The sequence below is a fragment of the Citrobacter sp. MNAZ 1397 genome (assembly GCF_023613995.1).
Lineage (GTDB): Bacteria > Pseudomonadota > Gammaproteobacteria > Enterobacterales > Enterobacteriaceae > Phytobacter > Phytobacter ursingii.
Map to the genome: position 1 here is coordinate 288358 of NZ_JAKIVH010000003.1, position 56198 is coordinate 344555.

The 56198-nt window shown below is 53.9% G+C and carries 58 protein-coding genes (1 of these 58 running past the window's edge); 29 read left to right on the forward strand and 29 right to left on the reverse strand.

Annotation, left to right across the window (positions count from 1 at the left end; translation table 11 throughout):
- The 4 genes from L2097_RS18550 to L2097_RS18565 form a co-directional block, all read right to left on the reverse strand.
- On the reverse strand, positions 1-381 hold the start of the coding sequence (locus L2097_RS18550) for a metallo-dependent hydrolase (protein ID WP_085006788.1). 780 nt of this gene lie to the left of the window's left edge; 381 of the gene's 1161 nt are visible here — the first part of the coding sequence; its start codon is at positions 379-381; its stop codon lies beyond the left edge, outside the window.
- 16 nt (positions 382-397) lie between these two features.
- Entirely contained in the window at positions 398-1792 is a 1395-nt protein-coding gene (locus L2097_RS18555) for a DASS family sodium-coupled anion symporter (protein WP_250353464.1), read from the reverse strand.
- 68 nt (positions 1793-1860) lie between these two features.
- Positions 1861-2559, reverse strand: coding sequence for an RraA family protein (locus tag L2097_RS18560; protein WP_250353465.1), 699 nt, complete (start codon positions 2557-2559; stop codon positions 1861-1863).
- Positions 2560-2569: 10 nt separating this feature from the next.
- Complete coding sequence (locus L2097_RS18565) at positions 2570-3523, reverse strand: hydroxyacid dehydrogenase (RefSeq protein ID WP_085006785.1); 954 nt, start codon at positions 3521-3523, stop codon at positions 2570-2572.
- Between the two features lie 347 nt (positions 3524-3870).
- Between L2097_RS18565 and L2097_RS18570 the strand changes: the two genes are divergently transcribed.
- Positions 3871-4146 carry a LysR family transcriptional regulator gene (locus L2097_RS18570; protein WP_085006784.1) on the forward strand — a complete coding sequence of 92 codons (276 nt, stop codon included), beginning with the start codon at positions 3871-3873 and terminating at the stop codon, positions 4144-4146.
- 176 nt (positions 4147-4322) lie between these two features.
- Positions 4323-5297, forward strand: a complete 975-nt coding sequence (locus tag L2097_RS18575) for an AEC family transporter (protein WP_085006783.1) — start codon at positions 4323-4325, stop codon at positions 5295-5297.
- Between the two features lie 46 nt (positions 5298-5343).
- Here the strand turns inward: L2097_RS18575 and L2097_RS18580 are convergent, their stop codons facing one another.
- Positions 5344-6138: an SDR family NAD(P)-dependent oxidoreductase gene (locus tag L2097_RS18580; protein ID WP_250353466.1), complete on the reverse strand. Its 795-nt coding sequence runs from the start codon at positions 6136-6138 to the stop codon at positions 5344-5346.
- 243 nt (positions 6139-6381) lie between these two features.
- Between L2097_RS18580 and L2097_RS18585 the strand changes: the two genes are divergently transcribed.
- On the forward strand, positions 6382-7488 hold the full coding sequence (locus L2097_RS18585; protein ID WP_250353467.1) for an iron-containing alcohol dehydrogenase family protein: 1107 nt from the start codon (positions 6382-6384) through the stop codon (positions 7486-7488).
- Here the strand turns inward: L2097_RS18585 and nikR are convergent.
- From nikR to nikA, 6 genes are read right to left on the reverse strand one after another with little or no spacing between them, the layout of a single operon-like run.
- Positions 7436-7885 (reverse strand): nickel-responsive transcriptional regulator NikR, encoded by a 450-nt coding sequence (gene nikR, locus L2097_RS18590; protein WP_085006772.1) that lies wholly within the window; start codon positions 7883-7885, stop codon positions 7436-7438. The genes L2097_RS18585 and nikR overlap by 53 nt on opposite strands.
- Complete coding sequence (gene nikE, locus L2097_RS18595; protein ID WP_250353468.1) at positions 7873-8661, reverse strand: nickel import ATP-binding protein NikE; 789 nt, start codon at positions 8659-8661, stop codon at positions 7873-7875. Before nikE ends, nikR begins: the two co-directional genes overlap by 13 nt.
- The gene (nikD, locus tag L2097_RS18600) at positions 8658-9422 is read right to left on the reverse strand and encodes a nickel import ATP-binding protein NikD (protein ID WP_047372758.1); all 765 of its coding nucleotides are present in this window, start codon (positions 9420-9422) and stop codon (positions 8658-8660) included. The genes nikE and nikD overlap by 4 nt, the downstream gene beginning before the upstream one ends.
- Positions 9422-10255: a nickel ABC transporter permease subunit NikC gene (gene nikC, locus L2097_RS18605; RefSeq protein WP_085006769.1), complete on the reverse strand. Its 834-nt coding sequence runs from the start codon at positions 10253-10255 to the stop codon at positions 9422-9424. Before nikC ends, nikD begins: the two co-directional genes overlap by 1 nt.
- Positions 10252-11196 carry a nickel ABC transporter permease subunit NikB gene (nikB, locus tag L2097_RS18610; RefSeq protein WP_142517283.1) on the reverse strand — a complete coding sequence of 315 codons (945 nt, stop codon included), beginning with the start codon at positions 11194-11196 and terminating at the stop codon, positions 10252-10254. The genes nikC and nikB overlap by 4 nt, the downstream gene beginning before the upstream one ends.
- A complete protein-coding gene (gene nikA / locus L2097_RS18615) occupies positions 11196-12767 on the reverse strand; it encodes a nickel ABC transporter substrate-binding protein (RefSeq protein ID WP_250353469.1) in 1572 nt (523 codons plus the stop codon). The genes nikB and nikA overlap by 1 nt, the downstream gene beginning before the upstream one ends.
- Before the next feature lie 185 nt (positions 12768-12952).
- On the opposite strand from nikA, the gene L2097_RS18620 reads away from it, so the two are divergent.
- Positions 12953-13687 (forward strand): substrate-binding domain-containing protein, encoded by a 735-nt coding sequence (locus L2097_RS18620; RefSeq protein WP_250353470.1) that lies wholly within the window; start codon positions 12953-12955, stop codon positions 13685-13687.
- On the opposite strand, the gene L2097_RS18625 is transcribed toward L2097_RS18620, so the two are convergent.
- The 4 genes from L2097_RS18625 to L2097_RS18640 form a co-directional block, all read right to left on the reverse strand.
- Positions 13667-14416, reverse strand: a complete 750-nt coding sequence (locus L2097_RS18625) for an ABC transporter ATP-binding protein (RefSeq protein ID WP_250353471.1) — start codon at positions 14414-14416, stop codon at positions 13667-13669. The two genes, L2097_RS18620 and L2097_RS18625, sit on opposite strands and share 21 nt — an antisense overlap.
- Complete coding sequence (locus L2097_RS18630; RefSeq protein ID WP_250353472.1) at positions 14416-15420, reverse strand: FecCD family ABC transporter permease; 1005 nt, start codon at positions 15418-15420, stop codon at positions 14416-14418. Before L2097_RS18630 ends, L2097_RS18625 begins: the two co-directional genes overlap by 1 nt.
- On the reverse strand, positions 15407-16453 hold the full coding sequence (locus L2097_RS18635) for an ABC transporter substrate-binding protein (RefSeq protein ID WP_250353523.1): 1047 nt from the start codon (positions 16451-16453) through the stop codon (positions 15407-15409). Before L2097_RS18635 ends, L2097_RS18630 begins: the two co-directional genes overlap by 14 nt.
- Positions 16454-17177: 724 nt before the next feature.
- Positions 17178-18038 carry a LysR family transcriptional regulator gene (locus L2097_RS18640; RefSeq protein ID WP_250353473.1) on the reverse strand — a complete coding sequence of 287 codons (861 nt, stop codon included), beginning with the start codon at positions 18036-18038 and terminating at the stop codon, positions 17178-17180.
- Positions 18039-18137: 99 nt separating this feature from the next.
- Between L2097_RS18640 and L2097_RS18645 the strand changes: the two genes are divergently transcribed.
- Positions 18138-18644: a phenolic acid decarboxylase gene (locus tag L2097_RS18645; RefSeq protein WP_041851319.1), complete on the forward strand. Its 507-nt coding sequence runs from the start codon at positions 18138-18140 to the stop codon at positions 18642-18644.
- Between the two features lie 6 nt (positions 18645-18650).
- On the opposite strand, the gene L2097_RS18650 is transcribed toward L2097_RS18645, so the two are convergent.
- Positions 18651-19700 (reverse strand): AI-2E family transporter, encoded by a 1050-nt coding sequence (locus tag L2097_RS18650; protein ID WP_047372766.1) that lies wholly within the window; start codon positions 19698-19700, stop codon positions 18651-18653.
- A gap of 145 nt (positions 19701-19845) precedes the next feature.
- On the opposite strand from L2097_RS18650, the gene L2097_RS18655 reads away from it, so the two are divergent.
- Entirely contained in the window at positions 19846-21048 is a 1203-nt protein-coding gene (locus L2097_RS18655; protein ID WP_047372767.1) for an MFS transporter, read from the forward strand.
- Here L2097_RS18655 and L2097_RS18660 read toward each other — a convergent pair whose 3' ends face one another.
- Positions 21049-21609, reverse strand: a complete 561-nt coding sequence (locus L2097_RS18660) for a DcrB family lipoprotein (protein WP_041851322.1) — start codon at positions 21607-21609, stop codon at positions 21049-21051.
- Positions 21610-21682: 73 nt separating this feature from the next.
- Complete coding sequence (locus L2097_RS18665) at positions 21683-22348, reverse strand: 7-cyano-7-deazaguanine/7-aminomethyl-7-deazaguanine transporter (protein ID WP_047372768.1); 666 nt, start codon at positions 22346-22348, stop codon at positions 21683-21685.
- Between the two features lie 305 nt (positions 22349-22653).
- Here L2097_RS18665 and tusA point away from each other — a divergent pair, with 305 nt between their 5' ends.
- The 4 genes from tusA (at position 22654) to L2097_RS18685 (ending at position 25901) form a co-directional block, all read left to right on the forward strand.
- Positions 22654-22899 carry a sulfurtransferase TusA gene (gene tusA / locus L2097_RS18670; RefSeq protein ID WP_047372769.1) on the forward strand — a complete coding sequence of 82 codons (246 nt, stop codon included), beginning with the start codon at positions 22654-22656 and terminating at the stop codon, positions 22897-22899.
- Positions 22900-23085: 186 nt separating this feature from the next.
- Positions 23086-24069 (forward strand): TRAP transporter substrate-binding protein, encoded by a 984-nt coding sequence (locus tag L2097_RS18675; RefSeq protein WP_047372770.1) that lies wholly within the window; start codon positions 23086-23088, stop codon positions 24067-24069.
- A gap of 25 nt (positions 24070-24094) precedes the next feature.
- The gene (locus L2097_RS18680; protein ID WP_250353474.1) at positions 24095-24604 is read left to right on the forward strand and encodes a TRAP transporter small permease; all 510 of its coding nucleotides are present in this window, start codon (positions 24095-24097) and stop codon (positions 24602-24604) included.
- Positions 24605-24614: 10 nt separating this feature from the next.
- Positions 24615-25901 (forward strand): TRAP transporter large permease, encoded by a 1287-nt coding sequence (locus tag L2097_RS18685; protein ID WP_047372772.1) that lies wholly within the window; start codon positions 24615-24617, stop codon positions 25899-25901.
- An 83-nt stretch (positions 25902-25984) separates the two neighbouring features.
- Here the strand turns inward: L2097_RS18685 and zntA are convergent, their stop codons facing one another.
- From zntA to rsmD, 4 genes are all read right to left on the reverse strand, one after another.
- Positions 25985-28186, reverse strand: a complete 2202-nt coding sequence (gene zntA, locus L2097_RS18690) for a Zn(II)/Cd(II)/Pb(II) translocating P-type ATPase ZntA (protein ID WP_250353475.1) — start codon at positions 28184-28186, stop codon at positions 25985-25987.
- A 75-nt stretch (positions 28187-28261) separates the two neighbouring features.
- On the reverse strand, positions 28262-28888 hold the full coding sequence (locus tag L2097_RS18695; protein WP_047372774.1) for a lysoplasmalogenase: 627 nt from the start codon (positions 28886-28888) through the stop codon (positions 28262-28264).
- A gap of 125 nt (positions 28889-29013) precedes the next feature.
- On the reverse strand, positions 29014-29283 hold the full coding sequence (locus tag L2097_RS18700; RefSeq protein WP_223883642.1) for a DUF1145 family protein: 270 nt from the start codon (positions 29281-29283) through the stop codon (positions 29014-29016).
- Entirely contained in the window at positions 29273-29875 is a 603-nt protein-coding gene (rsmD, locus tag L2097_RS18705; RefSeq protein ID WP_047373459.1) for a 16S rRNA (guanine(966)-N(2))-methyltransferase, read from the reverse strand. Before rsmD ends, L2097_RS18700 begins: the two co-directional genes overlap by 11 nt.
- Before the next feature lie 190 nt (positions 29876-30065).
- On the opposite strand from rsmD, the gene ftsY reads away from it, so the two are divergent.
- From ftsY to rpoH, 4 genes are all read left to right on the forward strand, one after another.
- Positions 30066-31445 carry a signal recognition particle-docking protein FtsY gene (ftsY, locus tag L2097_RS18710; RefSeq protein WP_047372776.1) on the forward strand — a complete coding sequence of 460 codons (1380 nt, stop codon included), beginning with the start codon at positions 30066-30068 and terminating at the stop codon, positions 31443-31445.
- A 2-nt stretch (positions 31446-31447) separates the two neighbouring features.
- Entirely contained in the window at positions 31448-32116 is a 669-nt protein-coding gene (gene ftsE, locus L2097_RS18715) for a cell division ATP-binding protein FtsE (protein WP_041851332.1), read from the forward strand.
- Positions 32109-33167 (forward strand): permease-like cell division protein FtsX, encoded by a 1059-nt coding sequence (gene ftsX, locus L2097_RS18720; RefSeq protein WP_047372777.1) that lies wholly within the window; start codon positions 32109-32111, stop codon positions 33165-33167. Before ftsE ends, ftsX begins: the two co-directional genes overlap by 8 nt.
- A 267-nt stretch (positions 33168-33434) precedes the next feature.
- Positions 33435-34292 carry an RNA polymerase sigma factor RpoH gene (gene rpoH, locus L2097_RS18725; RefSeq protein ID WP_041851334.1) on the forward strand — a complete coding sequence of 286 codons (858 nt, stop codon included), beginning with the start codon at positions 33435-33437 and terminating at the stop codon, positions 34290-34292.
- Between the two features lie 62 nt (positions 34293-34354).
- Here the strand turns inward: rpoH and pdxR are convergent, their stop codons facing one another.
- Positions 34355-35875, reverse strand: a complete 1521-nt coding sequence (pdxR, locus tag L2097_RS18730) for a MocR-like pyridoxine biosynthesis transcription factor PdxR (protein ID WP_250353476.1) — start codon at positions 35873-35875, stop codon at positions 34355-34357.
- A gap of 108 nt (positions 35876-35983) precedes the next feature.
- On the opposite strand from pdxR, the gene L2097_RS18735 reads away from it, so the two are divergent.
- Positions 35984-37249 carry a 4-aminobutyrate--2-oxoglutarate transaminase gene (locus L2097_RS18735; protein WP_250353477.1) on the forward strand — a complete coding sequence of 422 codons (1266 nt, stop codon included), beginning with the start codon at positions 35984-35986 and terminating at the stop codon, positions 37247-37249.
- A 252-nt stretch (positions 37250-37501) separates the two neighbouring features.
- Positions 37502-38605 carry a branched-chain amino acid ABC transporter substrate-binding protein gene (locus L2097_RS18740; protein ID WP_167337910.1) on the forward strand — a complete coding sequence of 368 codons (1104 nt, stop codon included), beginning with the start codon at positions 37502-37504 and terminating at the stop codon, positions 38603-38605.
- 132 nt (positions 38606-38737) lie between these two features.
- Here L2097_RS18740 and panM read toward each other — a convergent pair whose 3' ends face one another.
- Complete coding sequence (gene panM / locus L2097_RS18745; protein ID WP_250353478.1) at positions 38738-39130, reverse strand: aspartate 1-decarboxylase autocleavage activator PanM; 393 nt, start codon at positions 39128-39130, stop codon at positions 38738-38740.
- Between the two features lie 427 nt (positions 39131-39557).
- Between panM and livK the strand changes: the two genes are divergently transcribed.
- The 10 genes from livK (at position 39558) to ugpQ (ending at position 49799) form a co-directional block, all read left to right on the forward strand.
- On the forward strand, positions 39558-40667 hold the full coding sequence (gene livK / locus L2097_RS18750; RefSeq protein ID WP_250353479.1) for a high-affinity branched-chain amino acid ABC transporter substrate-binding protein LivK: 1110 nt from the start codon (positions 39558-39560) through the stop codon (positions 40665-40667).
- A gap of 172 nt (positions 40668-40839) precedes the next feature.
- Positions 40840-41766: a high-affinity branched-chain amino acid ABC transporter permease LivH gene (gene livH, locus L2097_RS18755; protein ID WP_047372782.1), complete on the forward strand. Its 927-nt coding sequence runs from the start codon at positions 40840-40842 to the stop codon at positions 41764-41766.
- On the forward strand, positions 41763-43040 hold the full coding sequence (locus L2097_RS18760; protein ID WP_250353480.1) for a high-affinity branched-chain amino acid ABC transporter permease LivM: 1278 nt from the start codon (positions 41763-41765) through the stop codon (positions 43038-43040). The genes livH and L2097_RS18760 overlap by 4 nt, the downstream gene beginning before the upstream one ends.
- The gene (livG, locus tag L2097_RS18765) at positions 43037-43804 is read left to right on the forward strand and encodes a high-affinity branched-chain amino acid ABC transporter ATP-binding protein LivG (protein WP_047372784.1); all 768 of its coding nucleotides are present in this window, start codon (positions 43037-43039) and stop codon (positions 43802-43804) included. The genes L2097_RS18760 and livG overlap by 4 nt, the downstream gene beginning before the upstream one ends.
- A 1-nt stretch (position 43805) precedes the next feature.
- A complete protein-coding gene (livF, locus tag L2097_RS18770; RefSeq protein ID WP_047372785.1) occupies positions 43806-44519 on the forward strand; it encodes a high-affinity branched-chain amino acid ABC transporter ATP-binding protein LivF in 714 nt (237 codons plus the stop codon).
- A 293-nt stretch (positions 44520-44812) separates the two neighbouring features.
- Entirely contained in the window at positions 44813-46129 is a 1317-nt protein-coding gene (gene ugpB, locus L2097_RS18775; RefSeq protein WP_041851342.1) for a sn-glycerol-3-phosphate ABC transporter substrate-binding protein UgpB, read from the forward strand.
- Between the two features lie 128 nt (positions 46130-46257).
- Positions 46258-47145, forward strand: a complete 888-nt coding sequence (gene ugpA, locus L2097_RS18780; RefSeq protein WP_047372786.1) for a sn-glycerol-3-phosphate ABC transporter permease UgpA — start codon at positions 46258-46260, stop codon at positions 47143-47145.
- Positions 47142-47987: a sn-glycerol-3-phosphate ABC transporter permease UgpE gene (gene ugpE, locus L2097_RS18785; protein ID WP_085006310.1), complete on the forward strand. Its 846-nt coding sequence runs from the start codon at positions 47142-47144 to the stop codon at positions 47985-47987. The genes ugpA and ugpE overlap by 4 nt, the downstream gene beginning before the upstream one ends.
- Position 47988: 1 nt before the next feature.
- Positions 47989-49062 carry a sn-glycerol-3-phosphate import ATP-binding protein UgpC gene (locus L2097_RS18790; RefSeq protein ID WP_047372788.1) on the forward strand — a complete coding sequence of 358 codons (1074 nt, stop codon included), beginning with the start codon at positions 47989-47991 and terminating at the stop codon, positions 49060-49062.
- Complete coding sequence (ugpQ, locus tag L2097_RS18795) at positions 49059-49799, forward strand: glycerophosphodiester phosphodiesterase (RefSeq protein WP_085006309.1); 741 nt, start codon at positions 49059-49061, stop codon at positions 49797-49799. The genes L2097_RS18790 and ugpQ overlap by 4 nt, the downstream gene beginning before the upstream one ends.
- On the opposite strand, the gene L2097_RS18800 is transcribed toward ugpQ, so the two are convergent.
- On the reverse strand, positions 49796-50248 hold the full coding sequence (locus L2097_RS18800; protein ID WP_250353524.1) for a DUF2756 family protein: 453 nt from the start codon (positions 50246-50248) through the stop codon (positions 49796-49798). The two genes, ugpQ and L2097_RS18800, sit on opposite strands and share 4 nt — an antisense overlap.
- Before the next feature lie 121 nt (positions 50249-50369).
- Between L2097_RS18800 and ggt the strand changes: the two genes are divergently transcribed.
- The 3 genes from ggt to L2097_RS18815 all read left to right on the forward strand — a co-directional run bounded on the left by ggt (position 50370) and on the right by L2097_RS18815 (position 53330).
- Positions 50370-52124, forward strand: a complete 1755-nt coding sequence (gene ggt / locus L2097_RS18805) for a gamma-glutamyltransferase (RefSeq protein WP_047372790.1) — start codon at positions 50370-50372, stop codon at positions 52122-52124.
- Between the two features lie 190 nt (positions 52125-52314).
- Positions 52315-52740, forward strand: a complete 426-nt coding sequence (locus tag L2097_RS18810) for a hypothetical protein (protein WP_250353481.1) — start codon at positions 52315-52317, stop codon at positions 52738-52740.
- Between the two features lie 161 nt (positions 52741-52901).
- Positions 52902-53330: a hypothetical protein gene (locus tag L2097_RS18815; protein WP_250353482.1), complete on the forward strand. Its 429-nt coding sequence runs from the start codon at positions 52902-52904 to the stop codon at positions 53328-53330.
- Between the two features lie 4 nt (positions 53331-53334).
- Here the strand turns inward: L2097_RS18815 and L2097_RS18820 are convergent, their stop codons facing one another.
- The 4 genes from L2097_RS18820 to L2097_RS18835 all read right to left on the reverse strand — a co-directional run bounded on the left by L2097_RS18820 (position 53335) and on the right by L2097_RS18835 (position 56146).
- Positions 53335-54171 carry a DUF4225 domain-containing protein gene (locus tag L2097_RS18820; protein WP_250353483.1) on the reverse strand — a complete coding sequence of 279 codons (837 nt, stop codon included), beginning with the start codon at positions 54169-54171 and terminating at the stop codon, positions 53335-53337.
- Positions 54172-54651 (reverse strand): Hcp family type VI secretion system effector, encoded by a 480-nt coding sequence (locus L2097_RS18825; protein WP_250353484.1) that lies wholly within the window; start codon positions 54649-54651, stop codon positions 54172-54174.
- 149 nt (positions 54652-54800) lie between these two features.
- Positions 54801-55289, reverse strand: a complete 489-nt coding sequence (gene yhhY, locus L2097_RS18830) for an N-acetyltransferase (protein ID WP_250353485.1) — start codon at positions 55287-55289, stop codon at positions 54801-54803.
- A 215-nt stretch (positions 55290-55504) separates the two neighbouring features.
- Positions 55505-56146, reverse strand: a complete 642-nt coding sequence (locus tag L2097_RS18835) for a polymer-forming cytoskeletal protein (RefSeq protein WP_250353486.1) — start codon at positions 56144-56146, stop codon at positions 55505-55507.
- Positions 56147-56198 lie beyond the last annotated feature (52 nt).

Consider the following 56198-nt stretch of genomic DNA (forward strand, 5'->3'; position numbering starts at 1 on the left):
CAGCGTGGAAAGCCCTATATTCACCACGTTCAGGTAGCTTTTTATGCGCGTCTGTGCCGAATTGATCACACTGTTGCGAAACAGTTTGTAGTTAACCCAGCCGCTGCTCCCGGCGTCCACCACGCTGGTCACGCCGTTGGGCAGGCAGAGCACATCCGGGTTAACGCTGATGGCGGTGCCGCCGTGAAAAACGTGGGCGTGGAAATCGATCAATCCCGGAAGAACAATACAGCCTGCCGCATCGATGACGGTTTCCGCCTGACTGTCGGCGGTATGCAAATCCACAATACGATTGCCGACGATACCGATGTTCTGGTTGATGTAACTGCCGCTCTCAAGATCGGCCACCAGACCATTTTTAATCAGAATATCCAGTTTCATTTTGCGTTCTCCTTAATCAGATACCGATCATTTTCCAGTAAGGAATACCAATCAGGAAGAAGACCAGGACGTTCACCAGCACCATGATGGTACCGAGCAACCAGAAGGTTTTTTGCGGAACATAGCCGCTGGAGAAGGTGAAGACGCCTGCACCGTTGCCGTAGTGGGTGAGCAGCGCTCCATAACCCGCAGAGAAGGCCAGTGACAGCGCGACATACATCGGGTGTGCTTGTGTGGTCATCCCAAGGGTAAAGAGCACCGGATAGAACGACACCACGAAGGCGCTGTTGGAGACGAAGAAGTAACGCACTGCGAGGCTGATAAATACCAGTACGCCCAGGGCGCTAATTTCACTCAGTTGCGACAGGTCGAGATAGCCTTTGATCACATCCACCAGATAGACATAGAAACCGCCTTTGGAGAGCGCGACCGCACACCCGTAAAACGCGCCGTACCAGACGAACGTCTGCCATGCCGATTTTTCGCTGACCACATCGTTCCAGCTCAATACACCGAACAATAACAGGCAGGCAAGGAAGGCGAGGCCGACCGGAATAAACTCAATACCGGTCAGGGAGCCCGTCATCCAGCCGATAATCCCCAGCAAGAAGAAGACGATCAGTAATTTCTCTTCACGCTTCACCGGGCCGAGTTCCTGCAACCCTTTGGTCGCAATTTCGTTAACGTTGGTGATGGTTTTCAGCTCAGGCGCATAGAGCTTGTAGAGGATCCACGGCGCAGCTAACAATACAATGCCTGCTGGCACAATGGCGGCTTTGAACCACACCATCCACTCGAGATTGACGTGCATTATCTCGTTGGCGAGCGAGACGGTAATGGAGTTGGTTGCCATCCCGGTGAGGAACAGGCTGGAGGTCCCCATCGATACCACGTACATCAGTATCGTCAGATAGGCGCCTATCTTGCGGCTGCCATCATCCGGCTTTGAACCCAGCGCTTCGGCGATATTACGGAAAATGGGGTAGGTGATGCCGCCGGAACGCGACATGTTTGACCCGGTTGCTGGTGCCAGAACGGTATCCGTGACCATCATCAGATAGCCCAGCGTCAGGGTATTTTTACCATAGCGTTGAAGCAGCAGATAGGCGATACGTTTGCCCAAACCGGTAATAACAAAAGCCTTGCAGATAATAAAAGCGCTGATGATAAACCATACCATCGGGCTACCGAATCCGGCGAACAGCGGACCTGGTTCAATCACCAGTGAGGCGAAACCGAGGATTATGAGCATGATGACGGCGTCGGTAAACGGGCGCAGGACCAGCCCGCACAGCATCGCCAGATAGATACCGACTATTTCCCAGGTCTGAGCGGAAACGCCTTCCGGGTGAGGGATGACCCAGAACAGAATGGGAAAAAAGATAATGGGTAAGAGTTTAAGATAAAGCATTTTACATTACCTGTATTTAATAGCCGCACGCCGACAGGCCACGTGCGGCATTTCATTATTGGCGCTAATTAGCGGTAGACGTCGTCAATAAACTCAACGCCTTTTTCGTCTAATGATTTTCTTACCCATGCGCGGTTGGCGGTGCCATTCTTCGCGGCTTCCACTTTGCCCGCATCAAATCTGGCGTAGTCTGTGGCTTTGTCGAGTAGGTCTGCTGCATCGTTCAGCGGTATGACGATCACACCGTCAGCATCACCTACAATCAGATCGCCCGGACACACCGCCACGCCGCCTACGGCGATGGGCGTGTTCACTTCGCCCGGGCCTTCTTTAAACGGGCCCGCCGGGTTCGAACCGGTGGCGAAGAGAGGGAAGTCCAGTACGGAAAGGGCATCAATATCGCGGATCGGACCATCAAGCACGATACCGGCGATTTTTTTTGTGCAGTGGGCGTAAGCCACCATGATTTCGCCCATTAGCGCGCGGGAACGATCGCCTTCGTTAGAGACCACGATGACATCATTTTCCGTTGCCATATCCAGCGCGGCGTGCAGCATCAGGTTGTCGCCAGCGCGCGCTTTTACGGTAATGGCATAGCCCGCCATGACCGGCTTCTTCGGTGATGAAATACGTTTAATACCGTTGCCGAGGACCGCAATACGGTTCATGGTGTCGGCGATATTCGCGGCGGGCAGTTTCTCGTAATGTTTTAATAACTCAACGTCGAATGCCGGACGCCGGGTGAAAATACGGTTACCAATAGACATGATTTTCTCCTTAAAAACCCGGCACCGGCCAGGACGGTTTTTTACCTGATAACACTTCGTCGATACCAATAGCGGAGTGCAAAGACGCGCGATCGGTCGCTTCTTTTGTGGCAGCGCCGATATGCGGGCCAATGACGATATTGCTGAGGGCGAAAATGGGATCTGCGGGGTCGAACGGTTCTTTTTTCAGAACATCAACACCCGCACCGGCGATGATGTGTGTTGAGAGCGCGTGGTAGAGCGCTTTTTCATCGACCAGTTTGCCGCGTGCGGTATTAATGAAATACGCGGTCGGTTTCATCAGCGAGAACTGTTTTTCGCCAATAAAGTCAGTGGTTTCCGCCGTAGTAGGGCAGTGCAGGGAGACAAAATCGCTCTCTTTGAAAATACGGTCGAAGTCGTTGGTTAATTCAACCCCTTCCGGCACCTGGTCCTGGGTTTTGTACGGATCATACGCAATGACTTTCATGTTAAAGCCGTGCAGGGCTTTGATGGCGACACGGGAACCAATGTTGCCCACGCCTACCAGGCCTACGGTTTTACCGTCCAGCTCCACTTTTGGGGTGCGCAGTTTTGCCCAGTAGTAATCTTCAAGCATTTTCTCTTCGACCAGCCTGAAGTTACGTGAACAGTGCAGCATGTAAAAAATCGCCAGCTCGGCAACAGACATGCTATTAGCAATCGGCGCGTTTAAAACGGTCACGCCGTGGCGTTTCGCGGAGTCTAAATCGACGGTGTCGTAACCGGCACCATGGCGAGCAACAACTTTCAGTTTTTTTGCGGCTTCAAATACGCGATCGGACATTTTTGAAAGGCGTACAATAATACCATCGCAGTCCGGAATATCGTGGATGATATCTTCTTCTTCCATACCGGAACCTGTAATAAGTTCATATCCCCGGCTTTCAAGATATTCTCTCCCTTCCTGCATGATTTCTTGTGGAAGTAAAATTTTATAAGTCATCTGACGCTCTCCATTGTTGTTTGGCACTGATAATTGCAGGCCGCGTGCCAGGCGCGTATTTGATGAAGATATTAAATTTTAACTTTATGATATTTATGTACTTTTTATTTAATGTTATTTTTGTGTGATATTTTTATTGGTGACGGTAATCACAAAATTAGACCCGGATTTAAACATGTCATTTCATTTTGAAATGTATGAATTTCAGTTTTAAATTATGATTTTTAACATTGTCACACTATTTTTCTGGCTGCCTGCGGGTGTTGAAATAATTGACAAGAACTACTTGTGTGATAATGATACTGCGCAGTCAGGTTCTCTGTTCGAACACGCAATATCAGGGATAAATGATGAATATTGAGTTAATGAATGCATTCCTTTCTGCGGTGCGCAGTGGAAGTATGCCAGCCGCAGCAGGTTTTTTAGGGGTAAGTCAGATCTGTTTATCTGAGCGTCTGCAAATGCTGGAAAATAATATCGGATTTACGCTTATTCAACGTGGAAGGAATATTCGGTCGGTAATATTAACCGAAAAAGGCCAACAGTTTTATACATTATCGCCGAAGATTATGGCAGTGCTGTATGAGGTGGAAAATATTAAATCACCCCTGCGGAAGGAGTGAAACCGTACTGGCGTGATTCAGCCTCAGGTATGTGCAACTGCTGAATCAGTGGTGATAAATGTTGTGATGCTCCACTAACACCGTTTCAGCCCCGCTGACTCGGCAGGGCAAAGCCCCTATACTGCCAAAAAACATAAAAATTATTCATTTTTACGATGATACAGGCAGGGTAACGGATGGAAACGGCGAGCTTTCTGGGGCAGCTTTCGCAGCAGATGCTGTTGTCTGCGCCTTTATTTTCCTTAATTGCATTAGGGTATTGCCTGGGGCGTTTTGCGGGCTGGCCTGAATCGGCAAGCGGCGTGTTTAATCGGTTTTGTTTCTCCGTTGCGCTGCCTTGCATGCTTTTTAAGGTCATGAGTAAGTTCTATCAAAGCCCGCCGGTTGATATGCGTCTGCTGATAGCCTATTTCGGCAGTTGCTTGTTGATATATATCGTTGGGCGCATTGTCGCTAACCGTATTTTTGGCCTGGATGCGATCTCCGCATCGGTATTTGGCCTGGGCGGTATCTTTTCGAATAATGTCATGTTAGGCATTCCTGTTGCGGTTATTCTGCTGGGGCAGGCAAGCCTTGCCTCGGTTGCGCTGGTGCTGGTGTTCAACAGCCTGATTTTGTGGACGCTGGTCACCGTCTCGGTGGAGTGGGCCCAGAGCGGCAGTTTTTCCTGGAAAGGTATCGGCAAAACCCTGGTCAATGTCCTGCGTAATCCGCTGATTATCGGCATCTTCTCGGGATTCGCCTGGAGTGCGACCCATCATCCCCTGCCACAATTTATTGATGGCCCGGTCTCGATGCTGGGACAGATTGCCGCGCCGCTCACGCTGGTGACGCTGGGCATGAGCCTCTCCCACTATAAAATCAGCCAGGGATGGCGGGAAAGCTCGGCCATTTGTCTGATTAAACTGCTGCTGATGCCGGGGCTGATTTGGGTGCTCGCTTACGCATTGCATCTGCCGCAGCAGGAGAGCCAGGTCGTGGTTTTACTGGGTTCAATGGCGGTGGGGATAAACGTTTATCTGATGGCGCAGAAATTCAATGTGCTGCAAGGGGCGACGGCAACCAGCATGCTGATTTCCACCCTGCTCTCGACCCTTACCACGCCACTATTAATGATCATGATGTCCCGTTTTTACCCGGCATGGCCATAGATGTTTCTCCAGCAGGGCAGCAGTATGCAGCCCTGCTGAAAACGCGTTACAGGATGTCGTCCACCACACCACCGTCAACGCGCAGCGCCGCGCCTGAGGTCGCTGACGCCTGGGTCGAACATATGTAGACCACCATGTTTGCCACTTCTTCAACCGTTGCCGCCCGCTGAATAACGGAGCTGGGACGGTTGGTCATCACGAACTCTTTCGCCAACGTTTCCAGTGATTTGCCGGTTCTTTCCACTTCATCCTGCATCATGGCGGCAAAGCCATCGGAAAGGGTCGGGCCTGGCAGCACGCTGTTGACCGTCACGCCACTTCCGGCGACAAATTTCGCCAGCCCGCGCGACAGTGAAAGTTGCGCCGTTTTGGTCACGCCATAATGAATCATATCGGCAGGAATATTGCGTGCCGACTCCGAGGAGATAAAAACCACGCGACCCCAGCCTTTTTTCACCATGGCCGGCAGCAGCGCGCGAGAAAGACGCACGCCTGACATCACGTTGGTTTGCCAGTAATTTTCCCAGGTCGCATCATCGGTAGCATAAAAATCCTGCGGCCCGTAAATCCCGGCATTATTGACCAGAATATCGGCATCCGTTGCCGCGCTTAATAAGGCTTCAACACCCTCCGCCGAACTCAGGTCGGCAATGGCGGTACGTACTTTTGCGCCCGGTACGCGCTCATTGAGCGCCTGGAGCGCTTTGTTCACCGATGACTCGCTGCGTCCGTTGAGGATCACTTCCGCGCCGCTTTCGGCAAGCCCCGTGGCAATGGCGAAACCAATGCCGCCCGTGGAAGCGGTGACCAGCGCTACTTTCCCACTCAGATCAATTTTCATTCTCTGCTCCTTCATTTTTATGTGAATGCGATGGAATAAGCGTAGCACTTAGCCTGAACAGCGACGTCGGGATGGTCATCTGGGTTACACAAAAGAATATGTTCACAATTAATGCCAATATTACTTAGCTGATATTTTGATATCGATATGAAAATAGAAGAAATAGAGATCATTGTTTTTAATTTTTATTTTTGTAGCATGGTGAGATAAAGCGAAATAATTCGCGTACACATGGAAATGCCAATGCTTGCGATAAAAACTCCGCAGACCTGGTTTCACCAGTCTGGTATTCGTCATGACGCAGGAAAATATATTGCGCCGCTTACCCGGCATATTTTGATAATTACCAGCGTAAAGGCCTGGGCGCAGGTCAACCCTGGGCTGGAAGAGAGCTTACGCGCCAGCGGTATCCGCTGGCAGACCGAGATCATGACTGGTTACTGTACCGAAGATAATGTTGCCCGTTATGTGCAGCGGGCAAAAAAGCTGGGGGTGCAGTTTATTGTCGGCGTCGGCGGCGGTCGCGTTCTGGATACGGCTAAAGCCGTGGCCGATACCCTTGAGGGCGGAGAATCCATCACTATTCCGACCCAGGCAGCCACCTGTGCGGCCTGGTCGCCTCTGGCGGTTTTCTATACGGATGAAGGCGCACAAATCAGTAGCCAGGCTTTACGCACGCTGCCGCGCCTGGTGCTGGTGGATAGCGAAGTGATTGCTCGTAGCGACGTGCGATATTTAAAAGCGGGTATCGTTGATGCGCTGGCAAAATGGTATGAATTTCGTCCCTATTTGCAGAAAAACCCCGATAACCTGGGGCTGCAATTAAAAGTGCAAAACGCGCGTCTGGCCGTCGATATTTATGAAAAATATGGGCAACAGGCCATTCACGATAATAAAGCCCAGGTGGTGTCAAATGCGCTGATCAATGTGATTGACGCCAATATTGCCGTGGCCGGTATGGCCAATAGCGTGCGCGGCGAAATTCCTACGCCTGGTGTGGCACATGCGATTCATAACCGCCTGACCCATGAACCGGCTTTGCGCCAGTGGTTGCATGGTGAACGTGTGGGATTCAGTCTGCTGGTGCAATCGATTCTGGAAAATGACAATAGCCAGCCAGACCCGGTATTACTGGCGCTGCTGCGTCAATATGACATGCCGTTAACCCTGGCGCCGCTGAAAGAGATCCGCCTGGCGGTCATCCAGGCGGTAGCGCGCAGTATTCCCTTCCCGCGTGATGCACTTGAGTATTTACCGTTCACGCTCGAACCGACGCGTATTGAACAGGCGCTGCGCCTTACAGAACAATATGTTTCAACCCGTGCGTATGCCCGTGATCTGGCGGGGTAGTCTCATCCGTGACGCACTGAAGGTGGCCGTGACGCACGCCGCGCTGGGCGATGACGCTATCAGCAAATTGCTGCACATCGCCCATTTTCCCTTTCAGGACGGCTATCTCCAGGCAGTCGTCATGGTTGATATGCACATGTAATGTGGCGACCGAGAGATCGTGATGGTGATGCTGTGTGGCGACAATGCGGCTCGCCAGATCGCGTTTTTCATGTTCATACACATATGACAGCACCGCATAGCCCTGCGTGTCCTGCTCGCATGCGGCTTGTTGGGTGAGCGCATCGCGCAAAATATCCCGCAGCGCTTCGGAGCGATTGTTATAGCCGCGGCGCTGGCTGAGATCGTCAAGGGTGGCAAGCAGGTCATCATCAAGCGTAACGGTTACACGTTGCATGGCAGCGCTCCTGAAATTCGGGGTTTGGGAAAGGCAGGCAGGACGGCCTGTTGCAGCGCTTGCCCGGCCAGAGAGGTAAAACGTAATGGGTGAGTGACGGCAATATCTTCGGTGATATGACCGTTCTCCATCACTACCACGCGCTGACAAAAGCGCTCCACCAGACGTAAATCGTGGGTGATAAACAGGCAGGCGATGCCCGAGTGCTGTTGCAGTTTTTTCAGCAGACGAATGATGCCTGCCTGCAAAACCAGATCCAGACTGGACACGGCCTCATCAAGGATAAGCAGCGTCGGACGCGTCGCCAGCGCGCGGGCCAGGCAGACGCGCTGTAACTGCCCGCCGCTCAGTTGAGGCGGGCGCTGATCCAGCAGGCGGCTTTCCAGCTCCACATCGCGCATCAACTGTTCGATACGGGCGCACTGTTCCGTTTTGCTTAAGGTAAACAGATGGCGCAACGGTTCAGCGAGGATCTCACGCACCGTTTTACGCGGGTTGGCGGCGCTGATGGCGTCCTGAAAGACCAGTTGAATATCCCGGCGGAAATCCTTTTTCATTGCCCCGGACATTCTGGCAAGTGACGTTCCCTGCCAGATGATATCGCCGCCGACTGGTCTTTCCAGCCCAACCAGCAGGCGCGCCAGCGTGCTTTTGCCGCAGCCGCTACGTCCTAATAACGCCAGGCTTTCCCCGCTGTCGATCGAAAGGGAGATGTTCTCCAGCACCGGGTGAGTATGATAGCGGTGGGAGACGTTAGAAATCGTGAGTAAATTCATTGGGTAAGCTCCATCCCGTACAGCGCAAGGTGTGCTGCCACCAGGTTGCGTGTCACAGGATGTTGCGGCGCGCTAAACAGCACATCGACACTGCCCTGCTCAACGATACGTCCTGCCTCCATCACCGCAACGTCATCAGCGAGTCGTGCCACCACGCCCATATCATGGGTGACCAGCAACATGCCGCAATGGCGGGTCTGTAAGAGACGTTCGAGCAGATCGAGAATTCTGGCCTGTGCCACGGCGTCGAGGTCGGTGGTTGGCTCATCGGCAACAATAAACGCCGCGTCGCTGAGCAGCGCCATGGCGATCATCATGCGCTGTAACATGCCGCCGCTCATCTCAAAAGGATAGAGTGTCAGTACCCGTTCCGGCGCATCCAGCCCAACGTCGGTCAGGGCGGCAATAAGCGTGGCGTCATCCGCCGGTTTGCCCAGTGCCAGGCAGGTTTCCCTGGCGTGCGCCGCCATGGTTCGCAGTGGATTAAAGGCGCTGCGCGGGTTTTGCATAATGGTCGCCACCTTTAGTCCGCGCAGCGCCTGTGGCGAGATCGGGTGACCATCCGCCAGCAGCGTACCCGCCGTTTGCCGTACACCCGCAGGCAATACGCCGAGCGCGGCAGCGCAGGTCAGCGATTTCCCGCTGCCGCTTCCGCCCACCAGCGCCAGCACGCGTCCGCGTTTAAGGGTGAGTGAGACGTCGTGGGTAAGAGGACGCTGCGCCTCAAGGGTGAAATTTCGCAGTTCAAGTTGTGCAGGCATCAGTGAGCGTGCTCCGTTTCCAGATGAGGATCGAGGCGGTCACGCAGGGCATCGCCCACCATGTTAAAGGCCATCACACTGATAAACAGTGCCAGCCCCGGCCACAACATTTGCAGCGGCTGCGTCCAGATATACTGACGGGCATCGTTAATCATCACTCCCCATTCGGCGGTGGGGGCGCTGACGCCCAGTCCCAGGAATGACATTCCCGCCACGTGCAGCATCATATGGCCGATATCCAGCGTCGCCAGCACCAGCAGCGAGGGCACCACGGCACCGGCCAGGTGGTCGATAAACACCTGCGTATAGCTCGCCCCGCTAAGACGGGCAGCCAGAATGTACTCGCGGCTACGCAGAGAAATCACCAGGCTGCGTACCATGCGCGCATACCAGGCCCAGTGGGAGAGCGCGATGGCGATGATCACGTTGGTCAGCCCGGTGCCGAGCACGCCGACCATAAAGAACGACAGGATCGAGGTGGGGAAGGTCATAAAGACATCCGCCACGCGCATAATGGCCTGATCGATGCGCCCTCCGGTCAGCCCGGCGCAGCCGCCGAGCGTCAGCCCCAGAAACAACACCAGCAGGAGGCAGGCCATGACCGAGCCTAAGGAGACGCGGGTGGCGCTCATTAGACGGGCAAAAATATCGCGCCCAAGATGATCGGTCCCCAGCCAGTGTTCACTGCCTGGCGGCAACAGGCGCGCGGGAAGATTGATTGCCTGCGGGTCATAGGGCAGCCACCACTGGCAGGTCAGGGCGATGACCAGCAGCAGCGCCAGAATCAATACGGCAACGCGTACCGACCAGCGGGCAGAGCGCAGAAAATTCATGCGTGCGCTCCTTCATGATGACGAATTCGCGGGTCCAGCGCGGCGCTGAGCACATCCACCAGCAGGTTACACAGGGCGAATACGATGACCATCACCAGCGTAAAGCACTGGATCACCGGATAGTCGCGGTTGAAGATGGCCGACACGGCATAGCGGCCTATGCCCGGCCAGGCGAAGATGCTTTCGATAATCATCGTACCGCCAATCAGTTCACCCACGTGCATGCCGAGCGCGGTGATCACTGGCAGCGAGGCGTTACGCAAAATATGCTGACGCTCGGTCTGTTTTTCACTCAGTCCACGCAGCCGCGCCCAGGTGACATGCCGCTGCCCGGCGGCTTCCAGCATACTGGCGCGTAACAGGCGAGCATTGATGGCGAGCGACATAAAGGCAATCGACACGGCGGGTAGCAGGATATGCTGCCAGCCGCCGTAGCCCATTGCCGGTAGCCATTGCAGATAAACCGAGAAGAACATCACCAGCAGAAAGGCCAGCCAGAAGTTAGGCATTGAGACGCCGAGAAAGGCAATCAGACGCACGATATAGTCCGGCAGGTTATTGCGGTGGCGCGCGGCCCAGATGCCCAGCGGTACAGAGGTCAGCAGAATCAGGATCAGTGCGACGCCCGCCAGTTGCAATGTCGCTGGCAGGAAGTGCAGGACATCATCCAGCACCGGGCGCTGGGTCGCATACGAGAGACCAAAATCGAGATGCAGCGCCTGCCATAACCAGTGCAAATACTGCTGCGGCAGTGGCTTATCCAGCCCCAGCATGATGCGCGTCGAGGCCACCATCTCCTGCGTGGGTGGCAGGTTCGACAGGCGCAGATAATCCAGCGCCGGGTCGCCCGCTCCCATGCGCAGCAGCAAGAAGATGACCACCGAGGCAGCGAAGATCATCGGGATAAGCAGCAGTAAACGGCGAATGACATAGCGCAGCATCAGGGTTTCACCGGGGTAATGTTTTCAAACGGGATATCGCTGGCGATAGGGGCGAAAGGAATCACGCCCAGCTCAGGCTTCGCCACCACCAGCGTAGAGACGTAGCTGATGGGCAGATAGACCGCCTCGTCATGCAGGCGGGTCAGAATGTCGCGATAGAGGCGCTGGCGGTCGGTTTCATCGCGTGTCGTCAGTACCTCGCCAATTTCTTTGTCAATTTGCGCTTTATCCGGCAGGCCAAGCTGCGCCTGGTAATCCGCATGAGACGGGACGCGCATGGAGCTTAAGAAAGCATGCGGGTCATAAGGCGCCCCCCAGGTACGGTTGAAAATCATGCCAAAACGACCGTCGCGCTGGCGGGCGTAAATACTGCTCTCTTCCTCGCCCACAAGTGCCGTGTCCACGCCGATGTCGCGCAAATTGGCCTGGATAATTTCGGCCATCGATTTGCTCATTGCATCGGTGCCGATAAACGCCAGTTCGACATGTAGCGGCTGGCCCGCTTTTTCACGGATGGTTTTGCCGTCCGGCAGTTTCCAGCCGTCGGCGTCCAGCAGCGCACGGGCTTTTGCCGGGGAGTATTCACGCGCTTTCAGACCGATATCGGCGTATGGCACGGTGGGGGCGAAGAGCGTGTCGGCCACCTTCTGGGTGCCGTACAGCGTGCTATCAATCAGCGTCTTTTTATCGACCGCATAGTTGAGCGCTTCACGAACGGCCTGTTCGTTGGTGGGGGCTTTGGCGGAGTTCAGCGCCAGCATCACCGTTTCGACCGGGGCGGAAAGCTGGGTGCGTAACGCCGGGTTCTGACTGAAACGGGAGAAGGTGTCGAGCGGTAGTAGCCCTTCGTTGCCGTACAGCAGGTCGATATCGCCGGTTTCAAACGCCACCGCGCGACTGGTCGGGTCCGGGATCACTTTGATGGTGATTTTGCTTAATGCCGGTTTTTCGCCCCAGTAGTGTTCGTTACGCACCATGACGTCGTATTGATTCAGCTTTGATTCCTGCAACACCCACGGCCCGGTGCCAATGGGGGCCACGATGCCGTTCATGGTTTCGTGATTTTTGAACTGCGAGGGGGCGATAAAACGGAAGGGGCGGGGCAGGGAAAGCTCTTGCAGGAACGGGTAATAGGCGCTTTTCAGGGTAATTTGCAGTTCGCTGTCGCTGAGCGCTTTCACGTCGGTTATCTGGTTGGCGAGCTCAAGCCAGGCATGTCGCTGGCGGTTATCGAGCACCGCGCGGAAGTTCTCTACCGCCGCCTGGGCGTTAAATGGCTCACCGTTGGAGAAAGTCACGTCGCCGCGCAGGGTGAAAACCCAGGTTTTGCCATCTTCGGATGAGGTCCAGCTTTTTGCCAGCCAGGGCTTCACCGTGCCGTCGGCCTGATATTTCACCAGCGGCTCGTAGACCATGCTTTGGGCGAACATCTGGTTTGGCGTATAGAGGTGCGGATTAAGCGGTCCTGCGTTGACCGGCCACGCGGTGGTCAACTCCTGAGGGGATGAAGCCTGAGCAAAAAACGCAGTACAGGCCAGCAGTAACGCACTAAGAGAGCGAAAGGACGACATGGTTTTCCCTGAAAGTCTGCCACAAAAGGAGTATGACGATTTTATTGATTCATCATACGAATGCGGTGCGCGGGATCAAAAAAGGCATAAGAAGCGTGTGGAAATAGAAAAACGATCACATCGAACTGGTCAGCGGAAGGCGGCGGTGGGTAGCATAACGTCTTTCTCATGATGCGGAAAAAGCTATGTCATCTTTAACGGTGCTGGCGGCAGGCAGCCTGAAACGGGCACTTGTGCCCTTGTTTGAGCGTTTTAGCACAGAACAGGGGTGGGTGGTTGAGGCACATTTTGGTCCGGCCGGGTTATTGCGTGAACGGATTGAAGCCGGGGAGCCCTGCTCGTTGTTCGCCTCCGCCAACACGGCGCACCCGCAGGCGCTGCTGGCCGCCGGACGCGCCCGTGAGACACATCTCTTCGCCTGTAACCAACTAAACTTGACTGCCCGCCTCACGGCGCAGACCGAGGAGGATGACTGGCTCACCTTGTTGTCTAATCCGGCGCTTAAGCTGGGTACCTCAACGCCGGGCTGCGATCCGTCCGGCGATTATACCTGGCAACTGTTTGACGCTATTGAAAGTCTGCATCCAGGACTTGGGCAGGCGTTGAAACAACGGGCGCACAAACTGGTGGGGGGGCGCGATACGCTAACTGTTCCGCCTGGAGAGATCGCCAGCGCGTGGCTGATTCGCCAGGGGCTGGCAGATCTGTTTATTGGTTATAGTCATTATGCGATGGCGCTGGCCGGAGAGGCGGATTTGCGGGTGGTGGCGATCCCAGCGGCCTGCAATATCCGCTGCGACTATCAACTGGCGCTGCTGGATGACGCCCCGGCAACCCAGGCGCTGGCGCAGTATATGCTTGCCGCAGAAGGGCAGGCGTTTTTGCGCAACGCCGGATTTTTAGCGCCGGATGTGAAATAGCGGCGCGAGAACCGGACAGCCGTAATCGCCCACATCAAGTTTGCGCACCGGCAGCCCGTAGGCGCGCTGTAAGTTTTCTTCACTGAGCAGCACGTGGGTTTCCCCTGCCAGCCACTGTTGGTTGGGCAGTAATAACAGCGTGTGGCTGGCGACCTGGAGAGCATGGGTCGGATCGTGGGTAGTGAATATCACACTGCGCGCCTGGCGATGGGCCAGATCGCTGATCAGTTGCAGCACCACCCCCTGGTTGGCTAAATCCAGCGCTGAGCAGGGCTCATCAAGCAGAATATTGTGACTGCCACTCACCAGCGCCCGGGCAATCATCACCAGCTGCTGCTGCCCGCCGGAGAGATTACGAAACGGCGTGTGCGCCAGATGGCTGATATTGAGTTGGGCCAGCGCCTGTGCGACCCGTTCTTCATCGTCTTGCGATGGCACGGAAAATAACGCCACATGCCGTGCGCGGCCCATCAGTACCACTTCATGCACATTCCAGGCGAAGGCCGGGCGGAACGATTGCGGCACGATCCCGATGCCGCCTTCAATGGAAAAAGTGCCTGCCAGCGGCGGCAATACGCCGGTGAGCGTGTCCAGCAGGGTACTCTTTCCCAGCCCGTTGGCCCCCAGCACCGCCCAGATATCGCCGGGCTGACAGCAGAAGCTGAGTGGTGAAAATAACGGCCGGTTATGGCCATAGAGCAGGTTATTGACGCTTAACGAGGCATGCATCACTGGCGGCTCCGGCGGCTGTTATGAATAAGCAATCCGGCGAAAACCGGGGCGCCAAGCAGCGCCGTGATAATGCCGATGGGGATTTCCGCCTGGGTAAGCGTGCGTGCCAGATCATCCACCACAATCATAAAACTTCCGCCAACCCAGAACGCGACGGGCAGCAGGCGACGGTGATCGGCGCCGACCAGCAGCCTTGCCAGATGCGGAATCACCAGCCCAACCCAGGCAATGCTGCCGCTGACCGCCACTTGTGAAGAAACCAACAGGGCGCAACAGACCAGCACGCTGCGGCGCAACGTTTTGAGCGGGACACCAAGGGCCAGCGCGTCCTTTTCTTCCAGCGCCAGCAGGTTAATGCGCCAGCGCAGTCGCAGCAGTACGAGGGAGACGATGCTGACGGGGAGCGCCAGCATCAGAACTTTATGCCAGTTGGCGGTGGCAAAGCTGCCCAGCAGCCAGAAGACGATGTTGGGCAGCGTCTCTTCAGTATCGGCCATGTACTGCATCAGGCTGACCAGGGCGGCAAAAAAGCCGCTCATAATAATTCCGGAGAGGATCAGTACCAGCGTGTTTTCCCGCCCTTGTAGCGCGGCAATCAGCCAGACCAGCATCAGCGCCGCCAGACCGAAGCTGAACGTTGAGGCAATCATCACCATCGGGCTGAACCCCAGCAGGATAGCCAGCGTGCCGCCAAACGCCGAACCGGAAGTGACGCCAATAATGTGCGGGTCGACCAGCGGATTTTGAAATACCCCCTGTAATACTGTGCCGCACAGGCCCAACGCGCCGCCTGCCAGCAGGGCCATCAGAATTCGGGGTAAACGCACCGACCAGACTATCTGCCCGGCCGGGCCATCCGGCGTGGCGAGCATCAATAACTGCGACAGAACGTTGCTCACGCTCAGGCGATACTGACCGAGGCATAACGAGCCCACGGCCAGTATTAGCGTCAACAGGATCAGACCACCATGCAGTAGCCGGTAGCGATTACTGTCTGGCATCCGGCTTCCAGTCAGTCCGATAAAAACGTTTATAGTAAGCCTGTGCCTGCGCCTCTACGTCGATGTTGTTGTACTGTTCCGGGTAGAGTTTTTTCGCCATCCACAGTTCGCCAATGGCCAGCGCTTCCGGCATCGGGTAGCCCCAGGCTTTGGCGTATTCCGGCATCAGCCAGACGCGATGGTTTTTCACAGCGTCAATTTGCTGCCAGTTCGGATCGGTCAGGATCGCTTTGACCACTTCCGGGTAGCGATCCTGAACAAAAATCACCTGCGGATCCCAGTGCAACACCTGTTCCAGTGAAACCTGTTTTGCCCCTTTAACGGTGGCGGCAGCGACGTTCATTGCGCCAGCGTGTTCCATCATCAGGCCGGTGTATTTTCCTGAACCGTAGGTGTTGAGATCCGGGTTTGCCATATAGACGCGCACGCGTTGATCCGCCGGAATGTTAGCGACCGGTGCGTTGAATTTTGCCCGGGCATCGAAGGTGTATCTGATGAGATCTTCCGCCTGTGCTTTGCGGTCAACCACCTCGCCTATCAGGCGAATACCCTGTTTCAGGCCGTTGTTGTAGGCCGTCTCTTCATCTGCCATCGTGGGGTTCATTTTGTTTTTCTCGCCAGCCGCGTCTTCACGCAGGGAGACCGCGACAACCGGAACACCAGCATTTTCAATCTGTTGGATCATCTCCGCCGGGGCGTAGTTGGCGATAAACACCACCTGCGGATGCAGGGCCAGCAGGCTTTCCATATTCACCTGCGTTAGATCGCCCGGCGTGGCCAGCTTTTCAATGCCCGGCATAAAACGCGCGAACTCCGGACCGAGCTGTTTTTTCCAGCTGCTCAACACGCCCACCACATCGTCGGCGGCGTTGAGTTGCACCAGTAGGTTCAGCGTCTGGTGTTGTAAAACCACCGCGCGGGTGACGTGGTCAGGTAAGGTGACTTGTCGTCCAAGCTGGTCGGTAACAGTGCGATCTGCCATCGCGGAAGGGAGGGTGAAAAGTGAGGCGCAGGCCAGCACGGCACCCAACATAATACGTTTTAGATTATGGGTCATGGTTATCGCTCTAAGGGGGAAGGGAAAGCGATATATATTAAATTATATAACGTTGGTGAATGTAAACGCCTGTCGGAGAAATCCCCCTTTATTGTTGGGATGAAGGATGTATACGGCCTGGGATCGGTGTTCCCTTCATAGGGGAGTTCCCCACAAAAAATGCGAGCACGGTAGGTTCCCTCTCCCTGAGAGAGAGCTTGGGTGAGGGGGAAAATGCGGCTCTGGTGGTCATTCCGTTCACCTTATGTTCTTTGCTTTTCTATAGCGACAGAACCCGTGAACGTGCCAGGGGGGCTCACCTTCGCCATTCCTGACCCTTCTATTAAAAGCAAAACCATTTATCTGAAACGCAGTGACTTCCAGCGATGTTTTCTGGTCCGGCGGAAAATCGATGAGGCGTTGACGGCTGGCCGGGACCGCCCGCAGGGAGGCGGGCGGAGGGGATAGCCTGCAAGGATGCAGGCTGGTCCCCGACCCGATAGCCAGGCGACATAAGACGAATGGACCGCGTTAGCGGCGATTTTTTTAGCCGGGAGCCTGGATTGCTAAGGAGGCGGCGGAGAGCCTCCTTAGCACGTTCACGTGCAGAATGACCTCAGAGAAGTGATGAACTGACGGTGAACGGAACGTGCTACACCCGTTGTATATTCCCCCTCACCCTAACCCTCTCCCTCATGGAAAGGGAACCGTCCATACCCATCTACTGCCCCTTAAACAACTGCAGCAGCGTTTCTACCTGCTCATCCAGCGGCATCAAGTCTTTTTTGACGATCAGATGCAGCGGCGTGGCGCGGCGCGAACCGTGGCTTAAGGGCAGGATTTTCAGCACGCCGCTGGCAAGCAGTGGCCCGATACGCTCCTCCGGCAGCCAGCCGTAGCCCACCTGATATTGCACGGCTTCTACTGCGGCATCGATGGTAGAAAAAGTCCATGACTCGCCGCTCTCCTGGGGAAGGCGATTTTCACGGTCAGCAATGCGGATCAGTGGCCAGGCGGCGAGGATATCCTCGGTAATCGTGCTTTCGCCGCAAAGGGGATGATCCCGGTGGGCGACCGCGACAAAATCAATATTCATCAGCCATTCACCGCGCCCGGTCATGTCCTGGCGACGGGTCAGCACCAGCACGTCGGCTTCGGCGTGGACGGGGCGCTCCACAGAGGCGTTTTCGAGCACTTCGGTCAGATGCACCTGCGTTTGCGGATAGCGCTGCTGAAACTGGCGCAAAATGGCAAACAGTCGTGAGCGGGGAAAGATGCTGTCGACGACCAGGTCAAGCCGGGTACGTTGCCCGTTGCGCAGTGTGACCGCCCGGGTTTCAACGTAATCGAACGCTTTCAGCAGCGGTTTAACCTGATTAAGCAGCAGTTCGCCGGAAGGGGTAAGTACCGCACGGCGGCCTTCCTGTATCAGCAACGCCACCCCCAGCCGCTCCTGTAATAGCGCCAGGTTATAGCTGACGGATGACTGGCTACGGTGAGTCTCTTCGGCGGCTTTCGCAAAACTGCCCAGCTCGACGACCTTTTGCAGCAGCGACCATTGTTCCAGCGTGGTTTTATGCATGACTTATCTAAAAAATGAATGAATTTAATTCAAACATAGCGTTATTCATTCATTTTTTGAAGCGGTATGATCTTCTTATCGATTAAGAGGAGAACAATGATGAGCAGCTTTGATAAACATGATCTGAGTGGTTTTGTCGGTAAACATCTGGTTTATACCTACGATAATGGCTGGAACTACGAGATTTATGTCAAAAATGAGACGACGCTGGACTATCGCATTCATAGCGGAATCGTGGCGAACCGTTGGGTGAAAAACCAGCAGGCTTACATTGTGCGTGTTGGCGAAAGCATCTATAAAATTTCCTGGACCGAGCCGACTGGCACTGACGTGAGTTTGATTGTAAACCTCGGCGATCGCCTGTTTCATGGCACGATCTTCTTCCCGCGTTGGGTGATCAACAATCCGGAAAAAACCGTCTGTTTCCAGAACGATCATATTCCGCTGATGGAATCCTATCGTGCGGCTGGCCCGGCCTATCCGACCGAAGTGATTGATGAGTTTGCGACTATCACCTTTGTGCGTGACTGTGGCGCAGACAATGACAGCGTCATCGCCTGCGCAGCCAGTGAACTTCCGGCGGATTTTCCGAACAACCTGCGCTAACACAGGCTAGCCGGGCAGGCGGTTTTTCGGCCTGCCTGGGCCAAGCATAATGGCCAGTTTGCTGCCGCCAGTGGTGGTTTCCATCCATATTTTACATACGCTGGTAAGCGGCACAGAGAGCAGCATCCCCACCGGACCGAGTAACCAGCCCCAAATCAGTAACGAAAGAAAGACCACCAGTGTTGACATACCGAGCCTGTGACCCATCATTCGTGGCTCCAGAATGTTGCCGATAATCATATGCACGATGAGAAACAGCGCGCCGACCAGCAACCATTCGTACGGGCCGTTAAAAAGCAAAGCCTGAACCATCGGCGGGATTGCCGAAAGCACTGAGCCGATATTCGGCACGTAATTAAGCAGAAACGCCAGCACTCCCCACATTAGCGCAAACTGGATGTCCATAATGGCCAGCCCCGCCCAGACGATCACGCCCGTCCACAGACTGAGCAGTGTTTTTAGCGCCAGATAGTGAGAGACGCCCTTAAGCGCGCGGTGCAAACCGGCGATATGAATTTGTGGGTTATTCAGGGCGAAGCGCATTTTATACGGCACGTGACGCACTTCGAAGAGCATGAATACCATGGTCATGACCAGTAAAACGATGCTCGCCATCGCGTTAGACAGTTGCGTCATCATCGTGGTGGCAAAGCTCATTACCCGCTCGGAATCCATGCGTTGCAGCATGCGTTCAGGTGAGACATGCAGATGCAGGAAAGGGAGCGCGTCCTGAAGCTGGAGGAATTTACGCGTGAACTCCCGATTGTATTTCGGCAGCATCGTCATGAACTCATTCACCGAGGCGGCCAGCACGCCAATCAGCGCGGTCAGGAAGACAAGCATCACCAGTACCACAATGGCGATGGCGACAGGCCGTTTCACGCCCCGGCGAAGAAACCAGGTCACCAGCGGATTGAGCACAATGGCGAAAAAGAGCGCCAGTAACAGTTGAACAATGATATCGGCAGCGGCATGAATACCGGCCAGAATAATGACCAGTGAGGCCAGTTTGAGAAGAATATGTAAACCCGCACGATCGGGTTGGGGCTGTGTCATGGGCAATTCCTTTTTCTATACCGCCCGATAAGTGTAGCCACTGGCGGACGCTTCGCCCGAGGCAGATATTCTTAATCTGCATACTGATTTCCAGGCCATGACGTGGTAATAGTGAAACATCGTTGTGAAAATCTGGTGACCCTCCATGCCCGAACAAGCCGCTGAACCGGCGCTAAGCGGATTACGTCTTAATCTGCGGATTCTCTCCGTCGTTATCTTCAACTTCGCAAGTTATCTCACAATAGGTTTGCCGCTGGCGGTGTTGCCCGGCTATGTCCATGAAACGCTGGGTTACAGCGCCTTCTGGGCTGGGCTGGTTATTAGCCTGCAATACTTCGCCACCCTGGTCAGTCGTCCACATGCCGGACGTTACGCCGATATGCTCGGCCCGAAAAAAGTGGTGGTGTTTGGCCTATGCGGTGCATTCATTTGTGGGCTGGGGTATCTGCTGGCGGATCTGCAAAGCGGCTCGCCGCTGGTGAGCCTGGTGCTGCTCTGTGTAGGGCGCGTCATTCTCGGTATAGGGCAAAGTTTTGCCGGGACCGGGTCAATGCTCTGGGGCGTCGGGGTAGTCGGTTCAATGCATATCGCCCGTGTTATTTCCTGGAACGGTATCGCGACCTATGGCGCAATGGCGCTGGGGGCGCCGCTTGGCGTGATTTGCTATCATTACGCGGGACTGAGCGGCCTGGGCGGGTTCATTATGGCGGTGGCGTTTGTCGCGATTGCCTGCGCGTTGCCGCGTGCGGCAGTGAAAGCCAGCAAAGGTAAACCACTGCCGTTCCGGGCGGTGCTCGGGTATGTCTGGGTTTATGGGATGGGACTGGCGCTGGGTACGGCCGGGTTTGGCGTTATTGCCACCTTTATCACCTTCTTTTATGACGCTAAAGGCTGGGATGGTGCCGCCTTCGCCCTGACACTGTTTAGCCTGGCATTTGTCGGCTCACGGCTGGTGTTCCCGAACAGCATTAACCGTCTGGGAGGGCTGAATGTGGCGATGATAAGTCTGGCGGTGGAAGTCGTCGGCCTGATTCTGGTCGGTATCGCCGATGCCCCGCTGGTGGCGAAAATCGGGGTATTCCTGACCGGAGCGGGTTTCTCGCTGGTCTTCCCGGCGCTGGGCGTGGTGGCGGTCAAAGCGGTGCCACAGCATAATCAGGGCGCGGCACTGGGCACGTATACGGTATTTATGGATATGTCGCTCGGGATAACCGGGCCGCTTGCCGGGCTGTTAATGGCATGGTCGGGGGTATCGATGGTGTATCTGCTGACGGCGGTGTTGGTGGCGGGGGCGTTATTGCTGACGTGGCGGCTAAAAAAACGGCCTCCACTGGAGGCCGCTTCCTGATTACTTGATGACCAGGGTGTTAACAATGTTTTCCGCGGCAGTCTGTGCCTGCTGCTGGTTATCCGCCGGCAGCGTTACCTGCAAGGTCAGCAGTTTGTTATCCACTTTACCCAGCACCACGGTAGACCAGGCCGTTTGACCTTTGGCGGAGATGATGCTGTCGAGCTGCTGCATTTTCTGGCCTTTCAGCTCGATAGATTTGTTGGTCACCACCTGCAACTGCGGGTCGCGGTTGCGCTGCTGGTCTTCCAGGCGTTTTGCCAGCGTATCCAGCCCTTCCTGGGTGTCGTCGCCCACAATCACAATGACCGCTTTCTGACCGGTTGAGTCAGAGTAAACGTGCATATTATTAGATTGCGTACCCAGTTTGCCGCTTTGATCGGTCATGTCTGCGGGCAGCGAGAAGCTGAGTTTGCCATCGAGCAGCGTCACCGGCTGCCCGGTCGCGTTGCTTTCTGCGGAAGCCCCCTGTGCGGGCGTTTTCTTGCTGTCGCTGTTGTCGCAGGCTGCCAGACCCATTACCAGCAGGCCAATACCGACATATTTAACCAGATTGCGCATTGACTTCTTCCTTTCGATAAACAGCCATAACGGCTCATGCGGGCCATCTTACCACAACTGTCATCGCGTACTCTTAACTGGCCTGTAACGCTGAGATTTCAGATTTGTCTGCCAGCCTTTTCAACAGCATATTCAACAACACACCGTACATGGGCAGGAAGAAGGCGATACTGATAATGACCTTGAAGGCGTAATCCACCAGCGCGATTTCCATCCAATGCTCGGCCATAAACGGGTCCGGGCTGTGCCAGAAGGCGATGAAGAAAAAGGCGAGGGTATCGCTGGCATTACCGAACACCGTGGAGGCCGCAGGAGCCATCCACCAGCGTTTGTTCTGACGCAGACGGTTAAAGACATGCACGTCGAGGATCTGCCCCAGCGCGTAGGCCATAAAACTCGCGGTGGCGATACGGGCGACGAACAGATTGAAATGGGTCAGCGCTTCGAAGCCCTGCCAGCTTCCCATATAAAACAGTGAAGAGATGCCGTAGGAGATAACCAGTGCCGGGATCATCACCGCGAATATAATCCGCCGTGCCAGTGGCGCGCCAAAAATACGTACGGTCAAATCCGTCGCGAGGAAAATAAACGGGAAACTGAATGCGCCCCAGGTGGTATGGAAACCGAAAATGCTAACCGGTAGCTGCACCAGGTAGTTACTGGAAGTGATCACCAGAAGGTGAAAAAGGGATAACCAGAACAGCGCTTTCATGCGCTGAGTTTGTGAAAACTGCGTCATATTGTGACCTTTTTAGTGTTTGGGGTGAGGGAACCCAATAAATATGTAACGCGTTATTTTATCTGCCGTTTTGACCTTGTTCAGCGCGCGTCATCCTCACGTAAGCCGTGTAGGTGGCGTTGCCTGTGCGCGGGTCTCAATCAAACGGCTGTGCAAAAAACGCGTGTTGATACTGTGCAAAGCCGCAGAATGATACTGCAACACTCCGGCGATGCAATGGTTATTTTTAACGCAATCGTTAACCTGGCTTGCGTCATAAAATGGGCAGCGTAAACTAATGCCGTTTTTTCCCGTGTGAGACGAAAATGAGCGACCTCTTTACTACCGCCGATCATACCCTTGACGCGCTGGGCCTGCGTTGCCCTGAGCCGGTGATGATGGTGCGCAAAACCGTACGCAACATGCAGCCGGGTGAAACCCTGCTGGTGATTGCCGACGATCCGGCGACCACCCGTGACATTCCGGGTTTCTGCCGTTTTATGGAACACGAACTGGTGGCCCATGAGACGCAATCGCTGCCGTATCGCTATCTGGTGCGTAAAGGACAATAACTCCCCCTGACAGGCCGCGTTTTTACGCCGTTTGCGATCTTTGCCACCATTCTAAACCGTTGTTTCATTTTTTAGCGCTTTTTGTGAGGCGCTTCACCCTCCCTTTTCCAGCGGTAGTCTAGGTTTTAAGCGTAAAAATAAAACATTGTTTTAACATTTACCTTTCACTACCCTGGAGAAGACCCGATGAAAACGACTTTCAAGCCGTTGCTGGCCGCGTTGTGCCTGTCCACCGTGTCACTGTTTTCTGTATCCGCTGTTAATGCGCAGACGATCAAAGCTGCTGATGTGCATCCGGAAGGCTACCCCAATATTGTTGCTGTGCAGAACATGGGTGAAAAACTCAAACAACAAACAGACGGCAAGCTGGAAATTAAAGTTTTTCCTGGCGGCGTCCTGGGCGATGAAAAACAGATGATCGAGCAGGCGCAAATGGGCGCCATCGATATGATTCGCGTCTCGATGGCACCCGTCGCCGCCATTCTCCCGGATATTGAAGTGTTCACCCTGCCATACGTATTTCGTGATGAAGACCATATGCATAAGGTTATCGATGGCGATATCGGTAAACAGATTGGCGATAAGCTGACGGCCAACCCCAAATCCCGGCTGGTATTTCTGGGCTGGATGGACTCCGGTACGCGTAATCTCATCACCAAAAAACCAGTGGTGAAGCCTGAGGATTTGAACGGAATGAAAATTCGCGTCCAGGGCAGTCCCGTCGCACTGGCAACGTTAAAACAAATGGGCGCTAATTCGGTGGCGATGGGGGTGAGTGAGGTCTATAGCGGCATGCAAACCGGCGTGATTGACGGCGCGGAAAATAACCCGCCGACGTTTATCGCCCATAACTATATGCCGGTTGCCAAAAACTATACCCTCAGCGGCCACTTTATTACCCCCGAAATGCTGCTCTACTCGAAAGTGAAATGGGACAAACTCAGCGCCGATGACCAGAAAAAAATCCTTACCCTGGCGCGTGAAGCCCAGTTCGAACAGCGCAAACTCTGGGAAGCCTATACCCAGCAGGCACTGGATAAAATGAAAGCAGGCGGCGTGCAATTTCATGACATTGATAAATCGGTGTTTATCAAAGCGACAGAGCCGGTGCGCGCCCAGTATGGCGACAAGCATCAGGATCTGATGAAAGCTATCGCCGACGTCAAATAACCCCCCACTTTTCTGCGGAGAATGTATGTCAGAACTCTACTTAAAGTGGATGGATCGCCTGTACCTGTTCGCCATGGCGGTGGCCGGAATATCGCTACTGGTAATGACGATTGTTATTCCGATCGGCATTTTTTCGCGTTACGTACTGAATCGCGGAGAGTCATGGCCGGAGCCTGTCGCCATTATCTGCATGGTGACGTTTACGTTCATTGGCGCGGCGGTGGGATACCGCGGCGGTTCCCATATTGCGGTCAACATGCTCACGGATCGTCTGCCTGAAACGCTTAAGATCCTCTGTGCGAGAGTGGTTGATCTGCTGATGCTGCTGATCTCGGGGATCATGTGCTGGTACAGCTACTGGCTATGCGTAGAACTTTGGGAACAACCTGTTGCGGAGTTTCCCTTGCTGACCTCAGGCGAAAGTTATCTGCCATTGCCGATAGGATCGGCCATTCTCATCCTGTTCGTGCTTGAACGATTGTTGTTCGGCTCGCAGGAAAACCGCCCGGTCGTACTGATTGGCAACCATGGGTAAGGGGTGAAAAATGGATGCATTTGTCTTGTTGTTCACCCTCGCCCTTTTACTGGCGCTGGGGATGCCGGTTGCTTTTGCGGTAGGTTTGAGCGCCGTTGCCGGCGCGCTGTGGATTGATCTTCCGCTGGAGGCGTTGATGATCCAGATAACCAGTGGGGTGAACAAATTCACGCTACTGGCAATCCCGTTTTTTATTCTGGCGGGGGCGATCATGGCAGAAGGGGGAATCGCCCGGCGGCTGGTCAACTTCGCCTATCTGTTTGTCGGGTTTATCCGCGGTGGGCTGTCGCTGGTGAACATTGTCGCCTCGACCTTTTTTGGCGCGATTTCCGGCTCGTCGGTCGCCGATACGGCGTCCATCGGCAGCGTGATGATCCCGGAAATGGAAAAGAAGGGCTATCCGCGCGAATACGCGGCGGCGGTAACCGCCAGCGGGTCGGTGCAGGCGATTTTGATCCCGCCCAGCCATAACTCGGTCATTTATTCGCTGGCGGCGGGAGGCACGGTATCCATTGCGACGCTGTTTATCGCGGGCGTACTGCCGGGTTTGCTTCTGGGCGTGAGCCTGATGGTGTTATGTCTGGGTTTTGCCCACAAACGCGGTTACCCGAAAGGGGAGCGGATTCCGTTTAAGCAGGCGATCAAAATGTTCGTTGATGCACTATGGGGGCTGATGACGGTAGTGATTATTCTCGGCGGTATTCTTTCCGGGATTTTTACTGCCACGGAATCTGCCGCTGTCGCCTGCCTGTGGGCCTTCTTCGTCACCATGTTTATCTACCGGGATTACAAATGGAATGAGCTGCCGAAGTTGATGTGCCGCACCGTTAAGACGGTCACCATTGTGATGATTCTCATCGGCTTTGCGGCCGCCTTTGGCGCCGTGATGACCTATATGCAGCTTCCGATGCGCATCACCGAATTTTTCACATCGCTGTCGGATAACAAATACGTCATTCTGATGTATCTCAATATCATGCTGTTGCTGATCGGTACCTTGATGGATATGGCGCCGATCATCCTGATCCTGACGCCGGTGTTGCTGCCAGTGACGAATGCACTGGGGATTGATCCGGTTCATTTTGGCATGATCATGATGGTCAATCTCGGGATCGGATTGATTACGCCTCCCGTCGGATCGGTGTTGTTTGTTGCCAGTGCGGTGAGTAAGCAGAAAATTGAAACGGTGGTGAAGGCGATGCTGCCGTTTTACGCGATGCTGCTGATTGTGCTGGGAATGGTGACCTATATTCCGGCGATCTCTCTCTGGCTGCCTGGGGTGCTGGGAATGCAGTAAGAAATTCCCGGGTGCGGCTGACGCCTAACCCGGGCTACGGTAAAAGAGTAGCCCGGGTTAGCGAAGCGACATCCGGGGTTTTTTTATTTGCGTAATAAACGCAGTGCGTTGGCGGTTACCAGCACCGTCGCGCCGGTATCTGCCAGTACCGCCAGCCACAGGCCGGTTATTCCGAGCAATGTTGTCACCAGGAAAATGGCCTTCAGCCCCAGCGCGATAGCAATGTTCTGCCGGATATTGGCCTGCGTGGCGCGGGCAAGGCGAATCATCTGCGCCAGCCCGCCGAGCCGGTTATGGGTTAATGCCGCATCGGCGGTTTCCAGCGCCACGTCCGTCCCGCTGCCCATCGCAATGCCAATGGTCGCGGCTTTCATCGCCGGGGCATCGTTGATGCCATCACCAATCATCGCCAGCGGCGCATCCTGATTCAGCAAGGTAACTGCGCTCACTTTATCTTCGGGTAATAGCCCGGCGCGGAAGTCCATCTGTAACTCTCCGGCAATCGCGGCAGCGGCGCGCGGGTTATCGCCCGTTAATATCACGCCCTCCACGCCCAGATTACGCAGTGCGGCGATGGTTTCCCGCGCATCCTCTCGCAGGGTATCGCGCAGTGACAGAGAGCCAATCGCGACGCCATCACGCAGGGCGACGATCACCGTTTCCCCCTGGCTTTCGCGGGCATTGATATCGGCCAGCAGCGCGGCATCCAGTACCTCTGGCGGCAGCTTATCCGGTGCGCTCAGGCGGATAAACTGACCCTCAACCCGCGCCTCAATACCTTTACCCGTCAGCGTGCGCTGCCCGGTAGCCTGAGGCGGTACCAGTTTGCGCGTCAGGGCTTCCTGCACAATAGCCTGCGCCAGCGGATGGGTCGAACCCTGCTCTACGGCAGCGCTCAATGCCAGCAGGGAGTCCTCGTTACTCCCGGCCAGTGGATACACGCCGACAACCTGCGGTTTCCCGATGGTCAGCGTGCCGGTTTTATCAAACGCCACATGCTGAACGCGGCCAAGTTGTTCCAGCGCCGCGCCGCCTTTAATCAGCGCGCCACGACGTGCCGCCGCGGCCAGGCCTGACGTAATGGCGGCTGGTGTTGAGATAACCAGTGCGCACGGGCAACCAATCAGCAGCAATGTCAGCCCCTTGTAGATCCACGCCAGCCAGTCTGCCGAGAACAGCAACGGCGGCAACACGGCGACCAGCAGGGCGATAACCATAATCACCGGCGTGTAAATCCGGCTAAAGCGGTCGATAAAGCGTTCAATGGGCGCGCGGCGCTCCTCGGCTTCTTCTATCAGCTTGAGGATACGGTCAATCGCGCTTTCGCCGGGGCGGGACACCACCTCCAGCGTTACCAGACGGTCAACGCTGGTTGCGCCTGCAGGAATGCTGTCGCCGTTGCTATGTTCGACGGGCAGAGATTCGCCAGTCAGTGCGCTCTCATCAAAGCTGGCGAACGGCGTCAAAAGCTTGCCATCCGCCGGTAAGCGCCCGCCTGCCGGGACCTCGATAACATCGCCGGGGCGCAAGTCCTGTGCGCTAACGCTCTGCCGCTCGCCCTCGCGGATGCGCGTGGCGGTGTCCGGTTTCAGCGCCATCAGTGCGCTCACCCCTTTTCTGGCGCGGCTGGCTGCCCAGCCTTCAAGCCGCTCGCCCACCAGGAACAGCAGTAGCACCATGGCGGCTTCTGCCGTCGCACCGATAAACAGTGCGCCGATGGCGGCAACGCTCATCAGCGTTTCGATAGCAAACCAGCTACCGCTACGCATCAGGCGCAGTGCCTGGCGCGCAATGGGATAGAGCCCCACCAGGGTGGTCACGATAAAGGCCGTCTGGCCCAGCGGATGGTTAAACTGCTCCAGCAGCCAACTGATTGCCATCAGCACAATCAGGATCAGAAGTGGCATATTTTCCTGCCAGCGCGATGGTGCAGACGCTTTGGGCGCGTTTTCATCCTGCACGGCGTACCCGGCCTGTTGAACAGCGTTTTCCACCTGTTTGCGGATATCGTTATCGGCAATGACAGTGAGTTTTTCGGTAGCAAAGGCGACCTGAACCTGATTGACCCCGGCTATCTGGCGAACGGCATTTTCCACCTTGCGGGCGCAGGCTGCGCAGTCCATCCCTGTTACCCGCCAGCTGTAACGTTCACCATTGATATTTTCGAGGGGCGCGGCGGCAGTTTCACAGGGGGCGTCGCACGTACAAGGCGCCGTTTTCTCGGGTAACGGGCGAAGTTTCATGGCCGCAAACTGCGGGGGATTTTTATTGTCGAGGGGTGTCATTGCATCCTCCGGTGAATGATAATTTTCTCATTAACCGGAGGATACACTCTGGAGTCGACTCCAGAGTCAAGCGTTTTAAATGTACAGCGAACGCACGATCAGGAAGTGCCCGGCAAAGTAGCAGGCCGCGGAAATCGCGTTATCGGCGCGGAAGCGGCGGCGGTAATGGCTACCCAGCCAGACAACGTTGCTTATCAGCAGCAACGCCGCGCCAACAAACGCAGAGAGCGCCGGACTGGTGGGACGGAAGAACCACAGCTCACCAGCCAGCCAGACCATCACCAGCGTCATGGCTATAAATGTGCAAACGGGTAAACGCAGCTCTTCCAGACGCGACCAAATCACCGCAATCAATACGGCGCCAACAACCAGTAGCACAACCGGCAGCGGCCAGAAGAAGGAGAGCGACATCTGCGTGGCGAAATAGATTGTGTAAAGCAGGTGGGCAAGGAAGAAGGCGCCAATGGCGTAGAGCAGTTGCTGGCGCGGCAGTAAGGTTAGCGCATCGCCAATCAGCGAGGCGCACAAACCTGCGAGTACAAGGTAGCTGATGGCATCAAACATGGGGGCTTGCCAGGCCAGTAACAGTAACAGCAGCAGCGTGACAGGTTTGAATACCCAACGTTGCCAGACTGGCCCACGGTAGGAAGCGTCCACATACAGCCAGGCGGAAAAACAGACAGCAATAAATGACCAAAGCATATTAAGTCCCTGAATCCGTTATTGTATCGCGAGCACCATGCCCACGGCTCTACTTATGAGTTTAGTGGTCGTAGCAGATGAATGACAATGTTACGGAAGACAGGGGAATCTTAAAAAGGTGCCTTTTATTTTTTTGCTTTCAGTTTTTTCAGCCAGATAAGCAGCTCAAAAACGCCAAAGACAAAGATGCGAAATTCTTCAAGCCGCGTCATTTGCGGGCCGTCTTTCGGCAGCGTTTTTTTCATCATCGTCGCCTGTATAGCGTGCATAAAGATAGTGAAAAACAGCGCCACGTTGACGAAAATATTCAGCGGCTTAGGAAACGGGGAAAACAGGTTCAGCAGCAAAAAAGCCCAGACAAAAAGCATTAACAGCCGTCCCAGATTAATCAGTATGTTCATTTTCCTCTCCTTGTGATTCACGCTGATATAAGCGGTAGGCGACCTGTCCCGCGACTTTCTCCCGGTGCAAACTCCAGCTTGCAGGGACCGGCGGCAGGCCATTTTCAACTTCGCTTTCAACATAGATTAGCGCGCCATTGGCCAGCCAGCCGTTGTTTTCCAGCAGGGTTAATGTCTCTTCGAGCATCCCTTTGCGAAACGGCGGGTCGACAAACACAATATTGTGCGGGGTACCGCTTTGGGCAAGATATGCCAGCGTGTTCCCGGTGACCACTTTACCGTTGGCGGCTTTCAATGTTGCCAGGTTTTGCTGCAACTGCTGTGCGACGCCGCGTTCCATTTCGAGTAGCGTGGCACTGGCGGCGTAGCGCGACAAGGCTTCTAAGCCCAGCGCGCCGCTTCCGGCGAAGCAGTCGAGACAACGCGCGTCGACCATGGACGGCGCCAGCCAGTTAAACAGGGTTTCGCGCACACGGTCAGTTGTCGGGCGCAAGCCAGGGCTGTCCGGCACCGGGAGTTTGCGTCCCCGCCATTGCCCACCAATAATACGTATCTGGCCGGTGGTGGCCCGATTGGGTTTCTTCATGGTCATCGCTTAGCTCATCATTTCGGCCTGCTATTCTAACGATGCCCGACGCGGCGCGAAACCTTAATCCGCAGGCGGTGATGCGAGTTAAGGAAAGTGATAGACTATCTCTCTAATTAACCCTAATTTTCAGCCCTGTTGCGCCAGTACGGGCTGCGCCATGAATAAACCGCGAGGAGTGTAGTCGCAAATGGCAGATGAGAAGAAACGTGGCTTTTTTTCCTGGCTGGGCTTTGGGCAAAAAGATCAGGTAAAAGAAAAAGAAGCGGAGCAGGCAACTGAAACGCAGTCGCCGCATACCCAGGAAGAGAGCGAAACCTTTGCAGAAGAGGTCATTGAGGTTACTGAAAAGCTGGTTGAAAGCGAAAAGCCGCAGCCAGTAGAAGAGGAACTGAAGCCTGAGGTTGTGGCGCGTGAAGAGCTGCCGCTGCCGGAAGAGGTGAACGAACCGGAAGGTGCTGCGGAAGAGTGGCAGCCGGAGCAGGAGCCTGTCGACGAAGACGCGGCGATAAGCGATGAAGAGCTGGAAGCCCAGGCGCTGGCTGCGGACGCGGCTGAAGAAGCGCTGGTGGTGGTACCGGTTGACGAAGTCGAAGAGCCAGCCCAGGAGGCTGTTGAAGAGGCCGTTATTGAACAAGAGAAACCGACTAAAGAAGGTTTCTTTGCGCGACTCAAACGCAGCCTGCTGAAAACAAAAGAGAATCTCGGTTCCGGATTTATCAGTCTGTTCCGAGGTAAAAAAATCGACGATGATCTCTTCGAAGAACTGGAAGAGCAGTTACTGATTGCCGACGTCGGGGTGGAAACCACGCGTAAAATCATTACGAGTCTGACTGAAGGCGCGTCGCGCAAACAGCTGCGTGATGCCGAGGCACTGTATGGTTTGCTCAAAGAAGAGATGGGTGACATCCTTGCCAAAGTTGATGAACCGCTGAATGTTGAAGGCAAAACACCGTTTGTTATTCTGATGGTTGGCGTCAACGGAGTCGGTAAAACGACCACCATTGGTAAACTGGCGCGTCAGTTTGAACAACAGGGCAAGTCGGTGATGCTGGCCGCCGGGGATACGTTCCGTGCCGCGGCTGTCGAGCAGTTGCAGGTGTGGGGGCAGCGTAACAATATTCCGGTTATCGCCCAGCATACGGGGGCCGATTCCGCCTCGGTGATTTTCGATGCCATCCAGGCCGCGAAAGCACGTCATGTGGATGTGCTCATCGCCGATACTGCCGGGCGCTTGCAGAATAAAGCGCACCTGATGGAAGAGTTGAAAAAAATCGTCCGCGTGATGAAAAAGCTGGACGAAGACGCACCGCATGAAGTGATGCTGACCATTGATGCCAGCACCGGGCAGAATGCGGTAAGCCAGGCCAAACTGTTCCATGAAGCCGTTGGCCTGACGGGTATCACCCTCACCAAGCTGGACGGTACGGCGAAGGGCGGTGTGATTTTCTCGGTAGCGGATCAGTTTGGCATTCCTATCCGCTACATCGGGGTCGGCGAACGTATTGAGGATCTACGTCCGTTTAGCGCGGGCGATTTTATAGAGGCACTTTTTGCCCGAGAGGATTAACAATGATTCGCTTTGAACACGTCAGCAAAGCCTATCTCGGTGGGAGACAAGCGTTGCAGGGGGTGACATTCCATCTGCAACCGGGCGAGATGGCCTTTCTGACCGGCCACTCCGGCGCAGGGAAAAGTACCCTGCTCAAGCTTATCTGTGGCATTGAGCGGCCAAGCGCCGGGAAAATTGTGTTTGGCGGGCACGATATTACGCGCCTGAAAAACCGTGAAGTGCCGTTTCTGCGTCGGCAGATCGGTATGATTTTCCAGGATCACCATTTGCTGATGGACAGGACGGTCTATGACAACGTGGCTATTCCGTTGATCATTGCCGGGGCCAGCGGTGATGACATCCGTCGTCGCGTTTCCGCAGCGCTGGACAAGGTAGGTCTGCTCGACAAAGCGAAGAGTTTTCCAATTCAGCTTTCCGGCGGTGAACAACAGCGCGTGGGTATTGCCCGCGCGGTAGTGAACAAACCTGCGGTGCTGCTGGCAGACGAACCGACCGGTAACCTGGACGATGCCCTTTCCGAAGGGATTTTACGTCTGTTTGAGGAGTTCAATCGTGTTGGGGTCACTGTGTTAATGGCGACGCACGATCTGGGGCTGATTTCCCGGCGTTCGTACCGCATGCTGACTTTAAGCGATGGCCATTTGCATGGAGGCCTGGCGGGTGAATAAGCGTGATGCATTGAATCAAATGCGGCAATTCGGCAGCAAGCTGGACCGTTTTCGTAAATCGGCGGGCGGTGCCGGTGATGCAGGCCGTAGCGCACCACGACGTGGTAAAGGTGCGCCGAAAGTCAGTTCGCGTAAGACCAACGTCTTTAACGAACAGGTGCGTTATGCCTTCCAGGGCGCCCTTCAGGACCTGAAAAGTAAACCTTTTGCCACCTTCCTGACGGTAATGGTGATTGCCATTTCCCTGACGCTGCCGAGCGTCTGTTATATGGTGTACAAAAACGTGAACCAGGCGGCGTCGCAGTATTATCCGTCCCCGCAAATCACGGTCTATTTCGATAAGGCGCTGGATGATGACGCAGCGGCGCAGGTGGTTGGTCAGCTCCAGGCTGAGCAGGGTGTAGAAAAGGTAAACTACCTTTCTCGTGAGGATGCGCTCGGCGAATTCCGCAACTGGTCTGGTTTTGGCGGTGCGCTGGATATGCTTGAAGAGAACCCGCTGCCTGCGGTGGCGGTGGTGATTCCTAAACTCGATTTCCAGAGCACGGAATCGCTGAAAACCCTGCGCGATCGTATTTCGAAACTGCACGGTATTGATGAAGTGCGGATGGACGACAGCTGGTTTGCCCGCCTTGCGGCACTAACCGGGCTGGTTGGTCGGGTGTCGGCAATGATTGGCGTGCTGATGGTAGCGGCGGTGTTCCTCGTTATCGGCAACAGCGTCCGTCTGAGCATTTTTGCCCGCCGTGACACGATTAACGTACAAAAATTAATTGGCGCAACGGACGGTTTTATTCTGCGTCCTTTCCTGTATGGCGGGGCGCTATTGGGTTTTAGTGGCGCATTTTTATCACTGATTCTTTCTGAGATTCTGGTGCTGCGGCTCTCCTCTGCGGTGAGCGAAGTGGCGCAGGTCTTCGGCACGAAGTTCGATCTGAACGGCCTGTCGTTTGATGAATGCCTGCTACTGTTGCTGGTGTGCTCAATGATTGGCTGGGTTGCTGCCTGGCTTGCAACTGTGCAACATTTACGTCACTTTACTCCGCAGTAAAAAAAGTCTGATATACTCTTTCCCTGCAATGCAGTATTCCCGTCGCAGGGAAAGCGTATAGCGTATATCTCCTTTCCTTTGCCGCGGTTTTTCATTCTTATGTCACATTTTGTGCCTAATTTATTCACAATCCAGCCTGGAACTTGTGGATAAAATCACTGTCTGATACAAGAGTGGATGATATTCTCGTTGCTCATTAACGCTGGCATGTGTGTTGCCTGATGGGGACAGACCGCCGCCAGTCGAATGTAATTTGAGAGGATTTGAATGACCAAAGAAATGCAAACTTTAGCTTTAGCCCCTGTTGGTAACCTGGAATCTTATATCCGGGCCGCTAACGCATGGCCGATGTTGACGGCTGATGAAGAAAGGGCACTGGCTGAAAAGCTGCATTACCAGGGCGATCTGGAAGCAGCTAAGAAGCTGATCCTGTCACACCTGCGCTTTGTTGTTCATATTGCTCGTAACTATTCGGGCTATGGTCTGCCGCAGGCGGATCTGATCCAGGAAGGCAATATCGGCCTGATGAAAGCCGTACGTCGCTTCAACCCCGAAGTGGGTGTGCGCCTCGTCTCTTTCGCCGTGCACTGGATTAAAGCTGAGATTCATGAGTACGTGCTGCGTAACTGGCGTATTGTGAAAGTCGCGACCACCAAAGCACAGCGTAAGTTGTTCTTTAACCTGCGTAAAACCAAGCAGCGTCTGGGCTGGTTTAACCAGGACGAAGTGGAAATGGTGGCCCGGGAACTGGGCGTGACCAGCAAAGACGTGCGTGAAATGGAATCACGTATGGCGGCGCAGGACATGACTTTCGATATGTCGCCAGATGATGAATCTTCCGATAGCCAGCCTATGGCGCCGGTTCTCTATCTGCAGGACAAATCGTCGAACTTTGCCGATGGCATTGAAGACGATAACTGGGAAGAGCAGGCCGCCAATAAGCTGACGGATGCGATGCAAGGTCTCGACGAGCGTAGTCAGGCGATCATTCGTGCTCGCTGGCTGGATGAAGAGAACAAAACAACGCTGCAGGAACTGGCAGATCGTTACGGTGTTTCCGCTGAGCGTGTGCGTCAGCTGGAAAAGAACGCGATGAAGAAACTGCGTGCCGCGATCGAAGCGTAATTCTGTACGTTAAATAATGGGCCGGGTCAGCGAGAGCTACCCGGCTTTTTGTTTTCTGGCGTTCAGTTTTCTGTTTTCAGGGCTGTTACTGGGTAGCTCGGATGAGGCGACGCCGCATCCGGGGTCAGACAGGCCAGCAAGACCTTAAACGCCGCGTCCATCTCCTCTTCCTCCATGGCAGCAAACCCCATCAGCAGTCCCTTCAACGGCTTGTCGCCGGAGTAATACCGTGATAATGCTCGCACCAGGACCCCCCGCTCATTCGCGCGCCTGGCAAGCGCCACGTCATCACATTCAGCAGGCAGTGAAAGCACCAGGTGTAACCCGGCATTGTCGTTATATTCGCTTAGCGCCTCTTTGCCCAGCGCATCGATAATCAGGCCCGCCAGTCGGGCGCGGCGGCGGGCATAGAGCAGACGCATCCGGCGGATATGTGCGGTGTAATGTCCCTCGGTAATAAACTGTGCCAGCGCCTCCTGATCCAGCAATCGGCCGCCGCGATACAGCTCTGCATGCGCTGTTTTTAGCGAATGCATTAATGGCCGTGGCAACACCAGATAACCCAGACGCAGACCGGGGTAGAGCGTTTTGCTGAATGTCCCGGTGTAGATAACCGGTGCGTCATCAACCAGCCCTTGTAACGCGGGGATCGGCTGGCCGGAAAAGCGAAATTCGCTGTCGTAATCATCCTCAACAATCCAGCTTCCCGTCTGCCGGGCGAGTGCCAACAGGCGCTGGCGCCGCTCCAGGCTCATTACGCAGCCCAGCGGATACTGATGAGAAGGGGTTACAAAAATTAGCCTGGGGGGTGTGTAGCCGGTATCCGGCGGTTGCATGCCGGCAAGATCGACGTCAATTGCCTGCAGTTCGACACCGTTCATCGCCAAGACGTTACGAATACCCCAGTAGGCTGGTTCTTCAATCCATGCACTATCGCCGGGATTACACAGCATGCGCGACACCAGGTCGATGGCCTGGTGAATACCCTCGGTTATCAGGATTTGCCCGGCGCTACAGCGCACGGAGCGGGTGACGCGCAGATATTCCACCAGCGCCTGTTGCAATGCCTGACTACCGCCAGCATTGCTGTAAGAGAGTTGGCTGGCCTGGGGCTTGCGGCTGATACGGGTCTGGATTTTACGAAACAGGGCGTGTGGAAAGGCGCTAACATCGGGCACACCGGGCAAAAATGCTCCCCACTGGCGCGGGCTGGCGCTGCTTTTTTGCAGTAGCGCCTGGCCCCGCAAGGAAAGATGAGAGGGAAGATCGCCCGCACCGTGTCCGGCAGGCGACAGAGGCGCTGAAAGTAGGCTGTCTGGCACCGTCTGTGCCACAAAGGTGCCGCTTCCGGCACGGGAAACGACGTAACCTTCCGCCACAAGCTGCTCGTAAACCGTCAACACCGTATTGCGCGACAGGAGGAGTTCTGCGGCTAAATCACGGCTCGGCGGCAGGCGGCTTTGCGGGGCCAGACTCCCCTCGAGGATCGACAGGCGAATCGCGTTATATAATTTCTTATGCAGTTTGCCTTCGGTTTGTTCGTCCAGACGCAACTGCAGTAAATCACACACGAGCGAGCGCAAATTGGATCCCTTAATTATTCAAAACTGGTACTCGATTATAGGACCGCTTGTGTCATTGTTGCAAAAGAGGGTTGCTGCGAAATGAATCAATGACGGGGGGAGTTTAAGGTGAAGAATAACGAATTACATCAACGCCGTTTACAGGCGACACCGCGTGGTATTGGCGTGATGTGCGGCTTCTATGCCGAAAAAGCAGAAAACGCGACGCTCTGGGATGTGGAAGGCAACGAAGTCATCGATTTCGCCGCCGGGATTGCAGTGCTCAATACCGGGCATCGTCACCCAAAAATCGTCGCAGCGGTGGAAAAACAGCTGCAGGCGTTTACCCATACGGCCTATCAAATTGTCCCGTACGAAAGCTATGTCTCGCTGGCGGAACGCATTAACGAACGCGTGCCGGTAGACGGCCCGGCCAAAACGGCCTTTTTCTCGACCGGGGCGGAAGCACTGGAAAACGCGGTGAAAATTGCCCGCGCCTATACCAAACGACCTGGTGTGATTACCTTCGGCGGCGGCTTCCACGGACGTACCTATATGACCATGGCACTGACCGGTAAAGTGGCGCCGTACAAAATCGGCTTTGGCCCGTTTCCTGGTTCCATTTTCCATGCGCAATTTCCCAATACGCTCCATGGTGTAAGCACTGACGATGCACTGAAAAGTCTGGATCGTATCTTCAAAGCGGATATCGCCCCCGATCAGGTTGCGGCTATCCTGCTTGAACCGGTTCAAGGGGAAGGCGGATTCAATATTGCCCCTGACGACTTTATGCAGGCGCTGCGTAAACTCTGTGACACTCACGGCATTCTGCTGATTACCGATGAAGTGCAGTCTGGCTTTGCGCGCACCGGTAAACTCTTTGCGGTGGAACATTACAGCGTCAAACCGGACTTGATCACCATGGCGAAGAGTCTGGCAGGTGGCCTGCCGCTTTCTGCGGTAGCGGGGCGTGCGGAAGTCATGGACGCACCGGCACCGGGCGGTTTGGGCGGTACTTATGCCGGCAACCCATTAGCCGTGGCCGCGGCGCATGCCGTGATGGATGTGATTGACGAAGAGAATCTGTGCGAACGCGCTAACCACCTGGGTAAACATCTGGTTGAAGTGCTGACTAAAGCGAAAGCAGACTGTCCGTACATCGCGGATATTCGCGCTCAGGGTTCTATGGTCGCCGTGGAATTTAACGATCCGCAAAGCGGGGAGCCGTCGGCAGAATTCACGAAACAAGTACAGGATAAAGCGCTGACCGCCGGGTTGTTGCTGTTGAGTTGTGGTGTCTACGGCAACGTGATCCGCTTCCTCTATCCGCTGACCATCCCGGAAGTTCAGTTCCGTAAAGCACTGGATATTCTCTACCAGTCGCTGACCCACTAATTACCCTACACAAAGAAAGCCGCCGTCTGGCGGCTTTCTTACCCACTGTCATCCGCCTGTTATATAACCTTCAAAATTGTGGTTCCAAATTTCAGAAAATGGGTTATGTTTTAGCAGAGAATGCTGCCAAGACACGGGCGGCATCCCTGCTGGCTACTATCATATTCTTTGCTTATGACCGTCAGCAAAATAATGTGTCAAATAACAACATCACAACAAATGCAATCACCATAAACAATGGGGAATCTCAGGATGAAAATGAAGGGTAAAGCGTTACTGGCAGGATGTGTCGCGTTAGCGATGAGCAACATGGCATTCGCGAAAGATATTAAAGTCGCTGTCGTGGGTGCGATGTCTGGCCCGGTTGCGCAATACGGTGATCAGGAGTTTACTGGCGCTGAGCAGGCTGTTGCTGATATCAACGCCAAAGGCGGTATCAAAGGCGACAAGCTGGTTATCACCAAATATGATGATGCCTGCGACCCGAAACAAGCTGTTGCAGTAGCGAACAAAGTGGTTAACGACGGCATCAAATACGTTATTGGTCACCTGTGCTCCTCTTCTACCCAGCCTGCGTCCGATATTTATGAAGACGAAGGTATTCTGATGATTACGCCAGCAGCGACGGCTCCGGAGCTGACGGCTCGCGGCTATAAACTGACTCTGCGCACCACCGGCCTGGATTCTGATCAGGGCCCGACTGCGGCAAAATACATTCTGGAACACGTTAAACCGCAGCGCATTGCTGTTATCCACGATAAACAGCAGTACGGTGAAGGTCTGGCGCGTGCCGTACAGGATGGCCTGAAAAAAGGCGGCGCGAACGTGGTGTTCTTTGACGGTATCACGGCTGGCGAGAAAGACTTCTCCACGCTGGTTGCGCGTCTGAAAAAAGAAAACATCGACTTCGTTTACTACGGTGGCTATCACCCGGAAATGGGCCAGATCCTGCGTCAGTCTCGTGCTGCCGGTCTGCAAACTAAATTTATGGGTCCGGAAGGCGTAGCGAACGTTTCCCTGTCTAACATCGCGGGCGATTCTGCCGAAGGCATGTTAGTGACCAAACCGAAGAACTACGATCAGGTTCCAGCGAACAAACCTATCGTAGAAGCGATCAAAGCGAAGAAACAGGATCCGAGCGGCGCATTTGTATGGACCACCTACGCCGCGCTGCAGTCTCTGGCTGCTGGCCTGAACCAGTCTTCTGACCCGGCGGCTATCGCGACCTGGCTGAAAGGCAACTCTGTTGAGACCGTTATGGGGCCGTTGTCCTGGGACGAGAAGGGTGACCTTAAAGGCTTTGAGTTCGGCGTGTTCACCTGGCATGCGAATGGCACCGCCACTGACGCCAAATAAACAGTAAAAAGGCAACGCAAGTTGCCTTTTTTAATGTTTGCGCCCTCTCCCTGTGTGAGAGGGCCGGGGTGAGGGCATCAGACCGCACAGACCTACTTCCCCGGATGCGCTGCGCTTATCCGGACTACTTTCTTACGCGCTGACGCGTTTTACCCAGCCATCTTGCTCAGCGGTAAAGCCCATTGCCTGAGCGAATGCGGCCATCACGCTGCGATCTTCCACGCCGGCTTCGGTAATCCACCAGGTAGTAATAGCAGGATTATCGCGGATCACTTCTTCGAGCAAATATTGGCCAACGCCGCGGCGACGGGTGACATCACGCACGCGCAGCGAATCCAGAGCAGCCTGAGTGCCACTCCGGGTCACACGAACAGCGCCTAGTAATCGGTCGTTAAAACGCGCCGCATAAATGCGATGTGTTTCGTCAACCTCCAGCGATGCAGGGGAGTATTCAGGCCAGACTTTAGCTAAATCAATATGATCCTGCTCGGTAAAACTTACCAGACGGATAATGGTCAATTTCATTCACAGCTTGTCCATGTCTCAAAAGATATTTGCAGTGTAAACAATTTCCTCTGACGCAGGCTGTTACTTTTTCATTTTTCGGTTTGCAGGCGATTACTTTTGAGCCAGGCGTTGCGGCAGATTTAAACATTAGGGATCGAAAAACAGGCAGCATTTTCCCCTGAAAGGTAGCGTTTTATTCCGCTCTTTGTGCCATTATTTTATGCTGTAAACTGAACTTTTTTGGTTTATCTCCAGCGTAATTCAGAATATTATCTCTGCTTAATCGCCTGAAAAATAGAGTATTTAGTCTGGTTTTTGCCAAAAAACTGCGCTAAACCATTCATGGCGCTGGTAAAAATAGCGTTGTCTATAAAAAGTACAGAATGCTTTTTAACCATAAAAAAACAATATATTTACACACGACATCACGAACGAGGATTTCAGAATGAGAAGGAACGCGAAGACATTAATCGCGGGGATGGTTGCACTTGCGATGTCTCACGCGGCCATGGCGAAGGATATAAAAGTTGCGGTTGTGGGGGCGATGTCCGGTCCGATTGCTCAATGGGGCGATATGGAGTTCAACGGTGCGCGCCAGGCTATCAAAGATATCAACGCTAAAGGCGGCGTTAAGGGCGACAAACTGGTCGCTGTGGAATATGACGACGCCTGTGACCCGAAACAAGCCGTTGCGGTGGCGAACAAAGTCGTTAACGACGGTATCAAATACGTAATTGGACATCTCTGCTCATCGTCAACGCAGCCTGCGTCTGACATCTACGAGGATGAAGGCATCCTGATGATCTCCCCCGGGGCGACTAACCCGGAACTGACCCAGCGCGGCTATCAGCACATTATGCGTACCGCAGGCCTGGACTCGTCTCAGGGGCCGACCGCCGCGAAATATATCCTCGGCACGGTTAAGCCGCAACGCATTGCCATCATTCACGACAAGCAGCAGTACGGTGAAGGCCTGGCGCGTTCTGTTCAGGAAGGTCTGAAAGCCGGTGGCGCGAATATCGTCTTCTTCGACGGCATTACCGCCGGTGAGAAAGATTTCTCTGCTCTCGTAGCCCGCCTTAAGAAAGAAAATATCGATTTTGTCTACTACGGTGGTTATTACCCGGAAATGGGGCAGATTCTGCGTCAGGCGCGTGCGAATGGTCTGCAGACCCAGTTTATGGGGCCAGAAGGCGTAGGGAATGCATCTCTTTCCAACATCGCGGGCGATGCGGCGGAAGGCATGCTGGTGACGATGCCGAAGCGTTACGACCAGGATCCGGCTAACCAGACCATCGTCGACGCGTTAAAAGCCGAGAAGAAAGACCCGAGTGGTCCGTATGTCTGGATCACCTATGCCGCAGTACAGTCTCTGGCACAGGCAATGGCGCGTTCTGGCAGTGATGAACCGCTCGCGCTGGTAAAAGATTTAAAAGCTAACGGAGCTAAAACCGTCATTGGGCCGCTGAACTGGGATGAGAAAGGCGATTTGAAAGGATTTGATTTCGGAGTCTTCCAGTGGCATGCCGATGGTTCGTCCACGGTAGCCAAATAAGGCAACCACTTATCATATTTCGCGCCGCAGATGCGTTGGCTGCGTTTATCCACCCCGGTCACGTATGACTTGTACGCTTCCGGGCTGAACAAACTTGCCGTCTTCCTGCAACTCGAATTATGGCGAGTGGGGGTTCAACATCCCGGCTTGTCGGGTTTAGAAAGGTTACGTTATGTCCGAGCAGTTTCTCTATTTCTTGCAGCAGATGTTTAACGGCGTGACGCTGGGAAGCACCTATGCATTGATCGCCATCGGTTACACCATGGTGTATGGCATTATCGGCATGATCAACTTCGCCCATGGCGAGGTCTATATGATCGGCAGTTATGTCTCCTTTATGATTATTGCCGCTTTGATGATGATGGGTATCGACGCCAGTTGGCTGCTGATTGCCGCAGGCTTTGTCGGCGCTATCGTCATTGCCAGCGCGTATGGCTGGAGTATTGAGCGTGTGGCCTATCGGCCGGTGCGCAACTCCAAACGCCTGATTGCACTGATTTCCGCCATCGGCATGTCAATCTTCCTGCAAAACTATGTCAGCCTGACCGAAGGTTCACGTGACGTCGCGTTGCCGAGCCTGTTTAACGGCCAGTGGACGGTCGGCAGCAGTGATAATTTCGCTGCCACCATCACGACTATGCAGCTGGTTATCTGGATTGTGACCTTTGTTTCCATGCTTGCGCTGACGGTGTTTATCCGTTATTCCCGCATGGGGCGCGCCTGCCGCGCCTGTTCAGAAGACCTGAAAATGGCGAGCCTGCTTGGTATCAACACTGACCGCGTGATTGCCCTGACCTTTGTGATCGGCGCAGCGATGGCGGCAGTGGCGGGTGTGTTGCTCGGTCAGTTCTATGGCGTAATCAACCCCTATATCGGCTTTATGGCGGGGATGAAAGCCTTTACCGCAGCGGTACTGGGCGGTATCGGTAGCATTCCGGGTGCGATGATCGGCGGCCTGATTCTGGGCATCACCGAAGCACTCTCCTCGGCGTACCTGAGTACGGAATATAAAGACGTGGTGGCGTTTGCCCTGCTGATCATCGTGCTGCTGGTGATGCCGACCGGTATCCTGGGTCGCCCGGAGGTTGAAAAAGTATGAAACCAATGCATTTTGCGATGGCGTTGCTCTCAGCCGTCCTGTTTTTTGTGCTGGCGTCCGTCTTTATGGGCGTACAGTTAGAGCTGGATGGTACCAAACTGGTGGTGAACACCGCGGCGAGCATTCGCTGGGAGTGGGTGTTCATTGGTACTGCCGTGGTCTTTTTCTTCCAGTTGCTGCGCCCGGTTTACCAGAAAACCCTGAAAAACGTCTCGGGGCCGAAATTCATTCTGCCGGCGATCGACGGTTCGACCGTTAAACAGAAACTCTTCCTGGTGGCCCTGCTGGTTGCTGCCGTAGCATGGCCGTTTGTGGTTTCGCGCGGTACGGTGGATATCGCCACCATGACCATGATTTATATCATCCTCGGCCTCGGGCTGAACGTGGTGGTGGGGCTGTCCGGTCTGCTGGTGCTGGGTTATGGCGGTTTCTACGCCATTGGCGCTTACACCTTCGCGCTGCTGAACCACTATTACGGCCTCGGCTTCTGGACATGTCTGCCGCTGGCGGGCCTGGTATCAGCGGCAGCGGGTTTCCTGCTGGGCTTCCCGGTACTGCGTCTGCGTGGAGATTACCTGGCGATTGTCACCCTCGGTTTCGGCGAAATCGTCCGTATTCTGCTGCTGAACAACACTGAAATTACCGGTGGTCCGAACGGGATCAGCCAGATTCCAAAGCCGACGCTGTTCGGGCTGGAGTTTAGCCGTACTGCGCGCGAGGGCGGCTGGGATACGTTCAGCAACTTCTTTGGCGTGCCTTATGATCCCAGCGACCGTGTCGTCTTCCTTTATATGGTTGCGCTGCTGCTGGTCATCATTACCCTGTTTGTGATTAACCGTCTGCTGCGTATGCCGCTCGGTCGCGCCTGGGAAGCGCTGCGTGAAGATGAAATTGCCTGCCGCTCTCTGGGCCTCAACCCGACCCGCATCAAGCTGACTGCGTTCACTATCAGCGCCGCGTTTGCGGGTTTTGCCGGTACGCTGTTTGCTGCACGCCAGGGTTTTGTCAGCCCGGAGTCCTTCACCTTTGCGGAGTCCGCATTTGTGCTGGCAATCGTGGTTCTGGGCGGTATGGGTTCGCAGTTTGCGGTTATCCTGGCAGCGATTCTGCTGGTGGTTTCCCGTGAGCTGATGCGTGATTTCAATGAGTACAGCATGTTGATGCTGGGTGGATTGATGGTACTGATGATGATTTGGCGTCCTCAAGGCTTGCTGCCGATGACCCGTCCGCAACTGAAACTGAAAAACGGTCAGGCAAAGGGAGAGCAGGCATGAGTCAGCCATTGTTATCCGTAAACGGCCTGATGATGCGTTTTGGCGGCCTGCTGGCCGTCAACAACGTGGCGCTGGATTTACATCCTCAGGAGATCGTTTCGCTGATTGGCCCGAATGGTGCGGGCAAAACCACCGTCTTTAACTGCCTGACCGGTTTCTACAAACCGACGGGCGGCACCATCATGCTACGCGAGCAGCATCTGGAAGGGTTGCCAGGTCAGCAAATCGCACGCATGGGTGTAGTTCGTACTTTCCAGCACGTACGACTGTTTCGTGAAATGACGGTGATTGAAAACCTGCTGGTGGCACAGCATCAGCAACTGAAAACCGGTGTGTTCTCCGGCCTGCTGAAAACACCGTCTTTCCGCCGCGCGCAAAGTGAAGCGCTGGATCGCGCCGCCACCTGGCTTGAGCGTATTGGTCTGCTTGAGCATGCCAACCGCCAGGCAAGCAACCTCGCCTATGGCGACCAGCGTCGCCTGGAGATTGCCCGTTGCATGGTGACGCAGCCGGAAATCCTGATGCTGGATGAACCGGCGGCAGGTCTGAACCCGAAAGAAACCAAAGAGCTGGACGAGTTAATTGTTGAGCTGCGTAACAACCACAACACCACCATCTTGCTCATCGAACATGATATGAAGCTGGTGATGGGGATCTCCGATCGTATTTATGTCGTCAACCAGGGGACGCCGCTGGCTAACGGTACGCCGGAAGAAATTCGTAATAACCCGGACGTGATCCGTGCATACCTCGGTGAGGCATAAGATGGAAAAAGTCATGTTGTCCTTTGACAAAGTTAGCGCCCACTACGGCAAAATCCAGGCATTGCACGATGTCAGCCTGCATATCAATCAGGGTGAGATTGTTACCCTGATCGGTGCCAACGGCGCGGGTAAAACCACGCTGCTGGGTACCTTGTGCGGCGATCCGCGTGCAACCAGTGGTCGTATCGTGTTTGATGGCAAAGACATTACCGACTGGCAGACGGCGAAAATTATGCGTGAAGCGGTGGCGATTGTGCCGGAAGGGCGCCGTGTCTTTTCCCGTATGACCGTGGAAGAGAACCTGGCGATGGGCGGCTTCTTTGCCGACCGTGACCAGTTTCAGGATCGTATCAAGTGGGTCTACGAGCTGTTCCCTCGTCTGCATGAACGTCGGATTCAGCGTGCGGGCACGATGTCCGGCGGCGAACAGCAGATGCTGGCGATTGGTCGCGCGTTAATGAGCCAGCCGCGCCTGCTGCTGCTGGACGAACCCTCACTGGGGCTTGCGCCGATCATCATTCAGCAGATTTTCGATACCATCGAACAACTGCGTAAAGATGGGATGACAATCTTCCTCGTCGAGCAGAACGCCAACCAGGCGCTGAAACTCGCCGATCGCGGCTATGTGCTGGAAAACGGCCACGTCGTACTGGAAGATACCGGCGATGCGCTGCTGGCGAACGAAGCGGTGCGTAGCGCCTATCTGGGCGGTTGATCGCGTTTCCCCCTCACCCTAACCCTCTCCCTCAAGGGAGAGGGAACCGATCGCGTTGAGCAATAAACCTGGCACCGCTTTTCTCCCTCTCCCCGTGGGAGAGGGGCGGGATGAGGGCATCAGGTTGCACCCAACCCTAAAAACCCCTTCACACAACCATCATCTCTCTGACGCCTGGCTGTCACCTTATTGTAATTAAAAGGTTATTTTTCTGTCATTCGAGCATGTCATGTTACCTCGCGAGCATAAAACGCGTGATATCGCGCATCCGGCACAACAAGAGAGAAAACCGAATGACACCGTTACGACACACAGCTTTAGGACTGGCTCTTGGGTTGATCTTTGCAGGCAACGCAATGGCTGTCACGACAATCCCATTCTGGCATTCCATGGAAGGCGAGTTAGGCAAAGAAGTTGACTCCCTGGCGCAACGTTTTAACGACACTCACCCGGATTACAAAATTGTGCCGGTGTACAAAGGTAACTACGAGCAGAGCCTGAGTGCGGGTATCGCAGCGTTTCGTACCGGTAATGCGCCGGCCCTGCTGCAGGTTTACGAAGTAGGGACGGCGACCATGATGGCATCGAAAGCCATTAAGCCGGTCTACGAAGTGTTCAAAGACGCCGGTATCAACTTTGATGAATCCCAGTTTGTGCCGACCGTTGCCGGTTACTACACCGATTCAAAAACGGGTCACCTGCTGTCCCAGCCGTTCAACAGCTCCACACCGGTGCTGTACTACAACAAAGATGCTTTCAAAAAAGCGGGTCTGGATCCCGAGCAACCGCCAAAAACCTGGCAGGATCTGGCTGCATACACGGCCAAACTAAAAGCAACAGGGATGAAGTGCGGTTACGCCAGCGGCTGGCAGGGTTGGATCCAGATTGAAAACTTTAGCGCCTGGCACGGCCTGCCTGTTGCGACCAAAAACAACGGTTTCGACGGTACGGATGCGGTTCTGGAGTTCAACAAACCGGAGCAGGTGAAACACATCGCCATGCTCGAAGAGCTGAACAAGAAGGGCGATTTCAGCTATTTCGGTCGTAAAGACGAGTCTACCGAGAAGTTTTATAACGGCGACTGTGCGATTACCACTGCGTCCTCTGGCTCGCTGGCGGATATCCGTCATTACGCCAAATTTAACTACGGTGTGGGCATGATGCCTTACGACGCCGACGTGAAAGGCGCGCCGCAGAACGCCATCATCGGCGGGGCCAGCCTGTGGGTTATGCAGGGCAAAGACAAGCCGACCTATACCGGTGTTGCGCAGTTCCTTGAGTTCCTGGCTAAACCGGAAATCGCCGCTGAATGGCACCAGAAAACCGGCTACCTGCCGATCACTACGGCGGCATACGATCTGACCCGTAAAGAAGGCTTCTATGACAAGAACCCGGGTGCGGATATCGCGACGCGCCAGATGCTGAACAAGCCGCCGTTGCCATTCACCAAAGGTCTGCGTCTGGGCAACATGCCGCAGATTCGTACCATTGTGGATGAAGAACTGGAAAGCGTCTGGACCGGCAAGAAAACGCCACAGCAGGCGCTGGATTCGGCGGTCGAACGTGGTAATCAACTGCTGCGCCGCTTCGAGCAGTCGACTAAGTCTTAATGTAAAGGTGCTGGATGTTCCCCGGTGGCGCTGCGCTTACCGGGGCTACATCATTAAGTAGCCCGGATAAGGCGCTTGCGCCGCCATCCGGGAGTGCATTCAGCAACGTTTAGCCAAAGAGTAACCTCATGTCCTCATCCCGTCCGGTGTTTCGTTCCCGCTGGCTGCCTTACCTGCTGGTCGCGCCTCAATTGGTTATCACCGTTATTTTCTTTATCTGGCCTGCAGGCGAAGCGCTGTGGTATTCGGTACAAAGTGTTGATCCGTTCGGCCTGTCGAGTCAGTTCGTGGGCCTTGATAATTTTGTGGCCCTGTTCCATGACGGCTATTACCTTGAGTCCTTCTGGACAACGATGCGTTTTAGCGCGCTGGTCACCTTTTTTGGCCTGTTCTCGTCCCTGTTCTTTGCCGCACTGGTCGACAACGTGGTACGCGGCAGCCGTGTATACCAGACGTTAATGCTGCTCCCGTATGCCGTCGCCCCGGCCGTCGCCGCGGTGTTGTGGATATTTCTCTTCAACCCTGGTCGCGGTTTGATAACCCACTTTCTTGAACAATTTGGTTATAACTGGAACCATGCGCAAAACAGTGGACAGGCCATGTTCCTGGTGGTTTTTGCTTCTATCTGGAAGCAGATTAGTTACAACTTTTTATTCTTCTTCGCTGCGCTGCAATCTATTCCCCGTTCCCTGGTGGAAGCGGCGGCGATTGACGGCGCAGGGCCGATTCGACGCTTCTTTAAGCTCTCGTTGCCGCTGATTGCCCCGGTGAGTTTCTTCCTGCTGGTGGTCAACCTGGTGTATGCCTTTTTCGATACCTTCCCGGTGATTGATGCCGCAACGGCGGGTGGCCCGGTACAGGCAACGACCACGCTGATTTATAAGATTTACCGTGAAGGCTTTGCCGGTCTGGATCTGTCCGCTTCCGCTGCACAGTCCGTGGTGCTGATGTTCCTGGTGATCGTGCTGACGGTCGTTCAGTTCCGTTATGTTGAAAGCAAGGTACGCTACCAATGATTGAGAATCGTCCCGGGCTGACTTTTTTCAGCCACCTTCTGCTTATTCTGGGCATTGTGACGATCCTGTTTCCGCTGTATGTCGCCTTTGTGGCGGCAACGCTGGATAACAACGCCGTTTATGAAACGCCAATGACCCTGATTCCCGGCACGCACCTGCTGGAAAATATGAAAGCGATTTGGATTAACGGCGTTGGCGTTAACAGTGCGCCGTTCTGGCTGATGATGCTTAACAGCTTCATCATGGCGTTCTCTATTACCGTGGGGAAAATCGCCGTCTCGATGCTCTCCGCCTTTGCCATCGTCTGGTTCCGCTTTCCGCTACGTAACCTCTTTTTCTGGATGATTTTTATCACCCTGATGCTGCCGGTTGAAGTGCGTATTTTCCCGACGGTGGAAGTGATTGCGAACCTGAAAATGCTCGACAGCTACACCGGGTTAACGCTACCGCTGATGGCTTCGGCTACGGCGACATTCCTCTTTCGCCAGTTTTTTATGACGCTGCCGGATGAGCTGATGGAAGCGGCGCGTATTGATGGCGCCTCACCGATGCGCTTTTTCCGGGATATCGTGCTGCCGCTGTCAAAAACCAATCTGGCGGCGCTGTTTGTCATTACCTTTATCTACGGCTGGAACCAGTATTTATGGCCCCTGCTTATCATCAGCGACGTCAATCTGGGCACCGCTGTCGCGGGCATCAAAGGCATGATCGCCGTAGGTGAAGGCACCACACAATGGAATCAGGTGATGGCGGCCATGCTGCTCACGCTGATTCCCCCGGTCGTTATCGTTTTTGCCATGCAGCGTGCGTTTGTGCGTGGTCTGGTAGACAGTGAGAAATAAGATGGCAGGATTAAAACTACAGGCCGTAACCAAGAGCTGGGATAACGGCAAAACGCAGGTTATTCAGCCGTTGACGCTGGATGTGGCAGACGGCGAATTTATTGTGATGGTTGGGCCATCCGGTTGCGGAAAGTCGACGCTGCTCCGCATGGTCGCCGGCCTTGAGCGCGTCAGTACAGGCGATATCTGGATTGATAGCCAGCGCGTAACAGAAACAGAACCGAAAGATCGCGGTATTGCGATGGTGTTCCAGAACTATGCGCTCTACCCGCATATGAGCGTGGAAGAGAACATGGCCTGGGGGCTGAAAATTCGCGGCATGGGTAAAGAGCACATTGCCGAACGCGTGAAAGAGGCGGCCCGTATTCTGGAGCTCGATGGTCTGTTAAAGCGCCGCCCGCGCGAGTTATCCGGCGGTCAGCGCCAGCGTGTGGCGATGGGGCGTGCCATTGTGCGCGATCCGGCGGTGTTCCTGTTTGATGAACCGTTATCAAACCTGGACGCGAAACTACGCGTCCAGATGCGGCTCGAATTACAGCATTTACATCGTCGCCTGAAAACGACCTCGCTCTACGTAACCCACGACCAGGTAGAGGCAATGACGCTGGCGCAGCGTGTTATGGTGATGAATAAAGGCGTGGCGGAACAGATCGGCACGCCTGTTGAGGTGTATGAAAAACCGGCCAGCCGCTTTGTGGCGAGCTTTATCGGCAGCCCGGCCATGAACCTGCTTGATGGGCGTATCAGCAGCACCGGCACCCATTTTGAGTTAGAAAGCGGGATGGCTCTGCCCATTAACTGGTATTACCGGGGTTATGCCGGACGTAAAATGACGCTGGGTATCCGCCCGGAACATATTGCGTTAAGCTCTCAGTCCGCAGGTGGCGTACCGCTGGTGATGGATACGCTTGAGATGCTTGGTGCAGACAATCTGGCTCATGGTCGCTGGGGCGATCACAAGCTGGTGGTGCGTCTTGCACATCAGGACAGGCCGCAGCAGGGCAGCACGTTGTGGCTGCATTTGCCGGAGAATCACCTGCACCTTTTTGACGGTGAAACAGGACAACGTGTATGAGTAACTGGCCTTACCCCCACGTCGCCGCCCATCGTGGCGGTGGTAAACTCGCCCCGGAAAACACCCTGGCGGCCATTGATGTGGGTGCCCGCTATGGTCACACGATGATCGAATTCGATGCGAAGTTGTCGAAAGACGGGCATATTTTTCTGCTGCATGACGATAATCTCGAACGTACCAGCAACGGCTGGGGTATTGCCGGGGAGCTGGAATGGAGCGATCTGCTGAAAGTTGATGCGGGTGGCTGGTTTAGCGGCGAATTCAAAGACGAACCGTTGCCGCTGCTGTCGCAAGTTGCCGACCGTTGCCGTCAGTACGGCATGATGGCCAACATCGAAATTAAACCGACGACCGGCACTGGCCCGCTGACGGGTAAAGTGGTGGCGTTAGCCGCGCGTGAACTCTGGGCTGATATGCCGACACCGTTGCTGTCGTCGTTTGAAGTCGATGCGCTGGAAGCGGCAATGGCGGCAGCCCCAGAATTACCGCGTGGGTTGCTGCTGGATGAATGGCGCGACGACTGGCGGGAACTGACCAGCCGTCTGGAGTGTTTTTCCATCCATCTTAATCACACGCTTCTGGATGAAGAACGAGTGGATATGCTGCGGGACGCTGGATTACGCATTCTGGTTTATACCGTCAACCGCCCGCAGCGCGCATCCGAGTTGCTACGCTGGGGCGTTGATTGCATCTGTACTGACAATATTGCCGTCATCGGGCCAGATTTTCAGCCTTAAGGCGCAACGGTTTTAAGCGGTATATTGGCTTGCGGCGTGCTGACATGGCTTTCATTCAGCATGCTGCTGCCTGTCTGGTTTGCGGGCAGCATATGTTGCTGCTGGCCCAGTGTCGCATCATTGTTAGCGCTTTGGTTCAACATGCCGCCGTTGGTATTGGGGAGTATTTGCTGGGTATTCGGATCGAGCTCCCCCGGCTGTGCCTGCCTTACCCGCTGGGAATTATTATTAATCTGCGCTTCCAGATGCTGCTGTTGCAGGCGGGTCTGCGTCTGCAAATTCTGATTTAACATCCCTTTTTGCTGCTGTTGCTGATTGAGCATTTGCGTCTGCATTCGCTGCTGACTCGGTATCTGGTAACCCGGCTGATTCGGGTTATTGGTGGTGTTGAGCGGCTGTGCGAAAGCGGTCAATGGCAAGAATGCGGCCAGAATAAATAGTCGTTTCATCATCTTCTCCTCCTTCTGAGGCTTCCTTTAAGTTTACTCCGTTTCATGCATTACGATGATCTTTTAGGAGTTCTGAACCAGGCTTAAGCGGGGACTGTTGCCCCTTCTCAGGAGAACGACGATGATGAAACAGAAGTTTGCGCGTTGGGTGGCGATAGCCGCTCTGATGGCGGGAGGATGTTTTAGCGTTGCGGCGGCACCTCCGCCCGTGGCGGCCCCGGCTCCGGTGTCATATGGCGTTGAGGCGGATGTCTTTCATCCGGTTCGTGCGAAGCAGGGGATGGTGGCGTCCGTTGACGAAACCGCCACTCGCGTTGGTGTCGATATCCTTAAGCAGGGGGGCAACGCCGTGGATGCGGCTGTGGCGGTTGGCTATGCGCTGGCCGTGACGCACCCGCAGGCCGGTAATCTTGGTGGCGGCGGGTTTATGATGATCCGCACTAAAGACGGCAAAACGACGGCTATTGATTTTCGTGAAATGGCCCCGGCAGCCGCAACGCGCGATATGTTTCTTGACGACCAGGGCAACCCGGACAGCAAAAAATCTCTCACGTCACACTTAGCTTCCGGTACGCCTGGCACCGTGGCGGGCTTTGCGCTGGCGCTGGAAAAATATGGCACATTGCCGCTGAATAAAGTCGTACAACCCGCGATTAAGCTGGCGAAGCAGGGCTTCGTAGTGAATGACGCGCTGGCTGACGATCTCAAAACCTATGGCAGTGAAGTACTGCCAAATCATGAAAACAGCAAAGCTATCTTCTGGAAAGATGGCGAACCGCTGAAAAAAGGCGACAAACTGATTCAGGCTAATCTGGCAAAGAGTCTGGAGATGATTGCCGAAAAAGGGCCGGATGCATTCTATAAAGGGGCGATTGCCGATCAGATTGCCCAGGAGATGAGCAAAAACGGCGGCCTAATCACGAAAGAAGATCTGGCTAATTATAAAGCCGTTGAGCGCATACCGATCAGCGGTGACTACCGCGGCTACCAGATTTTCTCCATGCCGCCGCCTTCTTCCGGGGGGATCCATATTGTGCAGATCCTCAATATTCTTGAGAACTTTGATCTCGCAAAATATGGCTTCGGCAGCGCGGATACTTTGCAGGTGATGGCTGAGGCAGAAAAGTACGCCTATGCCGACAGGTCTGAATATCTTGGCGACCCGGATTTTGTGAAGGTGCCCTGGCAGGCGTTGACCAACAAGGATTATGCAAAATCGCTGGCCCAGCAAATTGACGTCAACAAAGCGAAGCCATCGAGCCAGATTCGTCCGGGCAAGCTTGAGCCCTACGAGAGTAACCAGACGACACACTATTCAGTGGTGGATAAAGACGGGAATGCCGTTGCGGTGACCTACACCCTCAACACCACCTTTGGCAGCGGGATTGTGGCGGGGAATACCGGCATCCTGATGAACAACGAAATGGACGACTTCTCTGCCAAACCGGGTGTTCCGAATGTGTATGGACTGGTGGGGGGCGATGCAAATGCGGTAGGGCCGGGCAAACGTCCTCTCTCTTCTATGTCGCCGACTATCGTAGTGAAAGACGGAAAAACATGGCTGGTCACAGGCAGCCCTGGTGGTAGTCGAATCATCACAACAGTGCTGCAAATTGTAGTAAACAGCATCGATTTTGGGATGAACGTCGCCGAAGCGACCAATGCACCGCGCTTCCATCATCAGTGGCTGCCGGATGAACTGCGCGTCGAAAAAGGCTTTAGCCCGGATACTCTCAAGCTGCTTGAGCAGAAAGGGCAAAAGGTTGCCGTGAAAGAGGCGATGGGCAGCACGCAGAGCATTATGGTTGGCCCGGACGGCACGCTGTATGGTGCGTCTGACCCACGTACGGTGGATGATTTAACGGCGGGGTATTAAGCGAAATGGCCCTTTTATGGGAAAGGGCCATTTATTATATGAATGAATTCACAGCCAGCCTGAAATATTCTTAGTTGTATCAACGAAGTATATTCCCTTGCAGGGAATTAGCGTTTTTGTTTCAATGATGGTTAGGTCGGATTAGCCATGTTTTAAACATGCGCACCAAGGACAGGCCAGGAGAATATACATGGACGCTAATCAGGTGATTTTATCCGTTTTAACTAAGCATGACCTTTTCTATCTTAAAAACAGATATTTACAGATGCGGAAAAATGCGCGGGCGGCGACAGGATGCCGAAACGAACGAGAACATTTACCCTTTGTTATTCTGAGCCTTGCGGATTTTTGTTCAAGTATTAAGCTTCTGTTTTTAGTAGCGATTATTTCCATCACAGCCAATGCTGTTTTTCATGATGAAGTCTTAAAGAGTCTTATTATTGCCGGGATCACATTAATACTATCGATTCTTGCCTTTTTATATGCCGAAGTCAGGCTGACGAGGTTTCCGGCTATGCTTATTTTTAAAATGCTATTAATTAGAATTAAATGTCTAAACTATAAAATTCCGGTTCCGCAAAGACTCCCTGATGACTGGGAAATTTATCCAATATAGTGGGAAAAGGCTTTTTAAGTCGATATTCGCCTTTTAGAATGTTGCTTTAAGTTTTTGCCGCGAGGCGTTAGTCTGAAATAAATTCAGGTGTTGGTTTCAACGAAGATGCTTTTTTTAAACTGTATTAAGCATCAGCAAAAGGACAGGCCAGGAGAATGTACATGGACGCTAATCAGGTGATTTTATCCGTTTTAACTAAAAAGGATCTTTTCTATCTTAAAAACAGATATTTACAGATGCGGAAAAATGCGCGGGCGGCGACAAGGCACCAAAATGAAAGGGAGCATTTACCCTTTGTTATTCTGAGTCTTGCAGAGTTTTGTTCAAGTGGTAATTTAATGTTTTCATCGCTAGGGTTTATCTTCTTTATCTCTGCTTTTTTTCAGGATGAAGTATTGAAAGGTCTGATTTGTACTGCGATTACATTTATGATAGTTATTCTTTGCTGCTTATATTCCGACTTCAGACAAACCAGGTTTCCGGCTATGCTTATTTTTAAAATGTCATTAATCAGAGCGAAATGCTTAAGGTATAAAATTCCGGTACCGAAAAGGCTACCTGATGACTGGGAAATCAACTGGTCCATATAGTCAATTAAGGCTTTCCATATCGATATTCATCATCGATAAAGGTGGCCTTAAATTTTCTCAACGAGTCGCCAACCTGATAAATTTTCAATGGCGTTGGTTTTAATGAGAATGCGTTTCTGAAGTCCTGCGAAACGGCTTTATAAAGCCGTCCGGTTCCGGGCTTGTCTCCCCAGGAGCGTAACGCCAGCGAGTTTTTATTGGGCACGATTTTCATGCCGGAATAGGCTGCATAGGCGGTAACGGCAAAGTCTACTGAGCTATAAGCAAGGTCGCCTTCATCGATATCATAGCCCATTTTTTGGGCAATAAAACGATAGGTCTTACGTATTATCCATGGCTTCTGTTGATCGTAGAGTAAAGGCGTAATACTTTCATAAATATTATTTAAACCATGCCCAGCTATCACCACGCTTATGCCTTTTATTCGTTTAGAATGGACCGTATTGCCAAACTTGTAAACACCCCGCGCACCAAAAATCTGCCCCACGCCGGAAACAACCCCTCCGGCTATCTTAGCGTATTTTAAGATACCTTGATCCTCAAATATATCGGTGATGATATACTTGTGATAATCGCCTCGCCGCAGGCTCTGATACTCTTTTTCAGCTAACTCGAACTCAAACTTAAGCTCATTGATTAACCTGATTCGTTCATTTATATCAAAGGTACTGTTAAATCGACGAGTGATATCGATGATGACATTTTCGATCTCCTGAATATAATCCATTCTTGATATCGATGAATCTATAAAAAATACCGAGGCCAGGTTTGCTACACGGCGAAGCGCTAACGCGTACTGTTCCAGATCCCGCCTTAAATAACTGATCGCTGCTGTTCCCATTTAAAATATCCTTTCTTCCCAGAGGCTCCATGCGCTTGTCCCTGCAGCAACATGCTCCCATACCACCGATTCATAGACAAAGGAGACGCTCTCCTGAGGTTGGCTGTCATTATGGGTGAGGGAATTAGGATAATAAAAACGAATATGATTTATTTTTGCTTTGATAAGTTTTAGTTGGAAATAATGTTCCATGCCTCCGCCACGGCCTGAACGATAAAAATTAAAAAGGCATTCAAGCTCTTCATTTTTACTTATGGCATTGGCTAACAGTGGCGTGGACTTATCGATAGGCTTTCTGATTTCAACTGGCTGCATTAATACATTTTGTTCACGCGTTATCTCGCTGATTAATTCATAGATGAAGATTTCATCCGCGTGCATCAATTGATAACTATTGCCAATGGATTTCTGTGTTGAACACCCTTCGGAAATCAATCCTTGCTGCGAGCCCTGAAGAGAAAGATAAATAATGTTTGCCATTTTAGCCTCCTGCTAAAAATATTTATTTACTCTTTTTATTGGCGCCGTGTCCAGAACAGATTAAACATTTATTTTATGAATAGATTTATAAATAATATTTATGTACCTAAAAAATTTTCTCTCTCTTTTTCAAAAGAGAGAGAAAGGGATTATTTTATCCGCGCCATAAAATAGGCATCAACATACTCGCCATTGCGCAGGGCGAAATGCTTTCCGGTGCCTTCAATTTCAAAACCGAACTTCTGATACAGCGTTAGCGCCGGGGCATTATCAACGAAAACGGTCAGTTCAATACGTTCTATTCGCAGCCAGTTGTCGCACAGATTGACCATTTCATGCATCAACGCACTGCCAACGCCGCGCCCCTGTTTTTCGGCTGAAACACCAATACCAAAAGTGGCAACGTGGCCGCGCCGGGGGTTTTCCATGATATCCAGAGCCAGGTGTCCGACGACCTCTTTATCAATACAGGCGACGAGGTGGCGTCGGCCTGGTTTGACGGCGGCCCTTTCTTGCCACATTGCCATAGAAGGATGAGGAATTTGTAGCGTGTCGTGATACACCCCAGGATGTGAATTGATGTGGCGTAATGCTTCTGCATCGCTGGCTTCAATATGGCGTATCACAATGTCACTCATTCCTTTTTTCCTCTGTTGGTGAAGTTGCCTCTTCAACATCATGGACTTTGCAAAGTGCGTCAACTGCCATTTTTTGCAAAAAGGGGTAGACAAGTGCGAATGATAATGATTATTATTGCCATGCGTTCAGGGAAACCGATACGGTAATCCTGAAAGCACGACATTGCTCACATTGCTTCCAGTATTTCTTAGCCAGCCGGGTGCTGGCTTTTTTTTTACCTGCGTTTTTCCTCAACCTTTTTGCTTGCACTATCCGTAGTGGCGTCGAGTACCAGCCCCACAACGTTCGTCTGTTCATGCCGTGGGGCACGCAGTTCTGCCTGGCCGGTAAAGGTGCCACCCTGCTTTACGCTCAGCGAGTGATAGGCGAGCGTGCCGGTTAACGTACCGTTTTCGGCAATATCTACCGCATCACCCGTACACTGACCGGTCACTGTGCCGTCGATAATCAGTTCCTGACAGTTAATATTCCCATCAACCCGTCCTTCACGCATGACGTTGACCAGACTCTCTTTTACGTTGATATCTCCCCGTACGCTGCCATAAACATAAACCGGGCTGGATGAGGTGATATTGCCTTCAAGGTGAACATCGCTGGCGATCACCGTACGAGTCTCTTTCTGCGCCGGATGTTGATTATCGGGGGAGGGCGTGGTGACGATTGCGCCCTGGTTTTCGCTGTTTTTATGTTTTTTGAACATACCTGTTATTAATCCTCTGAGGATAAAAGCGCTAAAGAAGGCAAAAGCCAGCAGTCCTGCGCTTTTTGCCAGCGTTGATGCACCAACGCACCATGCCAACAGCGCAAACAACCAGACCAGAAGGGTGATGTTTAGCAGGAGATATTTTCTGTCCATGCATAATTCCCTGGGCCGCTTTCTATTGCAGTCAGCGCCATGCGTGGCTGAC

Excerpts from the sequence above, each read along its gene's own strand:
- nikD (WP_047372758.1), bottom strand. The coding sequence starts at position 9,422 with ATGCCTGCACAACTTGAACTGCGAAATTTCACCCTTGAGGCGCAGCGT.
- rsmD (WP_047373459.1), bottom strand. The coding sequence starts at position 29,875 with ATGAAGAAACCCAATCGGGCCACCACCGGCCAGATACGTATTATTGGT.
- ftsE (WP_041851332.1), top strand. The coding sequence starts at position 31,448 with ATGATTCGCTTTGAACACGTCAGCAAAGCCTATCTCGGTGGGAGACAA.
- nikA (WP_250353469.1), bottom strand. The coding sequence starts at position 12,767 with ATGTCGTCCTTTCGCTCTCTTAGTGCGTTACTGCTGGCCTGTACTGCG.
- zntA (WP_250353475.1), bottom strand. The coding sequence starts at position 28,186 with ATGACACCCCTCGACAATAAAAATCCCCCGCAGTTTGCGGCCATGAAA.
- livH (WP_047372782.1), top strand. The coding sequence starts at position 40,840 with ATGTCCGAGCAGTTTCTCTATTTCTTGCAGCAGATGTTTAACGGCGTG.
- nikB (WP_142517283.1), bottom strand. The coding sequence starts at position 11,196 with ATGCTGCGCTATGTCATTCGCCGTTTACTGCTGCTTATCCCGATGATC.
- rpoH (WP_041851334.1), top strand. The coding sequence starts at position 33,435 with ATGACCAAAGAAATGCAAACTTTAGCTTTAGCCCCTGTTGGTAACCTG.
- L2097_RS18685 (WP_047372772.1), top strand. The coding sequence starts at position 24,615 with ATGGATGCATTTGTCTTGTTGTTCACCCTCGCCCTTTTACTGGCGCTG.
- L2097_RS18645 (WP_041851319.1), top strand. The coding sequence starts at position 18,138 with ATGAGCAGCTTTGATAAACATGATCTGAGTGGTTTTGTCGGTAAACAT.
- L2097_RS18570 (WP_085006784.1), top strand. The coding sequence starts at position 3,871 with ATGATGAATATTGAGTTAATGAATGCATTCCTTTCTGCGGTGCGCAGT.
- livK (WP_250353479.1), top strand. The coding sequence starts at position 39,558 with ATGAGAAGGAACGCGAAGACATTAATCGCGGGGATGGTTGCACTTGCG.
- livG (WP_047372784.1), top strand. The coding sequence starts at position 43,037 with ATGAGTCAGCCATTGTTATCCGTAAACGGCCTGATGATGCGTTTTGGC.
- L2097_RS18810 (WP_250353481.1), top strand. The coding sequence starts at position 52,315 with ATGGACGCTAATCAGGTGATTTTATCCGTTTTAACTAAGCATGACCTT.
- panM (WP_250353478.1), bottom strand. The coding sequence starts at position 39,130 with ATGAAATTGACCATTATCCGTCTGGTAAGTTTTACCGAGCAGGATCAT.
- nikR (WP_085006772.1), bottom strand. The coding sequence starts at position 7,885 with ATGCAACGTGTAACCGTTACGCTTGATGATGACCTGCTTGCCACCCTT.
- ftsY (WP_047372776.1), top strand. The coding sequence starts at position 30,066 with ATGGCAGATGAGAAGAAACGTGGCTTTTTTTCCTGGCTGGGCTTTGGG.
- L2097_RS18655 (WP_047372767.1), top strand. The coding sequence starts at position 19,846 with ATGCCCGAACAAGCCGCTGAACCGGCGCTAAGCGGATTACGTCTTAAT.
- L2097_RS18585 (WP_250353467.1), top strand. The coding sequence starts at position 6,382 with ATGCTTGCGATAAAAACTCCGCAGACCTGGTTTCACCAGTCTGGTATT.
- L2097_RS18575 (WP_085006783.1), top strand. The coding sequence starts at position 4,323 with ATGGAAACGGCGAGCTTTCTGGGGCAGCTTTCGCAGCAGATGCTGTTG.
- L2097_RS18790 (WP_047372788.1), top strand. The coding sequence starts at position 47,989 with ATGGCAGGATTAAAACTACAGGCCGTAACCAAGAGCTGGGATAACGGC.
- L2097_RS18635 (WP_250353523.1), bottom strand. The coding sequence starts at position 16,453 with ATGTTGGGTGCCGTGCTGGCCTGCGCCTCACTTTTCACCCTCCCTTCC.
- L2097_RS18660 (WP_041851322.1), bottom strand. The coding sequence starts at position 21,609 with ATGCGCAATCTGGTTAAATATGTCGGTATTGGCCTGCTGGTAATGGGT.
- yhhY (WP_250353485.1), bottom strand. The coding sequence starts at position 55,289 with ATGAGTGACATTGTGATACGCCATATTGAAGCCAGCGATGCAGAAGCA.
- ugpE (WP_085006310.1), top strand. The coding sequence starts at position 47,142 with ATGATTGAGAATCGTCCCGGGCTGACTTTTTTCAGCCACCTTCTGCTT.
- L2097_RS18825 (WP_250353484.1), bottom strand. The coding sequence starts at position 54,651 with ATGGCAAACATTATTTATCTTTCTCTTCAGGGCTCGCAGCAAGGATTG.
- livF (WP_047372785.1), top strand. The coding sequence starts at position 43,806 with ATGGAAAAAGTCATGTTGTCCTTTGACAAAGTTAGCGCCCACTACGGC.
- L2097_RS18555 (WP_250353464.1), bottom strand. The coding sequence starts at position 1,792 with ATGCTTTATCTTAAACTCTTACCCATTATCTTTTTTCCCATTCTGTTC.
- tusA (WP_047372769.1), top strand. The coding sequence starts at position 22,654 with ATGAGCGACCTCTTTACTACCGCCGATCATACCCTTGACGCGCTGGGC.
- L2097_RS18625 (WP_250353471.1), bottom strand. The coding sequence starts at position 14,416 with ATGCATGCCTCGTTAAGCGTCAATAACCTGCTCTATGGCCATAACCGG.
- L2097_RS18665 (WP_047372768.1), bottom strand. The coding sequence starts at position 22,348 with ATGACGCAGTTTTCACAAACTCAGCGCATGAAAGCGCTGTTCTGGTTA.
- L2097_RS18695 (WP_047372774.1), bottom strand. The coding sequence starts at position 28,888 with ATGCTTTGGTCATTTATTGCTGTCTGTTTTTCCGCCTGGCTGTATGTG.
- L2097_RS18835 (WP_250353486.1), bottom strand. The coding sequence starts at position 56,146 with ATGGACAGAAAATATCTCCTGCTAAACATCACCCTTCTGGTCTGGTTG.
- ugpB (WP_041851342.1), top strand. The coding sequence starts at position 44,813 with ATGACACCGTTACGACACACAGCTTTAGGACTGGCTCTTGGGTTGATC.
- L2097_RS18680 (WP_250353474.1), top strand. The coding sequence starts at position 24,095 with ATGTCAGAACTCTACTTAAAGTGGATGGATCGCCTGTACCTGTTCGCC.
- L2097_RS18800 (WP_250353524.1), bottom strand. The coding sequence starts at position 50,248 with ATGAAACGACTATTTATTCTGGCCGCATTCTTGCCATTGACCGCTTTC.
- L2097_RS18620 (WP_250353470.1), top strand. The coding sequence starts at position 12,953 with ATGTCATCTTTAACGGTGCTGGCGGCAGGCAGCCTGAAACGGGCACTT.
- L2097_RS18640 (WP_250353473.1), bottom strand. The coding sequence starts at position 18,038 with ATGCATAAAACCACGCTGGAACAATGGTCGCTGCTGCAAAAGGTCGTC.
- L2097_RS18650 (WP_047372766.1), bottom strand. The coding sequence starts at position 19,700 with ATGACACAGCCCCAACCCGATCGTGCGGGTTTACATATTCTTCTCAAA.
- L2097_RS18760 (WP_250353480.1), top strand. The coding sequence starts at position 41,763 with ATGAAACCAATGCATTTTGCGATGGCGTTGCTCTCAGCCGTCCTGTTT.
- L2097_RS18560 (WP_250353465.1), bottom strand. The coding sequence starts at position 2,559 with ATGTCTATTGGTAACCGTATTTTCACCCGGCGTCCGGCATTCGACGTT.
- L2097_RS18580 (WP_250353466.1), bottom strand. The coding sequence starts at position 6,138 with ATGAAAATTGATCTGAGTGGGAAAGTAGCGCTGGTCACCGCTTCCACG.
- ggt (WP_047372790.1), top strand. The coding sequence starts at position 50,370 with ATGATGAAACAGAAGTTTGCGCGTTGGGTGGCGATAGCCGCTCTGATG.
- L2097_RS18820 (WP_250353483.1), bottom strand. The coding sequence starts at position 54,171 with ATGGGAACAGCAGCGATCAGTTATTTAAGGCGGGATCTGGAACAGTAC.
- L2097_RS18740 (WP_167337910.1), top strand. The coding sequence starts at position 37,502 with ATGAAAATGAAGGGTAAAGCGTTACTGGCAGGATGTGTCGCGTTAGCG.
- nikE (WP_250353468.1), bottom strand. The coding sequence starts at position 8,661 with ATGAATTTACTCACGATTTCTAACGTCTCCCACCGCTATCATACTCAC.
- L2097_RS18815 (WP_250353482.1), top strand. The coding sequence starts at position 52,902 with ATGGACGCTAATCAGGTGATTTTATCCGTTTTAACTAAAAAGGATCTT.
- ugpA (WP_047372786.1), top strand. The coding sequence starts at position 46,258 with ATGTCCTCATCCCGTCCGGTGTTTCGTTCCCGCTGGCTGCCTTACCTG.
- nikC (WP_085006769.1), bottom strand. The coding sequence starts at position 10,255 with ATGAATTTTCTGCGCTCTGCCCGCTGGTCGGTACGCGTTGCCGTATTG.
- ugpQ (WP_085006309.1), top strand. The coding sequence starts at position 49,059 with ATGAGTAACTGGCCTTACCCCCACGTCGCCGCCCATCGTGGCGGTGGT.
- L2097_RS18565 (WP_085006785.1), bottom strand. The coding sequence starts at position 3,523 with ATGACTTATAAAATTTTACTTCCACAAGAAATCATGCAGGAAGGGAGA.
- L2097_RS18675 (WP_047372770.1), top strand. The coding sequence starts at position 23,086 with ATGAAAACGACTTTCAAGCCGTTGCTGGCCGCGTTGTGCCTGTCCACC.
- L2097_RS18630 (WP_250353472.1), bottom strand. The coding sequence starts at position 15,420 with ATGCCAGACAGTAATCGCTACCGGCTACTGCATGGTGGTCTGATCCTG.